A 40,687-nucleotide genomic window follows, 5' to 3' on the forward strand; every position below is an offset into this window, starting at 1 on the left:
AGGCTCCCTGCGCGATTGGCACGATGTCAGTGTGCGCCGACGATGGGGAGTCCAATCCGTTAAAAAGAAGCCAATTTTGGAGTTAATCCGTCGCCATCGAAAGAACGAAAAATTTGCTAAAAATGGGGCCGGGCCGCGCCTCGCCCGACGGAATAGTGCGCGTTTATATCGCCCTCAGATCAGGCAACAACCGGTCGAACTCCCGTTTCACTACGCCATAGCACTCGCACACACGCTTTTCGAGTCCCGGTCGATCCAGTACCTCGATGTGGCCGTGACCGTAGCGGATCAGCCCCGCGTCCTGGAGTTTCAGCGCCGCTTCCGTCACGCCGGATCTGCGCACGCCAAGCATGTTGGCGATCAGTTCCTGTGTCATCTTCAGCTCGTTTGACGGCAGGCGGTCCATGCTGAGCAGCAGCCAGCGGCACAATTGCTGGTCGATCGAATGATGCCGGTTGCAGACGGCGGTCTGGGCCATCTGTGTAATCAATGCCTGGGTATAACGCAGCAATAACCGCTGCACCGGGCCAGCGCGATGGAATTCCTCTTTCAGGATGCGCGCATCCAGTCGATACGCCCGTCCTGCGCTTTGCACGACTGCCCGGTTTGGCGTTGTTTCACCGCCCATGAAGAGCGCAATACCGATGATCCCTTCGTTGCCCACAATTGCGATCTCGGCGGACGCGCCGTCCTCCATCACATAGAGCAGCGAAACGATGGACGTTGTCGGAAAATAGACATGATCAAGGCGATCGCCAGACTCGTACACGACCTGCCCCAGGGGCATTTCGACCGGTACGAGATGCGGCTCCACGCGCGCCCGCTCTGCTTCCGGCAGAACCGAAAGCAGGTGATTTTCTTTGGAATGTTGCTCGTTTTCCATTTATCGCTCCCCGAAATCCCGTCCAGAAACTGCGCCGTTTTCGCAGAATTGTTCTTAACAGTATCAGGCATCAGCAGTAGTTGCATGAATGCGCCAGACGAATGGGGCGAGGACGTCGAACCAGAGTAAACCCTGTTTAAATTATAGTTCGCGTGCGTCTGGTGGTACGTCGCGACGCGCCACCGGCCACGCCTTAACGAGTCTGCGCGGATTGTGCGTTTGAACATAGACAGATCTCTGTACGTTGTCGTACCGCTTTCTGCCGCGCGTGCGCGTAGCGTGACTTCTATCGTTGACCAGCGCGGAGAAAATCATGCTTAGACGAACCTTTATCTGGAGCACATCCGGATCGCTTCTGGTGCTCGGCGCAGCGCTCTCAGGTTGCACTACCACCTCTTCTTCCGATGCGAGCCGCAGTCAGCAGATGGACAAGCGCCGCACCATCGATGCAGGCGTCGACTCGACTCTGACTCGCCTGTACGGTATGGCAAGCGGATCACGCGAACTGGTCGGCAAGGCGCACGGTGTACTGACGTTCCCGTCGGTGATCGATGCCGGCTTCGTGGTCGGCGGTCAGTATGGCGAAGGCTCCTTGCGCGTCGGCGGACACACGGTCGGCTACTACAGCACGGCGACCGGTTCGATCGGCTGGCAGATCGGCGCGCAATCGCGCGCAATCGTCTTCCTGTTCATGACCGACGAGTCGCTCAACCGCTTCCGTAGCAGGGACGGATGGTCGGCTGGCGGCGACGCCTCCGTGGCCCTGCTGAAAGTCGGTGCGAACGGCAATCTCGACACTAGCACCGCGACCGGGCAGGTCGACGCTTTCGTGTTGACCAACACTGGCCTGATGGCGGGCGCGTCGCTGGAAGGCACAAAAGTCACGCGGCTCACGTCGCTTTGAAATTGAGGCCGAGGGACGCGCGTGATGTGCGCCCTCGTCGAAACACAGGATAGAGAAACCATGTTACGAAGCATACGAGACTTGCACGGAAGCACCGTTAGCGCAGTGGACGGCGACATCGGCTCAGTTAGCCAGGCCTATTTCGACGACGAGTCATGGGGTGTGCGCTACCTGGTGGTCGAAACAGGCAATTGGCTCAATGACCGGCAAGTGCTGGTTTCGCCGTATTCGGTGAAACACACCGATCCCGGATCGAGCGTCGTGCATGTCGGCCTCTCCCAGCAGCAAGTGAGGGACAGCCCAATGCTGGACGCCCACAAGCCGGTATCGCGGCAGCACGAGATCGAGTATCTGCGCTACTACAGCTATCCGACCTATTGGGGCGGCCCAAACCTGTGGGGGATGGGCGCCTACCCGGCCTATGACCCAACAGGTGTAGCGCCTGACGCCCTGCCCGATGAGCCACCAGGGCCAACCCTTGATACGAGCAAACCGCAACCCGACGTCCATCTGCGTAGCACCGACGAGGTCAAGGGATACCACCTTAAGACGGCCGACGGCAGCATCGGTCACGTATCGGACTTCATTTACGACGACACCGACTGGGCGATTCGTTACCTGGTCGTAGAGACGCACAACTGGTGGCCCGGTGGCAAGGCCGTGCTCATCGCGATTCACTGGATAGACGAAGTCGACTGGTTCGATTCAACCGTATCGACGAAATTGACGCGTGACGTCATCAAGAATAGCCCAGCTTATGACGACTCGATGCCGATCGACCGGCGTTACGAGGTCGTTCTGCACCAGTTTTACGACAAGCATGGATATTGGTCGAACGCAGGCGCCGACGAGCCAGTCGCATCGGAATGAACCGCCGCACGGACCACGGTCCTCATCAAATCCGGACCGTGCCAGATCAACCGAAAACGAGAACCTTCAAAGGCGTTTAAGGCGGGAGCAGGTCATGAGGCAGAACATTCAGAAATTGTATCAAGCCCGTATCCATACATTCACCCCCGAATGTCAGGAACTACAGGACGGGACATTCGATTTTCATCTTCGGCATGCTGTTGAAGGCTGCCTTCCTTCGGCCGACAAGCACTACGACGTCGGCGTTTTTGCGACGAGCAAGGACGGCTATGCGGCAGCACTTGCGTACGGCGACAAATACATTGCGGAACATAAGTTCGGAATATAGCAGCGCCGACTGTTATCGATGACCCGCGAGATTTACCAGCAGCGACGACGGCCAATGTGGCTGTCGTTTACTCAAACGGGCGACACCATGGCGGAAAGAATCATCTCAAGCACAACACATGACGCTTACATGACAGTCAGAGACCATATTGCCGATGGCTGGGTGGCGAGCGTGTGTGTCGTTCCGAAGGGCGCAGCGAAGAGCAACGAACCCATCATCAAACTCGACACTTTCTTCGAACGTGAAGATGCTGCATGGGAATCGGCCGAGACGCTTGCACGTGCCGAACTCAACAACCTGAAATAGCGCAGTGGCGCAAATACGCGCGCCAAGTGCCGCTTCCCAAGGGGCGACCGGCTATGCCGAGATGATCACCTTCAGCGCGCGCGTGTCCGCAGCACGCTCGAAGGTCTCGTAAGCGTCGAGAATCTGATCGAGCCTGAAGCGGTGCGTAATCAGAAGGCTGGCGTCGAGCTTGCGGGCGCGCAACGTATCCATCAGCATCGGTGTACTGACGGTATCGACCAGCCGCGTGGTGATGGTGATGTTTCGGTCCCACAGATGCTCCAGATGAAGATCCACCTTCACGCCATGCACTCCGACATTCGCAATCGTCCCGCCCGGCGCGATGATAGCCTCGCACAATTCAAAGGTAGCCGGAATGCCGACCGCCTCTATTGCGGTATCGACGCCGCGGTCGGCCGTGAGTTTCATGATCGCCTTCACCGCATTGCCATCCGCGTTGTTGATCACCGCGGTCGCACCGAAGCGCTTTGCGGTCTCTAGCCGGTTATCGTCCAGATCGATCATGATGATTTCGGCGGGAGAATAGAAACGGGCGGTGAGCAATGCCGCAAGCCCGATCGGCCCGCTGCCGACAATAGCCACGATGCTGCCGGGCTGCACCCTCCCATTGAGTACACCGCACTCGAAGCCCGTCGGCAGGATATCGCTCAGCATCACCAGCGCTTCTTCGTCGGCGCCGTCGGGAATCCGGTAAAGACTGGTATCCGCGTGCGGAATCCGCACGAACTCGGCCTGCGTGCCGTCGATCCTGTTGCCAAGAATCCAGCCGCCGCTGACACAATGGGAATACATGAGTTTGCGGCAGTACATGCACTTACCGCATGCGCTGATGCAAGAAATCAGGACGCGTTCGCCTGGCTTGAACGCCGTGACGCCTGCGCCGACCCGCTCGATTACGCCTGTACCTTCATGGCCGAGCACGCGGCCGGGCTGACAGGTCGCGACGTCGCCCTTGAGAATGTGCAGGTCCGTGCCGCAAATTGTCGTCTTGCTGATCTTGACGATGGCGTCGGTGGACGCCTCGATCTCGGGTTTGGGCCGTTCTTCAACAGCCTTCTTGCCAGCACCAAGATAAACGAATGCTTTCATTGTAGGTAACTCCGGTTGCATTGGATCGGCCCGTACGCAGTGGTTCATGTCTGTTCGGGCGGTTGAACTGACGCGCGACTGTCGTCGCTTGAACCCACTCTGCCGTGTCACCCGGAGAAAGTCGGTACGGTGGCGGACCGCGTGGTGGCCGAGGGAACCTCTACGTGCGTGGCGTCCCCTGCGTCCCTGCGCCAAATAAGCGGATCAAGGCTTCATAGTCGACCGGCTTGGTCAGATGATGGTCGAACCCCGCCTCGACTGATTTGATGCGATCCGCCGGCAGTCCGTATCCCGTGACGGCCACCAGGATCACATTTCGATTTGCCCCGGATTCGCGTAGCCTTCTCGCTACTTCGTATCCGTCCATGCCTGAGAGTCCGATGTCGAGAAGTACGAAGTCAGGGTTGAAGGCCGCCGCAGCGCTGAGTCCCGAAACACCGTCTATGCGCGTCTCGACCTGATGCCCCTCATTGGCGAGAAGCATGCCCAACGCCTCACTCGCATCGGCGTTGTCATCAACAATCAGAATCCGCTGCGGGCGGGCGGTGACAGGTGCCGGCTGCAAACTGATCCGATCTCCGGGGACGGGTCCCGGATCGAGAGGCAGATCGACGACAAACTCACTGCCCGTCTTGCCGTCGCTAATGGCCCGAACCGAACCGCCATGCAACTCGACCAGTCGCCGCGCCACGGACAGGCCAACACCCAGGCCGTTGTTGCGCTGGCTATTGGACGCGGGCCCCTGGACAAACATGTCGAAAAGACTCCCGAGCATCGAGGACGGGATACCTCTCCCGTTGTCTTTGATGCTGAGCGAAAGCCGATGCGCCGCTGTGGTCGCCCGCAACTGTATGGAGCCGCCCGGCGCGGTGTATTTCGCCGCATTGATTACGATGTTCTCGATGACCTGCGACAGGCGGGTCGGGTCAGCGTTTAGCCAGATGGGTTCTTCCGGCAGGGAAACGGACAATGAATGGCGACGCTCATCGACGATCGGCTGGCAGACTTCGATGGCGCTCTGAACGATTGTTTTAAGGAGAACCGTCTGTCGGTTCAACTCGATGCTGCCACTCGTTATCCGGGTGATATCGAGCATGTCGTTCACGAGGTGCATCATTGCGCGCCCCTGCCTTTGAATGACGCCAGCGGCCCAGTCCTTCTGCGTGACTGGGACCGTTTCCGACACGAGCAGATTTCCGGCGGAAACCAGCGCTGCAAGTGGATTGCGCAACTCATGGCCGAGCATGGCCAGAAATTCGTTTTTTCGCCGGTCGGCGACCGCCAGCTGTTCGGCACGCTCGCGAAGGTGAGCATTGCTCACGCTGCGGTTGACGAGATCGCGCTCAGTTGATGACACCGCAATAGCGTTGCCCGCGTCGTCCGACAGAACCGACAGCGTGAGCCAGATATCAACCACGCGTCCGTCCTTCGTGACCCGCTGTGTCTCGTAGGAATGCAGCGCCTCATTGTGCTCAGCGTGGTGGATGAAGTCGAGATGATCCTGCCTGGCACCGCGTGGGACCAGGTCGGAGACGGTCATACGCAACGCTTCAGTCTCGCTATAGCCGTACATCGCGCTAGCCGCGCGGTTCCAGGCGAGAAAACGGCCTTTGAGGTCGAATACCGTCACGGCGTCGTTCGAATCCTGAACCACGGCGGCAAGGCGCCGGGCACGTTCGTCGGACAGCTTGACCTGGGTGATATCGGTCCATGTGACCACGACGCCAGCAGGCGGCATTCCGCGAACCGCAATGTAGGGCGTAATGCGGCGGACATACCATTCCGCGGTCGCGGTTTCGATTTCCTTTTCCACCTTCTCGTTGAGGCCCAGAAGTATCCTGTCGACCTCCTCCGGCAACGCGTTGCCGAGCGGGTTGCCGAGAACCTCTACGATCCTGCGCCCGATGTCCGGCGGCGCAAGTCCCAGGATCCTCGCCGCGCTGGGCGTAAACCGTTTGATCAGACCCTGCCTGTCGAGAAGCAGTGTTGATATTTCCGTGCTGGCAAGCAGATTCGTGACGTCCTCACTGAGAACCTCCAACTGATGGACCTTCTGCTCGAGCTGGGAATTGACGACATTCAATTGCTCGTTGACCGCCTGTAGCTCCTCTTTCGACGTTTCGAGCTCTTCGTTCGCGGAGCGCAGTTCCTCATTCATCGAAAGGATTTCTTCGTTCGATACCCGCAATTCGCTATTGCTCTCCTCCAGTTCCTCGATTGTGCTGCCAAGCTCCACCTGCGTTGTGCGAAGCTCGCTCTCGAGATGCCAGAGGTCGGAATCCGCGCCGGAGGGCGCCGTCGACGCAGGCCGGTCGGCCGTCGGCAACCTCGCGAAGATGACAAGCAATGCCTTGCCGGCATGCATCGTGTCGAACGGTCGCGTCACCGTGATTTTCACCGCGGGCGCACCACCGTCAGCGACGATTTCACTGACCGGCGAGGCTGCCTGGTCCTGGACCGCCCGGCGCAATACAATCCGCAGCTTGAGGCGCAGGCCGTCGCGCGCCATGTCGAGAATATTGCCGGTTGGCTCACCTGCCGGCTGCGTCAGGTATTCGTCCGTCGAGCCGCTCACGTAGAGCACCTGGTGAGCAGAATTGATCAGCACGGAGGCGGCATGGTGCTCTTCCAGCAGCGTGGCGTTGACCAGTTCCGCGTAACCTTTGCTGCGGACACCAACGCGGCTTGCGGGCGGGAATTCCTCGCGGCGCGCCGTACTTGCGGAAAACCGGTAGCCAGTGACAGCCGGTGCGATGACCGGACTGCGCTGGTAAATACGCCAGGCTCTTGACACCTCCTGGAACTGGGTGGAATCGGGATCGGTACTTTCCGATCGTCCCAGAAACAGGTAGCGCTTCGGATTGAGCGCGAAGTGGAATAACTCAAATACCCGCTGCTGGGCTTCGGGCTCGAGGTAGATCAGCAGGTTCCGGCAACTGATCAGATCGACGCGGGAAAACGGTGGATCAGCAATAAGGTTCTGCGGGGTGAACAGAACCGTTTCGCGAAGTTCCTGCCGGATCTGGAATCCATCGCTGTGCGTCTGAAAGAAACGCTCGAGCCGCGCTTCACCCACTGGTGACGCGACGCTGGCCGAATAGATGCCCTGGCGTGCGCGTCCCAGCGCAACGCGGTTCACGTCGGAGGCAAGGATCATGAACGGCCGCGTCACCCGGCGCTTCTCGATCTCCTCGGTCAGCAGCATGGCCATCGAATAGGCTTCTTCGCCCGTTGCGCATCCCGGCACCCATACACGAATCGGCTGCTCGCTCTGCGGCTCCTCCAGCAGAACGCTCAGCACGCGTTCGGACAGTGCGGTCCAAGCATCAGGATCGCGGAAGAACTCCGTCACACCGATCATCATATCGAGACTGAGTGCCTGAGCCTCCTCGGGCGAGGCCGACAGGACGCCGCAATAGGCATCAAGGCTATCAATCCGGTTGACCGCCATGCGGCGGGCAATGCGACGCTGAAGCGTTCCCCGTTTGTAGCCCCTGAAATCTGATCCGGCAGCCGCAAGCGCCCTGAGCACCGGTTCAAGATCGACCGGCCGCGCGGCATCCAAGGCGGCCTGTGACGTCCCTGCCGTGGATCGTGTGATGTAATCGAACAGCGCAGCAGGCATGTTTTCAACCGGCAGCACATAATCGACCAACCCCGTTGCGATTGCATGGCCAGGCATTGCGCTGTGCTCCGCCGTGTCAGGCGTTTGCGCCATGACCATGCCGCCCTCGGCCTTGATCGCTCTCAGGCCCGCTGAACCGTCTGCGTTCGCGCCGGTGAGCACGATCCCGATAGCGCGATCGTGCTGGTCAGCGGCCAGCGAAGTGAAGAACGCGTCGATCGGCATGGGGATTGCTGGACGATCAACGGCTGCACGCAGCCTGAACGCGTCTTGCTCGATAACAACCGACACCTTCGGCGGGATGACATAGACGTGCCCCGCACGCGGTATTGCGCCGTCCTCAATCGCCGACACAGGCAAAGCCGTGTCTTTCGCCAGCAACCCCGGGAGATGACTCTCGGCGCCTGGAGCCAGGTGGACAACGACCACGAAGGCAACGTCGGCCGGAATTTCGGAAGCCGCCCTGAAAAACAGGCTCAGCGCATGAAGGCCACCGGCCGACGCACCGATTGCGACTATGCGGGGAGCGACGACCAGCCCTGGCGCAGCAGAAGTGTTATTGGAATCATTCATGGCGCCACGCTGGAGACGACTGCTGGATCGCCAGTGTAGCGCCTATTACGCGGCGGCTGATCGAACTTCAGGCGCAGGGGCATTCAGCTTTTATCGTCCAGCGTCGCAAACGGACCCGGCGAGGACGCGTTTGATGTGAAAACAGACTCGCGCTCCCATGCTCGCCGTACTATGCGCCGTGCTTCCAATATCCTCATCGTTGTGTCACGCACAGAAACAGATCGGCAACACGGTGCGGTTTCCAGACAGTCTGCGAGGAATGCGGCAAATGTTGAAGGAAGACAATCGAACCGGTAATCACCTTCTTGCGGTGCTGGACGAGTCGGAGTGGGCACGCGTCGCCCCGCATCTGGTCGAAAAGCGCGCGTGCGAGTGCTATCGCGTTGTCAGGAAAGAGTGCGAAAGACTGCTGCCTGATCTGAAGGCGATGTGACGGTTCCAATTTCTACGAAGCTGGCGGGAACGCGCTTCCTGTACAGATCAACCTCCCTCCGCAAAAAGAAAAACCGCCCTAACGAATACTGTCCAGCGCCTTCGCAAGCCTGCCCACCGCCCCTTCAACGTCATGCAGTTTGTCCAAGCCGAATAACCCAATACGGAAGGTCTTGAAATCCGCAGGCTCGTCACATTGAAGCGGGACGCCAGCCGCGACCTGCAACCCTGCATCAGCGAACTTCTTACCGGATCGTATTCCGTCATCGTCCGTGTAACTGACGACGACGCCCGGAGCCTCAAAACCTTCGGCCGCCACGCTTTTGAATCCCTTGTCCGCGAGGAGTGAGCGAACGCGCTTGCCGAGTTCAAGCTGCTCTACTCTCACTTTATCGAAGCCGTATGCCTCGGTCTCCTTCATGACGTCACGCAACGTAGCGAGACCGTCCGTGGGCATCGTGGCGTGGTACGCGAACCCACCATTCTCGTAGGCTTCCATGATCTGCAGCCACTTGCGAAGATCACAAGCGAAACTGGTGCTGGTCGTTCCGTCGATTCTTTCGCGGGCAAGCGGGCTAAGCATGACCAGCCCGCAGCACGGTGACGCGCTCCATCCCTTTTGCGGCGCGCTGATCAGGACGTCAACGCCGCTCGCCTTCATGTCGACCCAGACCGTGCCGGAGGCAATGCAATCCAGTACAAACATGCCGTCGACGTCATGCACAGCGTCGGCCACCGCGCGCAAATAAGCGTCCGGCAGCATGATCCCGGATGCGGTTTCGACATGCGGCGCAAAGACCAGATCCGGTTTGTTTTCCCTGATCGCAGCGACCACCTCTTCGATCGGTGGCGGTGCATAGGCAGCCTGTCTCCCCTGTTCGACCGGGCGCGCTTTCAGCACGATCGATTCAGACGGAATGCTGCCCATGTCGAAAATCTGCGACCAGCGGAAACTGAACCAGCCGTTGCGGATGACAAGACACTTCTTGTTGGTGGCGAACTGCCGGGCAACGGCTTCCATGCCGAACGTCCCGCTGCCCGGCACCACAACGGCCGACTTCGCGCTGTAGACTTTCTTCAGCGAAGCGGAAATATCGCGCATGACTCCTTGAAAGAGCTGCGACATATGATTGATTGATCGGTCGGTGTACACGACTGAATACTCGAGCAGTCCCTCGCGGTCGACATCGGGAAGTAAGCCTGGCACGTTTGTCTCCGGTTATTAGACGAATATAAGGATCGCAAACACATTCTAACGAAAGCCGCCTGTAACGGTATCGGTCGAGACGCCCCGCCTTACCTATCCAGCAAGTTTCGGCATGAACCAGCCGTCGAGTCACGCCGGTGGGGAATGCTCCAGTGGCGACAATCGGTACGATTATGGACCTTCGCAGGAATCGCCCTGATGGGCGAGCGGAGTCACGGCAGTGCCATCGCCCGTGTGCGGCATGCGCATGTTGCCGCCATCATGGAAACGGGACGCCTGTCACGGCCCGTTGCATACGTGAGTCAGCGCACGCAGCGGCTCATGTGAGTGAGTGCGCCTACTCCCATCCCTGATATCCCGCAGGCTGCGCCGGATTGCCGTAACCGGCAGGGTACGGCCGACGCTGCTCCGGCGGCGTGTACATCTCGTTGTATGCCGGATAGGCAGGCGGGCGGCCCACTATGATGACCTGCTGCGCCGCTTGAGTGGGCGGCCGAGGCACATAGGCGGACTGCGCGTCAGCCGTTTGGTATCGCGCGGGCGGATACGGAGCTGGCGCGTATTGGTTAGCCTGAACAGTTCGAGCCGGCGGCGCGTAGTCCCGCCTCGCGTACCCACCTGCCGCCTGAGACTCTGCTGACGTCTGGTTATAGGCCGGCGCCGCTGCGTATTGCTGCGGCTGCTGATTCTGATATTGCCGGGCTTGCCGGTTGTAAGCCGCTTGAGTTCCCTGCTCCGCCGCGTATTGCGGCTCCTCATCGGCGGCCTGCCGATACTGCGGTACCGCCCGCTGAGCGTTCTGCACATCGCGCCTCTGCGTCACCTGCGCGTCGTCATCATGCGGCAATGCCGTCACGGCTTGCGTCGGAATCAGTATGGGAGGCTGGGACTCGGGACCAAACAGCTTCGGCGACGTGGTCCGAGTAGAAACCTGCTTCAGCGGCACGGGCTGCATTTCAGCCCGCTTAGGCGGCGTAACCCGCAGTGAAGCCTGTTTCATCGACGCGACCGCGACCGGTGCAGTGACCCGCTTCGGCGGCGCAGACGCGACTTGCACGGGGGCATGCTTCAGCGGCGCAGGACTGGCCTGCACGACGACCTGCCTCACCGGCGTGGCTCGCGCAGCAGCATTCCGCTTCGGCAATGTGACCGACGCGGATACCTGCCTCGGCGGCGCGGCTTGCGCTACGACCCGCCTTGGGGGTGCAACACGCTCGGCAACCGGCTTCGGCGATGCGGGTATGGCCGGCGCAGCAGGCTGCTTTTGCCGGTGCTTCACCTCGTCGCCCAACGTCGCATAGGATTTCGAGTCTTCCCTGGCGCGCGCGTTATAGCCGATGAAATACGCATAGCGCAGGTCTGCCAGGCGCGCCTGAATGTCGGCATCAGTGGAGACGCGTTTCTCGCCGGGGTCGAGAGATGCGTCGACGGTGGAGTCTTCGAAGGCCGAGGGTGCAGCATCAGCGGCACGGGCGGATTCGGGATGCAGCGCGCCCACAGAAGACACAAGCGCAGCGGCTACCGCGACGAGCACTTTTTTTTCCATACTTTCACCTCGGAATTCCGTGCGACAGACCGCGTGGGATTCTCCAATCTCCGGACCGGAGCTTCACCCGCGCTTACGGGATATCGACTATTTTTAGCACGCCCTTAAGGGCCTAGGGTAGTGCTTCCGGGTATAACCCAGGCGAAAGCCTATATGCCGAACAACCATAGCAATACTGACGTTGTCGGTTCGGAAATTCTTGCCTGCTTCGACGGCCATGGAACCGACGAGGATGTCATCGCTGGCGGCCATGAACACTCACGATGCGTCTTTTATTCGCCCGGTGCTGGCTGCCCTCCTACTTTGGCGGCTAATTGCTTCGGTAGACTGACGCAAATCCTTTCACCTCGCGCAATCCACACTGTCTATCGCGCGCTTACCCTTGGTTCAAATCGCTCGAAGATGCCAACTGCAAAATCGAGGCTCGATACGAATTCTATGGCGAGGTGCATGTCGACTATTTGCACCGCCTTGGATGACGCTGGCCGATTTGGTCAGCCAAAGCGTCATCCAATACCGATTCCCTCCATTCGAAATAGTCCTGACACTCTTCCCTTAGTACCATTAAACAGGTATGGATCTTAATCTCGCGTGCTTACTGGTATTGGCGGTTAACCGTCAGGTTTGCGTCGTTAAGTGGCTGAACAAGATCGATTTGTGCTTTCACCGGATTTGGTTGATCCACTTGCACCGTACCGGCCGCGGTAAACTCGATCTGATTGTCGAGCGCGATGCTGTACACCGGCCAGTTGGTGACGCCCGCGTCAGATGGATTTCCCGTTTTGGCAAACGCCGCCCAATACGCATTCATGCGTTGGGCGACCTGCTCGTCCTGACTCGTGACCGCGTTGCCGTACTGTGACGCAAGGGTGTCGAAGACATACGGTACCTCGGCAGCATGCACTGCGCCGCTGACCGTGTTTTGCACTGATTGTGCAACGTACGAAAAGCGATACAAGTAGGTGGGGGCGCCTCGGGAGATGAAGTTTCGTGCAACAAAACGCGCGGGCTCGTCCATCGTAATTACACGGGAGATCTGGCTTTCGACGGCGGCGACGGTGGCCGTGCCCGTGGGATCAAATGCCGCGCTTGCTGCGGCTACATTTTGAGCGCCAAAGATCGCGTACGCCTGGTCTTTCGTCGTAATACCGGGAGTGGAAAAGCCGAGGTCGGCGTTGTTTACTCCGAGCATGAGAGGCACTTTGGCGAATTGCCCACTGTTGTATAGATTTTCGGGTTCATCGAGCACCAATTTGCCATCGACAATCGCGCCGCCCGAAAAGGTAGCGACGTTTTGCGGAGTATTCAACGTCGTAATGTCGAGTCCATTGACGACTTGATCTGCCGACAGCGCGCGCAGCGCTTGCAGCGCGTTCGTGTCGGCGCCATTGATACCGAATTCCTGAGCGAATACGGTACCCTGTTCTTCGGCGGAGGCCCCGACGGTTTTTGAGTTACGTGTAAGGGAACGCCCGTAATATTGATTTACGCGTCCATTGCCAGACTCGTTAATTGCCTTCTGGAATAATCCTGCGGCCGATGGTGATGTCAAAAGATTATGGATCGACTCACCGCCGGCCGATTCGCCGAAAAGCGTGACGTTTCCGGGGTCGCCACCAAAATTGGCGATGTTGCGCTGCACCCACTTCAACGCGGCGATTTGATCCATGTAGCCGTAATTGCCCAACACCTGGCCGGACTGCGCTGCGGCCGCGGTGAGCGCGGGATGGCCAAAGAAACCGAAGCGGCCGACACGATAATTTAAAGTGACGAGGATGACGCCTTGCTTGGCAAATTGCGTGCCGTCATATTCGGGCATGGACGTGCCGCCCACGACGTATCCACCGCCGTAGATCCAGACCATGACCGGTAACTTGGTGTTTGACGAGGACCCGGAACTGCTGGTGGGACGCCAGATGTTGAGATACAGGCAATCTTCGGACGGCGTCGTGGCCAGCGGCGTAACCGCCGGGTCGACAGGCTGCATGCAGTCGTGAACAAATGACGTGGCCTGGAGCACGCCGTTCCAGGCCGCCACAGGTTGAGGTGGTTGCCAGCGTAGGTTGCCGACCGGCGGAGCCGCAAAGGGGATGCCCTTGTAAGCAATGACGCCCTTGGCCGTCGCGCCCTGCACCGCGCCGGCATCAGTCATGGTGATAGTCGGCGTGGTCGACGGGCCGCTACCACCACATCCCCCCAGCATTACAGCAACACTGGACGAGACCAGGAGTGTTGGTAAGCGTTTCAATCTGGTTTGCGTCAATACCGCGTAAAATCTGAATTTTTCCAACACGTGATTTCTTGGCGTATTAGTGGATTTCATTATCCTGTCCAGGTGCGTGAAACATCATTTGCCCACGATGGTGCCCATGTCGTAAGGCGGGGTGCGCGGCGCCGCATGGAATCCAGTATCTGTGGGGTGATTTTGAGGGTCAAATTCGCGACAATAATGGCGAATATGAATTCCGCTCATGCACATTGACCAAGGGCCAATATATAAATGTGGATTTAAAACTGCCCTGCTTTAGTTATGAAGTCGAGTAAATGTGATCCACCTGGACACCTAATCCATTCTTCAAATTGATCAATGCACGAAAGCGGGCATTGCGGAATGACTAGAACGGGGAAGGCGTGAATGACCGCTGAACCGTGGAAGCCGCCGTTGAGGTCGCGCCGGGTCGAAGGACCGAATCGGGTCGGCCTGAGCCGATCGTCATCCCTCACAGTGCAGCCATGAGCCGCCTTTAACATGCGTTGTCGGTCGGACGCTTATGCGTCGGCTTGCCCCTGTAACCGATCATCCGATCGAGAGAGACAAACGCTCCTTTTTCGGCCGAAGCGGCTGCCCCGTTAGTGCAACCGGATGTCCCCTATAAAGCACGAAGCGGCCAAGGCCGTTGTCACCGCAACGGAGTGTGCGTAGTTGCTCCAGTGCAGAATGCCGGAGTGGTATCAGATGTGGTTGCTTCTGTTCGCGGCCTCATGCTTCGGTCTCGTAAAGCAGGCCGTAGCTCCCGCCTGTTCGCTTTATTCGCGCGAAGCCGAGTTCCCCCAAATGCATACCGGCAATCAACAGTCTCTCCGAACTGACCAGGTCCAGAAGCCGTGATCGTGTGGTGACTGCCAGGGAAGGGTCTTGATCGAATGCAATCGATACGTCTGGCCGTTCAATCTGGATGTGAGGAAAATGAACAATATCTCCCCAGACAAGCAGGCTCTGATCGCGGGATTCGAGCAGATATCCAGAGTGTCCATCTGTGTGTCCCGGTAGTGGCATCGCTCTGATACCGGGAAGCACTTCCCCCTCATCGAAAGTACGGAGCTTGTCGCGGTAGCCGTCGAACACTTGGCGCGCTATCAGGAAGTTACCGCGGGCACGCTCGCTGGCACGACTTAGATTTCCGTCATCCTGCCAAAATTCGACCTCTCGATGATGGGCAACTAGCTCCGCATTCGGAAAGGTAATTTGTCCGGCCGCGTCAACTAGCCCTCCGACATGGTCGGGATGGGCGTGCGTGAGCAGGATTGTGTCGATCTCGGATAGTTCGACGCCAGCAAGCGATAAATTGGTTCTCAGGCGACCGCCCCATTGCTTGATGCCTCCAGCCCCACCGTCGATGAGAATCGTGCGGCCCGCTCCGCGTACTACATAGCAGTTGATATGCACGGCGGAAGGCTCCTTCTGCCCTGCGTCACTTTGTATTCTGGAGGCTTCGGAAGGGTCGATATTCGAGAGGAAGTCCAGACTAGCAGTGAGGTAGCCGTCGCTGATTGCGGTGATCGTGAAATCCCCGGCTCGCTGACTTGGAAAGGTAATGGTGGACACAATTCTTCTCCGGAAGACTTCCTAATTTCGGGCGTGAATGTTCGACGCGGCATAACCAAAACAACGGATGCGCGCTGTGAGACCCGTGCAGCACTCGATGGCGTCGTCCAGGGCTTCCATGAACTGGTTCATCACCGGAGGCGTGCGAAATGTCTCAAGGCGATATTGGACTTCCGCGAAGACGGGATGTCCGTGCCCTTGCCGAACGTCGACATAGATGACATGAACGTTTTCGAGTGCCGCTTCAAGGACACCAGTACAGAGTTTGACGCAGTCGCAGGAAAGATCGGCAAGCCTCTCATCAGACGGCATGTGCCCGGTAGGGATGTAGATAGTCACATTGGGCATCGCGGACCTATTTTTCCTGTCCGGTCGAAACGGTGGAGGAGCGTGTCAGTTGTTCCGTCATCGGCGAGTAGAGGTGGACACCTTCGGGCATGCTCCCGACAAGCTGTGCGTTTTGCCGAGGCAGTTTTGCGAGCCAACGGTGTTCCGGAAACTTCTCCAGCGCAACTGCTCGCATGGCCAACGGTGTGAGGCCCATTTGGATCAGCGGTTCGGGGCCGTTTGCACAAAGCACGAGGAGTTCGTCTGCATTGACCGCCGGCGCAAGGCCAATATCGCTGTAGAGATTTCGGTGCCAGTCGGCGATGTGTTGCTGCCACCTTGCAAAATTGCCGCCGCCTTTCTGGCGATATTCCTCTCCCGTCAGGACATCGAGACCGTCGATCGTGTGGACGGCAAGGTAGGCCGGGCAACCATCGCTTAACGACTTGAAGCGCTGTGACGTGTGAAAGCCGGTAACCGAGATAAGGGCGGGCAGTTTCTCAAGGCTGTAGAAGTCGTTCCATTCGGCTTCGCTGCTTAGATCGGCGAAGCTGCATTCCACGGTGTAGATCATCAGATTATCCTTCGTGGCGCGTAAGCAGATTGCTGCAAACGATCCATGTTCATTGCGGTAACGTAATGCTAATCTGAGATTTTCGGCGTATATAACGATATAAAGTCAGCCTTCAGTGATATTTACTCAAGCTGACATTGAACGCATATCAATCGGCGAGACCCAATGCGACGTAAGATCCCAAGCAATTCCGCGCTCCAGGCTTTTGAGGCCGCGGCTCGACACGGCAGCTTCGCCCGCGCGGCTGAAGAACTAGCGCTGACCGAAGGCGCCGTCAGTCGTCAGATCGGTCGACTGGAAGCATTTTTGGGTGTCGCGCTGTTCGAGCGCGTTGGAAATCGGGTACGGCTTGCTCCCAACGGCACGCGATACGCTGTGCAGGTTCGCGAGATTCTGGATCGACTGGAACGGGACAGCCTATATCTGATGGGGCAGCCCATCGAAGGCGCGAGCATTGATATCGCCGCGATTCCGACCTTCGCCACCCGTTGGCTTATCCCTCGGCTGAAACGCTTTCAAAATAAACATCCGAACATCACGGTGCATATCGCCGAACGTATGGAACCCTTCATCCTTGCGGGTAGCGGTTTTGACGCAGCAATCCATTTTGAGCATCCAGCATGGGCGGGTATGCATCTACATCGCCTGCTAGAGGAGGTGCTTGTTCCCGTCTGTAGTCCCGCGCTCCTCGCAGACGCCGATGCGAACATGTCGCTAAACGAACTCCCACGCCTTCACAGGCGACAAAACCCGGACGCGTGGCAGGTTTATGCACAAGAGGCCGGCATCGTGCTGACGAATTCGGCGGTTGGCGCACGTTACGATCTCCATTCCATGCTGATCGAGGCGGCGCTAGCGGGCTTGGGTGTTGCATTGGTGCCGCGTCTTTACATCGGGGCAGAGCTTGAGCAAGGCCGCCTGGTAGCGCCTTGGCCGGACGGCAAAGCGATTACCAAAAACTTCTGCCTTGTTCTTCCTGAGCCAATCGAGTTAAGTGAAGCCCCACTACAGGCATTTGCGAAATGGATTCTTCACGAAGCCCGGGGCTCAGCGGCTCAAAGCAGCGTCTGACACTCATCCCGCCTGACCTCAACGCCCTGGACGCGCAAGCACTGCGCGACTTGACGGCTGGGCTGCTGAAGCAGGTCAGCCCGCTATACTCGCAACGCCATCAACAACTACGGATTGCTGGAATGAATCGCAAAATATTGGGCGTCTTGGCCATATCGTTCGGTATATCGTCGGCCGCTTTCGGCGGGAGCTTTGTGTGTCCGACTGGCCCTGGGCCAGGCGAACGCCAGATCGGCATGGCGGGTGGCTCTCCCGGCGTCGCACCCGTGCCCATGTGCGTCCAGGACGCACAATCCCAACAGCAATCACAACCGGGCCGCGCCGCGGATCCGCAAGCGGATGCTGCTGCCGGGCTCGCGAAGGCGATGGGCGGCCTCGCCACAAGCCAGATATATCTGTTGGAGGATATGAGCAAAACGGCGCAGGACCCTGAATTCAGGAAGCTTCGAACGGGTTATTGGAGCTACTTCCACGACACCCAGCAGCCCAGCTCGGGACAAAAGTGCGTGGCGCTTTTCCAGAACCTCAAGGGTGCCGTCCAACTGTCGGGACCTGGCAGCTCCTACAAAGGAGCGATGCTCACCTTGATGGGCCTGGATATCCCCAAGCCCTCGACAGTCGCGCACATCAAAGTCACGCTGGATCAAGGCGATGGCAATCCGCAAACCGTGAACGTCTTCAATTACGCCGTGGCGCAGGGCAAGCTTGGTGCCGTCTCGTTCGGCATCCCCACTGCCGAGGCGCTGCTGCAAGGGATGACCAAGAACGATATGACGTTCAAAGTGTCCGTGGATGGCAAGCAGGTAATCGACACGTTCTACCACGACGGCCTGCAGGCGCGCGAACAGCTCCGGCTATGCCTCGCCGGACGACCGAAGATATAGATCACTGTACGCGTTTCCCCCGCCAGGCGACTGACTCCTGGCGGGACGATACCCTCGTGCGAAGGCAATATTGGAAGAGCCGCTCAGCAGCGCTTTCGCTTTCCGAAACCAATTGACAGTTGCGCTGCTATTCAAAGGAGCCTGGGCGTCCCGACCCAAAGAAAGACAGATTCAATCTGTGCTGTATTTTCCCAACTGTGCGGCACCTTCGATTCGTAATGCGCACTGTCTCCGGCCTTCAATACGAAAGTTTCGCCCTCCAATGTCAGCAACACCTCGCCGGCAATGACGTACAAGCACTCCTCAGCTGCATGCGTTGCGACTTCGGTACGCTTTTGCCCGGGAGGCATCTTCACAAGAATCGGATCTAACTGACACCCGCCTCTCAAGTTTGTCAACCGTGCAAACCGATTCGCCGAGTCTGCAAAACCAAAAAAACTCACCTGGTCACCACGACAGACCGAGCGCTCTTCGCTGGGCCGTTCGACAAAATACCGCACAGTTACGCCGAGGGCGTTTGCAATGCCTGTCAGCGAAGTGATAGAAGGAGATGCCAGACCTCGCTCGACTTGCGAGAGGAAGGGCTTCGAAATACCCGCCCCCGTTGCCGTTTCTTCGAGAGTGCGTTTCAGCCGCAGTCGCAGCGAGCGTATCTTGCTACCCAGTGTGGAAGCTGGATTCGATATTTCGTTTGTTGCTGTGAGCATGACATGACCAATGCAGAATTATGTGCTTTTAGCGTGCCGACCCGGACAATGCCGAAATTATTCAAGCCGTATATAGCGAGAAAAATCTCTCATCGCAAATTCTGACTCCCGATACCAGGATGTTCCGACTTCCAGACCAGGAGGTCGGCGGCGCAGCTTATCCAGCAGTGCACACCTGCGCAACGGTATCATGTTCTATTAAGAATTAATAAATAGAATCCTTACCGATTAATGCAAGACTTATTGCATGCCTGAATCCGTCGTGCAGCAGGCTTACGCTCTAGATGATTCTTTGACGCTTTCGGCCTCAAAGAGAGGGGAAACTTGCGGGTTGAAACGAATCGTGCCAATCACGCCGGTATAGTTAGCGGTTTCCAGCGCAGGCAGATTAGACATGCGGATCGACTGAATGCGCGCGACGCATCGCATCGGCGAGCCACATCATCGCGTCGTAGCCGTAAGGCGCAAACACGACCACTTTGCCGTAGCGCGATTCGAATCGCTGTTCGAAGTCCGCATAGCGCGCCAGCTTCGCGGCCAGTGTCGCAAGCGAGGTGCCGCCGCACGACGCTGCGACCGCGAGATACAGCAGGGGCTGCCGATATACCGCAGTGACGGGTCAAAGGTGAATGCTGAGTGTGTCGCGAGGGCCCATGCGGCACAGAACATCGCACCGGCTAGCGCGCCCCATCCGAGAATTACCGAGGCGGCGATTCCTCGTCGCTGATTGCGCGCGCCAGGCACCGTGCCGGCCGCCGTCGCGATGGCGGCGACGGGACTATGGCAATGGTGGCGCCGGCGCAAAGTCCGGGCGACACGGATGCATTGAAGGTCTAATACCGCGTCGTCCTCATCCCCACAGATCAGGGTTAGCGTTTGCCGCGGCCACCGGCCGGTTTGCCAGCCGCTTTAGGTGAACCCGCAGCTGGCTTGCTGGCGGGTTTGCTGCGTGGCTTTTGCACGCTGAATGGGCTACCGCTGGAGAAGCTTGTGCCTTGGCCCGCGGCCACAGTGCGCTGCGCCGCAGGCTTGCGTTTGTTTTCGCCACTTTGCGCGCGCGGTTTATTGCTGAGCACCTGCGTGGCGCGCGGCGCAACTTGCGGCACTTTCGGCTTCTTGGGCTTTTTGGGTTTCTTGATGATCTCGCCTGTCGTGCTAGTTTGCGGCACGCGGTGTTCGGCTTCAAAACCCGGCTCTTCTTCGCGACGCAGTGTCTGCCGGATCAGCGCTTCAATCGCGGCCAGTTGTGGCGCTTCATCGGCACACACAAGGGACACCGCCACGCCGCTGGCGCCCGCGCGCCCGGTACGGCCAATACGGTGCACATAGTCTTGCGCCACGATCGGCAGATCAACGTTGATCACCAGCGGCAGGTCGTCGATATCCAGCCCGCGCGCAGCCACATCGGTGGCGACCAGCATATGGACTTCGCCCGTCTTGAAGCGCTCCAGCGCACGCAGGCGCGCGGGTTGCGGTTTGTCGCCGTGGATGGTGTCGACCGCATAGCCCGCGTCATCCAGCATGGCCGCCAGGTAATCCACGCCAATGCGGGTTTTGACGAACACCAGCGCGTGCTCCCAGTTGTTCTCAGCCACAAGGTGCATGAAGAGATCTGGCTTGTTCTTTTTATCCACCGTCACCACCCACTGCTTGATCTTGCTGGCCGTGGCATTGGGCGGGCTGACGCTGATATTGACCGGGCCGCGCAGAATGCCCGCCGCCATGGCGCGGATATCGTCGGTAAACGTGGCAGAGAACAGCAGAGTCTGGCGCTGAACGGGCAAAGCGGCGAAGACGGCGTTGAGTTCGCGCGCAAAGCCCAGATCCAGCATGCGGTCGGCTTCATCCAGCACCAGCGTTTGTACTTGATCAAACTGCACTGCGTTCTGGCGATGGAGATCCAGCAAACGGCCCGGCGTGGCAACAAGCACATCCACGCCTTTGCGCAACTTCATCATCTGCGGGTTGATACTCACACCGCCGTAGGCGGCCAGAAATCGTAAGTCGAGGCCTTTGCCGTATTCGATAAAGCTTTGCAGCACCTGTTCGGCCAGTTCACGCGTGGGCACCAGCACCAGAACGCGCGCGCGATTGCTGGACACCGCCGGGCCGTGTTGCACCAGCCGTTGCAACAGCGGCAGCGCGAAACCCGCCGTTTTGCCAGTGCCGGTCTGTGCCGCAGCCATGACGTCCTTGCCGCTGAGCACAGCAGGAATCGCCTTGGCCTGCACCGGCGTAGGTGTCTGGTAATTGAGGTCCTGCAGATTACGCAGCAAGGGATCGATCAGGCCAAGCGAGGCAAAAGACATCGGCGTATTCCGGGGTAAAACCGCAATTCTAGCTTCTAGCGGTTACCGCGCCGATTGCACCGCGCAGATCAAAGGTCAAACCGGCAGCCGAAGCAGCTGACACGACCGACCTAGCCTTGCATCTTCCCGGAACCGATTTTGTCCAACGACGACAAAACATCCTCCGGCAAGTGAAGGTTGACGCTTTTAATGTTCTGCTTCAGATGCTCGACTGACGAGGTACCGGGTATCAGGAGGATGTTCGGCGAGCGCTGTAATAACCATGCAAGCGCTACCTGCATCGGTGTCGCTTCGCATTGGTCTGCAGCGTGGCTCAGCGCATCAGCCTGCAGCGGAGAGAAGCCCCCGAGCGGAAAAAACGGGACATAGGCGATGCCCTCTTCCGCAAGACTGTCGATCAGCGTGTCATCGTTCCGATGAGCAAGGTTGTACATGTTCTGCACGCACGCAATGCGCGTAATCGCGCGACCCTGTGCCACCTGCCGTGCGGTCACATTGCTCAGCCCGATGTGACGAATCAAGCCTTTCGTCTGCAGCTCCGCGAGCGCCGTCAAAGGCTCTTCGATGTCGCCCTCAGTCGGTGCTGCGACGTCGAACATCACACGAAAATTCACGACGTCCAGCGTATCGAGACCGAGATTGCGAAGGTTGTCATGCACCGCCGATTCCAGTTCGGCCGCCGATGACGCAACATTCCACGAGCCATCGCTACCCCGGCTGGCCCCTACCTTCGTGACAATAGTGAGAGCGTCAGGATAGGGATGGAGCGCCTCGCGGATAAGCTGATTGGTAACGTGGGGGCCATAGAAATCGCTCGTGTCAATGTGCGTGATTCCGCTTTCAACAACGGCACGAAGCACTGCTATCGCTGCGGCGCGGTCTTTCGGTGGGCCGAAAACGTGAGGACCCGCTAGCTGCATCGCGCCGTAGCCCATGCGCGTAACAGACAGGTCGCCAAGTTGAAAAGTACCAGCTCGCGTAACGTCAGCCATTGATGCACTCCTTCTTTCGGGTTTTGTTTCGGTAGCTGCAAAGTGTTCGGATAGAATACGAATAATCATTCAGATTGTGAATTCGCATATGCGGACAGATAACGGACAGGGGCTGGACGCCCGCAAACAGCCGCAGCAGGCGCGTTCCCAGGCTACCGTGGACGCGATTTTCGATGCGACTATTCAGGTTTTGCTGGCTGAGGGCTTGCAGCGGCTTACCACTATCCGGGTTGCCGAGAGAGCCGGCGTATCTGTCGGAACGCTTTATCAGTACTTCCCTCAAAAGCAGGCGCTTCTTTTTGCCGTGCTGCAGCGGCATCTGGAAAGAGTGGTGAAAGCGATCGAGGACGCCACTGCGTCAGCGCATAACGCGTGTTTGTCGACGATGGTGAAGGCCGTGGTTGCAGCATTCGTGAAAGCAAAGACGGAGAACCTGGACGAATCGCGTGCGCTATATGCGGTTGCCCTCGAACTCGACTCACGCGGCTACGTTCGTGAAGTGGAGGCTCGCAACCGCGCGGCGCTGGAGGCTATGCTGAAGACGGCTTCCGATGCGCATTTTGACGACATGTCCACGACCATTTTCATGTTCACGGGGGCATTGGTCGGCCCCATGCGTTTGCTGCTTGAGGGGAAGTTGCCGCAATCAATGATCCGCAAGCTTCGCGGTCAACTTGAGTCGCTCTGTCTAGGGTATCTCGAACGCGAAGCGCGTCCGAAGGGTTCAGCGAACTAGTCACAACTGAAGGACCGTTGTGGGCCGGGAGCACTCATTCGTGCCCCACCCCCGTCTACCTGGAAATCTTCTCCAACTCAAGCCCCTTCGTCCGCGGCCCCATCAAGCCAATCGCCAGCATCACAATCAGCATCGCCCCAGCGATAAACACAAACACGCCAGTCGTCCCGAAGTGCTTCAACACCGCCGCAATCAGAAAGGCCGTGAAAATCGCCGAGAAGCGGCTCCACGAATAAACGAAGCCCACCGCCCGCGCGCGGATGCTGGTCGGAAAAAGCTCGGTCTGATACGCATGGTAGCTGTACGAAATGATGTTACCCGCGAGCGTCAGACACACGCCGAGACTCACCAACAACACCGCGCCGGACGCCTGACTAAACCACAAACCGCACACGATATTCACGGCCGCCATCACTACGATCACCGTCTTGCGTTCGAAGCGGTCGCCGATAAAAAGGCCGATAATCGGACCGATAGGCGCAGCTAACGCGATCACGCTCGAGTACATCAGGCTCGTGGTGATCGTAATGCCCTGCTTGATCAGCAGCGTCGGCACCCAGTTCGCAAAGCCGTAAAAACCGACGGTCTGGAAGATATTGAAGATCGTCATCATCAGCGTGCGGCTGCGGTACGGCGGCACCCACATATCGCGGAAGCTGCCACGCGGCGCGACCGGCGCGGGCGGCGCCGGCGGCGGCAGTTCACGGCCGTATTCACTGCGTACTTTCGCTTCAAGCTCGCTCATCACGCGATCGGCTTCGACGAGACGCCCCTGTTGCGCGAGCCAACGCGGGCTTTCCGGCAACGCGCGCCGGATCCACCAGACAAACAGCGCACCGTGCGCGCCAATCAGCACCACCCAACGCCAGCCATCGAGACCGAACAGCGTGCGCGGCACCAATAGATAAGAGAGAAAAGCCACCACAGGTACGGCTGTAAAACCGACCGCCTGTTCGCATGCGAAAGCGCGGCCGCGAATCTGCTTTGGCACCAGCTCCGAGATATACGTCCCGATCGTCACCAGTTCGACGCCGATACCGACGCCCGCCTGTGCCAGTGGAATTAAGGGCGTTAAAAATCAAGGCAGCAGAATACGTTGCTGCACTGCACCCATGTCCCCGAAACCGCATCCACCGGAAAGAATGATTAAGGTTGGCTTCTCGGTGGTCCGCTGAATTGGCATTTTTAACCCCTTAACGATGTTCACGCAGTCTCGACGAAACCACTTTCCGTGGCTTTACTCGCCAAGGAACTTGTCCATCCCCTCTCGCAGATTTTTCTCACGTAACTCGCGAGCTAGTCGAACCTGCTGATCAATAAGCTTATCGTCCACCGACTGACTTGTCGCATTCCCTTCCGGTTGCAAATTCGGGTTGTTCGCACGGCGTTCAGTTTCCGAATTTGCCTCCACAAGGACGGCCTTTTCGCGGCTTGCTGCAAGTGCCTCGCGAGTTTCACGTTCCCGCTCCTCCGCTCGCGCCTGCACTCGCGCCCCTCCGGAAGCAGCATGAATTGCCGTTCGAGCCTGAATTAAAGTGTCCATCACGTGGCCCGGAACACGCCCCGCAAAAGTCTTGCGCCTCGTATCACGAATCCGCGTCTTCTGATCTGCTGCCCGCAGATCAAATTCAACCTCTTCGGCGTGCAGGTTGTCCCATCGCTCCCGGTCTGTCGAGCTACAGTGGAGAACCACAATATCTCCCGGGCCGCGTTTCCAATACAGGATCGTGGGATCGTCTGGATCCTGCAGCGGAACTATTTTGGGTAATTTTTTGGTCCATCCCAACGATTTCGATATCTCCGCTTCGTAAGCACTTTGGTAGTCTGGTGAAGTAAACCAACCGTCAAGATGCTTTACGCCCGCCTTTTGCATGGCACGAGGTGAAAGACGAGGGAGCAGCCCCGTGTAAAGATCGAGTTCACTGTAAGCCACCTTTTCTCCGCCGTGACGATTCGACATCGCATGGTTGAAAATGCGGCCTCTGGAGGGAGGGTCAACGTTGTCGCGCCGCATCTGAACCGTATACGCACGGAACTCAAGTCCTTCGTTATGCTCTGCCGCCGCTTCATATGCATACTTAAGGAGTTCCTGTCGAGTAAGGTTCGCAACGCTCTGCGCTTGTCGTCGTTCATCTCTGGCGCGCTCAGTCCGTTCACGCGTGAATCCACCCGGCAATCCCCTGAGGCGTCGAATAATGATGTTAATCATCCCCTCGACCACTCCCTTTGCCCGGCCGCATGCTATCGGAGCGATGAGCATACCCATATCCGGTCCGTCCTCAACTACGAGAGGTTCACGGAAAACGTTGGAATTCCCGGGCCCCCGATCGACAAAAACATCGTTTGGCGAAGCTTGGTAATCGAAGAAATCCCTTGGAAGCCCCAGCCGCTTCATCAGCTCTTTTTGGGATGTACAGGCTCGAAACAGCGCGGTCCGATAGAGGTTCGCGGTCTCGCCAAAAACCGAGATTGCCAATCCGACAACAGCCGTAGTCGCTTGATCTATTACGATCGCTAATGTGGGTCGACCGATCGGTAAGCGACGTATCGAATCAACAATTTGAAATTTTGCCGTCGTGCAATCCATGACGATGACGTCGCCTGGGCCCAAGGCGACATCTGCAGCAGCCCCCTTTCCTGCTTCGTACCGATCTCGCCATCCTCGATCTCCGACGAGTGCCTTAAGATGATGCGGGAATTGCATAAAACGTCTTGCACAATAGGCAAATTGCGAAGGCGACACAATCTTCGATTCACTGACCGCAAACTGAACACGGTTATTCTCCGGGACGGATCCGTTCGTCTGAATCCAGAACAGTCGATGCATAATCACTCGAGCCGTTTCGTACGTGCATCCACCTCTAATCACAAGATGCCACACTACCCATCGAATATGGCGCAAAGCCCACCTTGTGACAGGGTACCCTTTAAGCGGACTTAGAGCGTTTTCTTTCTCGTAGACATTTTTAATTCCTCTCTTCTTGCCAGAAGGCCCGCGGTTTCGAGTCTTGGACGGCGGATAAGGTCGGAGCGCAAGAATGTTACATCCAAAGTTCTCGTATATTGTCAATAGAAACCACAAGCGAGAGACTGAAACACCTGATTTTTTCGCCTGTTCGCGCATTATCTGGCCACGTCGTGCCGTGCTCGCATACAACTCCACTCGTCCCTCCGGCGTAATCAAATCGCCAAGTTCTCGCACACGATATTCGGCTCGTTCCCGTGCCTTACGTTCGGCTTCGGGATCTGATCGCCTCTCACCCATTTCCGGAGGCCTGATTACTTCTTGTATCTCTTCCAATTGACCTTTCCTGAGCCGCAGCTCGATCAGCGAAATATCGTAACAAGATGCGGACGAACTAACCTTTGGGGGGGCGCGCGTGACTTGCCTGATAAACGCCGTCCCTTCATTTGAATTCACATGCACTACGCGATGGTATCTGCGTCCGCGGACCCCAGGAATTGTTCCATCTAACAACTGCCCTTCCCATAGAATCGTGTTCATATCACCTCAAAGTTAAAAATCCCCCGATGATTGCCCCCATTCACTAGAAAAAAAACATCCTCTCATAATAAAGACGAGAAACTTCGTCCACTGAAACTTTCCCAAACATCAGATCGCCTCACCATTACCCAAGGAGGCACCGCATCTTTACACTGAATTAAACGCATGCTTTTACAATAACGAATCGGTGTAGACAGATCAACAAAAAGATATCCCAAGTTTACAGCGACGGAAAATAATTTATAACATTCCTCCACATTTAAACCAAAATATTTGCCAATCTTTTCTAGGCACATCTGAATCGATTCGCCATCATATTTTCTATAAATCGCCTCCGCAAGGATCTGCGCCTGATTTGCCGAGCAATTTAAATCTATCCCTTTTCCCCACAACATGATCTGTTTTGCCGACTTTGCCATCTCGTCAAGTGCCGGTGTGCGTGAATAAACGAAGTATGAGAACCCAGCACCCGCCGCTTCAGAACGCTCAAGCGCGAGTCGCCTACGAACTTTCTTGTCGTGCAGATGGCTTATCAGTTTGTGTGATCCGATCAGATATCTAAGCCCACCTTGACCATCTGACGAGGTAATGACAACGTCCATACTGATCACATCCTTCTTGAAGAGCTTTGGGGGTTCATCGGTCAAACCAAATATGTAGTTATCGATCATGCGACGAGCGTTCGCTAATGGCCATGGGTACTGAAATCTATATGCAAGCGCAAACGGAGATATCTCAAGCAGATACTTCATATCTCGCTCGCCCATCCCAAGACAGTGCGAGACGCACCCATTCTTCCTGCTTCGGCGCATATAGTCTGTCGAGTGAGATGATTGACGTCCGGCCTCCAACTTTCCTCGATATTCTGGACCGTGCGGAATCCCTAGCGGGTCTGGAGGAAGGTGGGTGCATGGAAAGCGCAACTGAAAATCATTCATAGTCATCCCCAGTGCGGGGCGAAGACACAAGTGGCTGCCCGGTTGCCCCGATGCGCGGTATGGCCGAGTCAGGTTGCAGTCCCATCGCCAAGTTTTAGTGCGCATGCATGCGTCAATGCTGATGACCTGCTGCCGGCAACAGTGTCAAGCAGTCCCACAGTCAAGATCTATGCGCGCTTCCGCGCAGCACTCCGGACAGCCGTGCGCGCCCGGATCTCTGCAGCGCGAGTTAATACACGTAATTTATAATCGCTAGCACTAATATATTCTTCATATCTGATTAGTAACTGCCGATCGACCACTTTCCCTTTATAAGCACGATTCAGTAACTCCACGCCGGGTCTGACCGATGCGAGACAGGCGTCCGCAACCTCACGAAGATACTTACGGGATGGCACCGAAATTCCGTCCATTGCCATCCTTTCGAACAACGGAACGGCGAGCTCACGTATATATCGTCGAAGGCCTGCGGTCTGAATACTCATTTCCTCAGCAAACCAGTCCGGTGGTATGTCTGGGCCATCCGTGACCCTCCATTGCCAGAGCTTGGTGCACATAGACTGCATATCGTCCGGCCGCAAGATTGGAGTTAACGCTATCTCGCCCTCCGCGATCAGCTTCTCACCTTGCGAAATGTGTGCTTCCAAGACATCTTTCAGCAACATAGTACCGGAGCACATGATGGGCACTCTGGACTCCTCAAGAACGCCAACCAAGAAGTTCAGCAAGTTAATGCGCAGCCGCTTGTCCATCCGCCCCCAGAGCTGCACGTCGTCGATAATGAGAAGCGCCACCAGATTAGACGCCAGCATCGCGGCAACCGATCTCACGTAGCCGCTCTTGCGAGACATTTTTTCCTCAAACTTCGCGTCCAGAAAAAGGTCAACTTGATTAGCAATCGCTAGCGCCAACTGCCTCTCCGACGGCTGACCAGCAGCAGAAATACGGACGATGGGGATCTGCGCCCACGAGCAAGGTCGACCGCCGAGTTGTTGATGAAGACGAGCTTTCTCAACGACGTAAGTCATACTTCGATTGATAAAGCAGGTTTTTCCACTGCCTGTTGGTCCGATTAATGCCATACCTCCAGTCGATCCACAGTAATCGCCAACACGCGGCAATATTATCGGCGTGCAACTCAGCGATATACGATGAAGATGGTTCATAAACTCAGGATCCAAGAGGTTACGGGATAGGTACCCTTCCCGGATCAGTCTCATAGTGCTCCGCAAGCCTGATACATGCTCTGCGGTCGGGACAAACACCTGCTTGATCTGAGCCGAAGATTCAGCCCTCACATCACTTGATAAGCTCAGAAAATCGGGATGCCGCTTGGAAGGCTGATGTGCCAGTTCTGCTTGTGCCACCGCCTCGCTGGGATAGCACGGAAGACACGTAACAGTCGGGTTTCCGGCAAACGCTGGATTTGCTTCATCGGTTCGATAAGTCGCGAGCATCATCATCCCAGACGCCATTCGCTGCTCTAACCACGGCGCACGAACGCAATTAGAAAGCTCGTTTGCCTCCGTTCGTTTAACATTCATTATCACCTCCGGCCTTTAAGCTTACGAGCAGCAACGCTGCGCTCTCCGATTTGACACGTAACTAACTACTTCCTCCGGCTCCATACCTTTCTCCGGCATACCCTGCATTAGCCTGTCCCTAAGCTCCCTAGATATACTATGTACGAGTTGATATTCCGCACACCCCGGAGGATATTTTTCCCGATATCTAATTATGTACCTAATTAACCTGCAAATAAATCGCTCTGACGTTTCAACCTCGCGTTCGACAATTTCTCTTGAAATCGACATGTTGCGCAGTGCAGCCAATGGAATGCACAAACATTTAAATCCAGATTTCAATTTCGAGAAAGTAACTTTTGTGGGCCGACAATTTTCATCAAGCAAGACTTTTAGCCTACTTTCCATGTGTTCAGCCAGCGATTGGTCGAATCTTTTGGACGGACAGAATCTCCATGCAGCTTTCACATCAAGGTAATTATTGCTTCGCGCAGAGAGAGAATTTCGGAGTGCCCGCAGCCAGCTTGAGTCATATTCATTTAGATATTCAAACTCTTCTCTAAATTCTGTTTTCAACTCAAAAAATCGACACTCGTAATTCCGCTCTATTTTTAACAATAGAGCCTCCCGGCAATCGAGAATAGTCTCCTCGTCAGCAAGAACTAATCGAGGCGCACCCTGCGCAGCGGTAATAAGATCCGTCACACTGTCGAACAAGAGCGTTACCAAGACCCCGTTCAATGCAACGCTGGTGGGTGGCACTCCCCCTCTCGTGACGACTTTGCGCAGCCACGAAGGTGACGAGAGCGGAAAGTGATAAATTTGTGCAATTTGGTCACTAACGTTGGTATAAAAATAGTCGATGAATTGCGGACTATTGGAGATCCCAAGCTCCAAGCATCTAGTATGGTATGCAAATCCAATTGATTCTCTCGCGGCATCAGAGACTGATAACTCGGATAGGAAGCCCGCTTCGATGCTAGCCACTTTTCCAACAAACTCTAAATCTCTTGAGTTAAGTACTGACATGCATGGAATTGCAGCTTCGCCACACATGCATGCCTGCGATGCCATGACGACTCTTAGGGACTGACCTGAAGACCACGCACATTTCATACACCCACATGTCAAAAGGCATTGATGCTCATGGCACACGTAAACTCCTTGGAGACAATGTTGCCTACGAATGTATGGGAAGCCAAAATTGTTGAGGTCTGATCTCGCACACTGAGTACAATAACGAACTGCTTGCCTGTTTTTGTCGGCACTAACGACACGCATTGCGCGACTGCCGTTTGCGCGCAAACCCGAAACGATTTCCTCGTAAGTGTGTTCCATTACGAACGGCTTTAAAGCTGGCACAGCTGTATGCTCTCTGATTAAATATGTCTTGTCTTCTAGGCCGAGTATCTCTGAGAGTCGGTCAACACCCGAGGGATTAGATGCAGAGAGCTTTCCAGACGTACCCAATATTTCACGCCATGTCGAAGTTGTGCCTAGTCGCCCAGACAAAGCCGATGCTCTGTGAACATAGTGGGAAAGTTTCTCTCCTTCCATTAGACAAGCAAAGATCATGACTTGTCCTTTTCAAATCTATTCAGAAATCCACGCCGGACACGGGACACGAGATTCGACCACCGATTTCTGCTAAGTTAGCATCCGTGTTTTTCCACCAAGAATCATCCCGCAGATACTCGTCGATCAAGGAAGACGTTAGGGGTAACGCGTCCCGATTTGCATAAAACGACCGTTCGGCCGGATGCCCGAGCAATAACGACCTGACACTGAGTCGACGCCACTCTCTACTGGGACCCATTCGCAGAGCACTTTTTCGAGTGCGAACATGTTCGCTCAATGCGTTGTCCAGTTCCCTCATGCGTGCCGGCCGTTTCTCGCGCGCGCCGACTGTACGCCGACTGGCCGGCATGATCTCCTCATATATCTGAGGTTCGTTGCGCATCAAATACTCAGCGGTATGGCCCAGGCGCCTGAGAATTTCGGTCCGTGTGGCCGACGGACGTTCTCCTCTGAACGAGAGGATTTTGTTTACGCACTGCCCGGTTTTCTTGTTATCCGGTTGAATCTCAGTCCGAGAGGTTTTAGGTACATTACGGACAGCATCGTCGCGTGGAGAAGATTGCAAGACAGCATCCGAAAAATCGTCAAGGGAGCCGAAAAGGAAATCAATCAGCAGCGCGCATCGTGGCGCGCTCAGGGGTTTGTGCTTCAACCTCAAGCGCCCTACAATCGACGGCAATCCTGAGGGCGCAATCAGACCAAGGCCGATGAGGAACTCAACGCCATACCTATCGGAGAGTTCATGGCACAAGCCGATACGGTCTATCCGTCCGCGCGCCACGAATCCATGCTCGCGCGCGCGTGCCTCAAAAACCGAGCGGATATCGCAAACATCGGAGAAATACGGAGTGTCTTGCCGCAAGCACTGGACTAATATTTTCGCAATACGGATGTGCCCACTTAGTGTCGTGCTGCCGTTTTCAAGAATCGGCGTCGCCAGTCGACCGCAGGAACACTCAAGCGCTGGAAAGCGCAGCGCCCTGCGAAACGGTTGCGACTGCTGACAGACGCCGCAACCGAGAGTGAGAGAACACGAGTGTCGAGCACAGGCATACACGCCGCGAAATGCGTGTTCCACATTCCAGTACGTGTAGCCCAACTCTTTGATGTCAGATTGAGCGCATAGTTGGCAGTAAGCGCCGTCCAGATTCGTCCTGAGATACCCGCTTCTCGATCCATGGTAATCGAGCGAGCGGCATCGACTGGTGTCACCCGACAGCGTCATGAAGAGTCGATCTCTCTCAGGCTCGGCCATCAGGAGCCTCATACCAGCGGCTATGGGAGTACGCCTTTCAACAATCTCATAGACGTCTCCAAGAGCCCCACAAGTCGCAGCCGCCAGCCTCTCCAAGTTTGCCACTCCGAAAAACGACGACGTTTGCCGGAGGCCCATCAACTTCATTTGCGTTTGTACCGAACGCATCCCTGAAACGACCGCGGTCCGCATAAGGTATCCCGGTGGCGTTTCCCGTTCAGCAGCGCAGAGCAGAATCACAACGCCCTCCACCGGATAAATCAGCCATCAACAAGGTCGGGCGACCATCTAACCCGCACGGGAGCCATCCGAAATCGCTGTGTCGACAACGAAGCGCATACGCTCCCCTAGTCGCGCGCCCCATGAGACGAATACCGCTCGCCGTCGAATCAATCTTTTTCGATCTAGAATCCAAGGCCAGCTCCAACAGGACTCAATACATCCGTCAATGCCAAAATTCTATGCACATCGAAGCAGGTTTCAAGCAGGATAAATGGTGTACGTTCAATGTGCGCAGCTCGTGCGTGCCCGCTCAGGAACTGGTGCGCATGGACGGTTAAATAGATAGACCATTGACGTCCTCGCATCTGTTGTGAATGCAACCAGTTATCACTGTTGCCCGTGCCTTAACTATTCAATTTGGTTCCGTGCCCCTCTAAGGTCGCTCCCGCGGACGAAGAGATCGCGAGGCAAACGCTCGCTTGACACTGGCTGGAAAAGTGGTGACGGCCCTAGATGCTCAAAACCTCGTACAAAACCCATCCTCATCTTAAATTTAACTTAGTTATACGAATGTATTAGTTGACAATTTGTGCCTTTGCAATGATAGTGATTTCCAGATACATACTGGATGCAAGTTTTCGAGATCTTCAGTTCCGCGCAAAGGCGCTTCAGCTTTAAGATTCACCTCGTTAGTTAACACAGCCTTTGGCGGGAATCGATTGCTTTTAGAATGAGAACGACCAAGAACGTACGGAATGGTTATAGAGCACATTGTACGGACGACGATAAATCACCTCATGCCCGTGGGAAGTTGGAAAATTTCAGATCTCTTAGTGTGCCCAAAAATCGCAAGGTTTTAAGCAACAACAGAATTTTTCCCATTTGAGACCGCGCGACCGACACTCGTGGGAACGAAGCTAAGTCAGCCACGAGGAATTTCAGCCCGCAACCAAGTCGGCATGAGATGCCACGCCACGATTTTCTTAGCCGTGGAAGAACGGTATAAGTAGAGACACTTAGCTGACGAATTTCGTTGACAATTCTCGTGGATCACCGCGGTCTTCGAGAAATCGCATGCGGGCCGCTGGCAAGGCTCGCTGACCAGGAAGCGGCCGAACCTCGATGTTTGTAGGTTTTCGGCATGCAGCAAATCAGTCTGGCCAGCAGCCATGACGTCTGCTGTTGGCCAGCTTGCTGGTTGAGCGAGAACAGGATGCGACTCCAGCATGCAGTGAATCGTGCGCTCCTGGTATGAACACGGACCGGGTCACTCTAGCAACGCTGCCGAAATCCCACTATGCGATGCGCCAATTGCACCGTCACATCAAATCCATTTCAAAAAACACTGTTTTCGCGCCGCCATGGTGGTTCGAGACGGCCATACCGCCGTCGGGTGGAAATGAAAGCGTCGGCAGCACGCGACGAGTCTCGCTATGCGTTGACCTTCCACTCACCCGATACCGGTCCCGAACGCATCCGCGATCTGCCTGGCCCTACTGGTTTCGTCGCTATGCAGATAGATTGATGTCGTCGAGATCGAGGCGTGCCGCAGGTTGTCGCGCACCGTCGTAAGTTCTGCACCGTTCGCAAGCGCAAATGTCGCGTGGGTGTGCCTCATCCAGTGCGTGCTCGCCCGGCGCAGCTTGTCTGCAAGCGACGGATGATCATCTGCGACGAGCTTCGCCGCCTCCTGGAAGAACCGACGCAGCACGGCCCAGAGGCGCACGCTGCTAATAGCTCCGGCAGCGTCCTCGTCCAGGCTGCCAATTAGTGGAGTATCCAATTGCCAGCGCGCCAGCGTGACCGGCAACCCTCTGGCAAGCAGATACTGCGAAAGCGCGTTCCAGGCCAGTGGTGGCAGTACGACCTTCCCGCTCTTGCTGCCTTTGCCCTGAACACGTAGCCAATACTCTCCACGTGGACCGACTTCGACATCCCTCAGTTTCGCCGCCACCAATTCGCCCGCGCGCAATCCGGTCGCGAAACCGACATCGAGCAGGAACCGCAGACGTTGTGCTGCCCGCTCGCTCCAGCCATAGGACCACTCGAGTCCATCGGCGATTGTGCGGACCAGCGTCCATTCGCCTTCCGTAAACGCTCGTGACGCATCAAAGTCCGCCGTTTTGCCTCCGTCCCTCACCTTTATCCCAGCGAACGGATTGGCCAGCAAATACCGCTGTTCGATCAGCCAGCGAAACAGCGCACCAGTGATGGAAAGCGCATGAGCAACCGAGCGCGCTGAGAGATCTCCCGCAAACGGCCGCCACTCCGGTGAGCTACGGGGCCGTAGAGGCCCCACCCATCTCTCCGCGGGTGTAGGCCGGCGCAAAAACGCCCGGTAGGCGACCGCATCCTCCGTTGTCAGCGACGACAGCGCCCGACCACGTTCGACAATCGCCCACAGGATCAAGCGTTCCGCCTCCTTGCGATAGGTGCGCTGCGTCGCCGCCGATTCGTGCAGCGACAGCCAGGCCTGCACCGCCTCGTAGTCGTTGTCGGCCGCGAGTACGCAGGTTTCGCGCGGCGCACGGAAAGAACCGCTGGAGCCATCGACTTCCCGCGGGAGGCGAAGACCTTCCCACGGCACGACGCTGCCGGCACGGGTCGTCGCAATGAGCGCGCGAGCGCGCTCGGTCAGCGCCGGATGCGCTGCGAAGAATGCCTCGATCTGCTTCGCGCAGGTGACGCCGAGTCCGGGAATCGCCCTCCACCACTGCCGGCGACGAGGTGTGCGCACCGTCAGGTCAGCCAGCGTCGTGATGCCGTGTGCCTGCAACGCGCGTGCGACCCGCTCCCGGAACCACCGCTCAACCGGGTCTGAACTCACGGGCTCCGGCGGCTTTCCGTATCTCAATACCTCGATGGCCTGCGCGACAGGCTTCGTATGCCGCGCACGCTCAGCAACCGGGTGCCCCATCAGCGTAGCCAGATCCTCGCGCTTCGCCCGACGCGCCACCAACACAAGGGCCCGCCGGATCTGCCCGAGCACGCCACGCGCCGAACGGCCCTGCCTCAGCCGCCCCGGTAGATACCGGTTGACGGCGCCTCGCGTCGACATGCCGGCGTACCACGCCCTCAAGACCGCTATCTCGTCAGCATCGGGGAAACCTGCCGGTGTAGCAGCGTCCTGGAGAGCCGGTATCGTGAGGCGCGTTTTCATAACCATGAGTTTATGGCAAAAAAACAGCTATTAAGATAAAAAGGGTTATCTCAATGCCTGCAACGAAAATGCTGTAACTTGCGCGCAATCAGAACGTGTCTTTAGGTTTTGGTTAAGACGCGGGTGCTGGGTAAGAATAGCGCGTGCCGGACTTGGCAAGACTGTCTCCCGAAGATTCGTATAGCGCTCAATAGCGCTTTCGGCCTACTCGCAACAGATGGACCGCGTCGACGTGGTCAAGCGGCTTCCGGTGGTCTACGATTTCCTCTAAGCACGGAGAACGAATCTCGCGGTGAGGAGCAGAAAATGACAACTGCATATGAGCGCACCAACGCTGTCGTCGAAACCCGCGAGTTCTTACGGACGCTCGCCTCATCCGGCAACGCAGCTCCGGTGGGTGACGTCCAGCCAATGGCGGAACGGCTACTTCGGCACTACCCACTTGACGTAGACCTTGCGGTTTCCGCCGCAGCTCTCCCGGGCCTCTGGGCAGAACCGGGACAGTAATAGCATGCCCACGGCCCTATCTCACACATCACGGTGAGTAACCGAGAAGGCTAGCATTCCCAAGCATCGACGCCATGTCTCCTATCTCTTCGCGACCACATGCCAGCCCAAACCCGCTGGCCTTCAACCTTCAGACACTCGGACAGCTTGTCCGGAACAAGCGTGCCAGCTGCGACCTCAATTTACTCGACGCTGCGGACTCGATAGGTATCTCCCGAGGAATACTTACTCGCATCGAAAATGGAAAATCTGTTGGAACCGAACGCTTGTTCAAGGTGCTCAAAGATTTCGGCCTTGTCATGCTGGTTATGCCAAATGGCGAGGCCGATGTCGTCTTAGAAGCTCTCGGCCATACCGTGAACTGGTATGACGTCATGGCGAGCCAGTCACCTGCTACGAAGATTGGTCGAAGGCCGAGCCTCACACTGGATAGGACCACCCCGACCCTTTTCGTCGACTACGATGGAACACTCCACGCTGGCCACGCGCTCATTGATACCGCCGGCCAGATAACGCTCGACTCCGGTCGCGCATTGTTCGAGTTTGTGCCGCTGCTGGTTGAGATGCTTGAGCCGTATCCGTCTGTAGAAATCGTGCTCACCACTTCGTGGTTAGCAACGCTGCCAGAGGACAAGGTCATCTCGTACCTGCCTGCAGAACTGGCACGACGAGTAGTCGGCACAACCCAGGGTCGGAAAGCCCGATTTAGCTACTTACGGGACGGCACCGGGCGCACCGACATTATTACTAGCTATGCGTTCGGCAAACGCTTGTTGCATTGGCTCGCAATCGATGATTCCGTGTACGGCGCTGACCGTTTCGGATACGAACCCGGCGAGCTGACGGCGAACTTTGTACTCCTCGACTCAACGCGTGGCATCAGCGATGAAGGCGCCCAGCAGCGTATCCGCGATTGGCTGGTCGAGGCACATAAGGACAATTGCACCCAGCGGGGCCAGACGAGTTGATTCAGACGCAGCATATCCACGTCCCAGGTCAGCATTGGCTTGTTCATTTCTCAACCGCCATAGGACGGAGGTGTCTCCCATGCTTAAAGTAACAGTCGAACTTTGGCCGGGCGGCCGCGAGAGCGGTAGCCGGGTGTTGGCAACGGCAAAGATTGGCCGAGTTAAGAATGGCGCGCTAGCAGACTACAGGGTCGAACTGCACGAAGACGTGCAGGGAGAAATTGCCACAGCGGCCCTGCACGACTACCCACGCTACGCCTCGACTCTATGGGACCTCGTAGCTCGGGCAATCGCCATTGCGCTGACCGGGAAGGAGGAACTGCCCCCACGCCCTCAACAACTCGATGTTCCCGTTCGTACCTCCGGCAATACGCCCTATGTGCGCTTTCGGGAGATACCGGAACCTGCGCGAAGCCTGTTCAAAAAACGTATGGCGTTTTCGACACGCCCATTAATTGACGAGGACCCGGAGCCCATGGATTGCGCTTACGCGTGGGATTGGCGCGATTTTCTGGATGGCGGCAGATAGTGCCATGGAACCTGACCATGACGCTCCTGGTTTGATAGGGAGTGTCAGGTAGTCACTGGGCGAGTTCATGCCACGCCGTCGATGGCATCTGGTCCGTTGCACGCGCGGCGGCCCGCAAGGTAGTCTCAATCGGGGACAAACACGGTCACATGGACGCAGCCCACACCGCTCCGTCCTCCGCAGCAAACTCAAACATCTCCCGCAAAAGCTCGTAGTTTTCGTAAAACGACTCGTCGCCATTCCCAAGTGGTCGCGCCTTCGCAAGCGGCTCCCAAATAGCGAAGTCAGCAGCAAGCTTTGCGCAGGCGACTGGTCCGTAAACGGTGAAGCCGCTAAATTGGAACAGCTCGCGGAACGGCCCCGGCTCACCCGCATCAGATCGCCGATAGTCGTAGCGCACTAAGTCCGCCAGCTTATCGATCCGGTCCGAAAATTGGTAGATATTGTGCGCAACGCTGTAATAGCAGTCCTCCGCGAATTGATACACAGCACCAACCTCTAACCCTTCGATGAATCGGGGCCACTCGGACTCAACAGGAATCTCGAGGACGTCCCTTTCGGTCAGACCAGGAAAGTCATCGCCAACAGCACCATCCAGCTTTTTCAATCCTCTACAGGATACAAATAAAAGGCTCATAACCTACCTCCTTAAGTTGATCGCTGGAACGCTAGTCGTCACGAGACACCGCAGTTGTCCAAAGGCAGCGCCAGCTCTTCGTTATAAAAAATACGCGACCACCGGTCGCGTATTTTTTGAGAATGTTGTCGATATGACCTTTCAGATCAGAACGAGCCTTCCATGAGGCGCCTTAACAACCACCGGCTTCTTCACCAAAAGCTCCTCGTAGGCCACTGCCTCGAATTGCTCTGTCAATAACGCGCTCGCAAAGACGTGCTCCAAAGGCACTCCTGGAATATCCGTAGTAGCCTGCAGCGGCACGAAGCCTGTGCTCAAACCCGACATCGCGCGCCAATCGTGAGCGGTTACAACGCGCCGCGGAGCTGCTCGATACTTCTCATCGGTAAGTAGGCTAGGCCCTATGCCCATGGACAGGAACGCAATGTCCCATCTACCTCCCTTATCGATTTTCAACCCGATCGGCACCCGACCGGCGCCACGCCACTTATCGATAGCCGCCCACAGTTCAGGGTCGGTCATTTCGGCAAGCCAATAAAACAGCACGCCGTCAAGTTGCAGTCGGATCGTCATCAGCATACCGTCCTCAAGCTCTATGTGACCGAAACCAAAATTCCCACGCTCTCCACTGGTTCCGAGACAACGAGCCTCGCTTAGACGTAGAGGAAAAGTCAGAAACGGCATGTCGTCCGGCAAACCAGCAGCCATCTTGGGCCGATCGCCGAATGAGCTGAGCTCTTCCAAACGACCGAGAGCTACAGGGACAAGACCACTGATAATTTGATTCATCTGTTTCATCGCTATTTCCAATAAGATTAGTTGACTCAATTAACGTGACCCGGATTTCTCGAGCCACACTTTTCCGCGGAACAGTTATCATTGCCCGGCTTGCCTGGTATTGGTTAACGCTCGCAAACCTGTATAGCGCTGCGCAAGCGCCATGACCACATCGTCACCATTGAAAATAGCTGCACGCATCCTTCCGATTAGCAGGAGTCGCTCAAGGAGCCGTGCCAATGGATAATTCCACTTCGCCATTCAGCGAACCTCGCTCGTCGGCGCGCCTGACAGGTTATTTATATCATCGAAAAAAGGACAAGCCCATTCGCTTTCTGAGAATATTTTAAAACAAAACTATCTCTATAAAAACTCACTGTATTAATTGACTAGTTTTCAAAGGTCTTTTTCTGGCGCACACGAGCTTGATGGAGACTTCGCCGCAACATCCAGCGTCAGGGATGCGTTGATCGACCCGCGGCCCCTTTGCAACGGGCCAGGTAAGGTCAACACGGGATGCGGCCGGCACCGACGCAGGAACGGTATAGGAGCCCCGTTGGAGAGACACGGTAACTACGGCTAAAAATGGCGACGAGCAGGCCATGCAAACACTTTTCGATGGAGGTGCTGCTGCTCTCGTGCAGAAGAATGACCGGTCGTCCCGATTGGCTGCGCACCGGCTTCTTAACTTCTCTCATACTTCAAAGCCGAGATTCAAGTGGACTTCTTGTAACGATGTGGCGACTTAACACCTTTAAATGTTGACGCGCGCTAGGACGGACAACTGCCCAACACTACTGCGGCCACGGGGCGCATCGGAATGTTGAGGCCGCGAAGCTTCGCCCACCCGCAGCCGCCCCATTCCTGTTCATGCACAAAAATTACCGAGCCGAAAACTCAGCTTATTAATTGACACTATTTATAATTAAAAAATTAAAATCAAAAATATGCAAAATAAGCCTTTCGAATCGTTATGCATGATGCTATCTTAAAACGAATGGCGGAGGCTGTCGTTAAATACTTGAAAAGGAAAAGCCTCACGATCCACCATAAAGTCACAATTCGCACCAATTGAAATCAAATAAATATTGAAATTCCCTCAGAAACCAAATCTATGGCAATCCACACATATCTCATGGTAGACGGTTATCCGTTTGCCCAATCGCGGCACATGTTCTACGACTCCTGGTACTTCACTCCCGACGACAGGGTTATCAGGACTCGCACGGTTGGAGAGCGAAACACGACAATCCAAGGTCTGCCGGACGACCGGGAGGAATGGGATCGCCCAGAAACAGATTATCTATATCTCACGAAAGCTGATGATCTCCGCCGTCGCCTGAATCGCGCCGGGTTCAGTCGCACGACGTTGGAGCTCGAGTTCCTCAAATACACTTCAGAAGTCTTCAGGCAAGAGGAGCCGCCCTATTTTTTTGGCCCGTGGATCTATGATTCCGATGAGCACGGACCAATGGCGCGTGCCGAAGCTTTCAGAAATGCGACCCTTGATGATTGGCTCAGTGCATTGAAAAAAACGATGGACTCTGGTGTGACTTCGTTCAATAGAAGCTACCAAGATATTCCCGAAGATACTCTCGCCGAGATCATTACTGGTCGAGATTTTCCGCGTTTCAGAAGCATTTCGCCTGAACATTCTGTGCTGGGATTTCCATGTACCTCGCTGGAATGCATGGCGATTGCGATGTTGGAGTTGGTCCCTGATGACGCCGAATGCGTTGTAAATGTAAGCAGCTTCGTCCATTACGGCTATACAAATGAATTCAATGATCTTCTTCAGTCAATGGTAAGCGCGCGATTTCGCACACCTAGCTTCCGTTATTGATAAGGCTCACGATTGCGTCCGCAACCCAACTTTGCGGACGCAATCCATGACAGAAG

The 40,687-nt window shown here is 56.5% G+C and carries 32 protein-coding genes and 3 pseudogenes; 12 read left to right on the forward strand and 23 right to left on the reverse strand.

From position 1 onward, the window contains the following. Window positions 1–163: 163 nt before the first annotated feature. A complete protein-coding gene (locus BM438_RS42195) occupies window positions 164–883 on the reverse strand; it encodes a Crp/Fnr family transcriptional regulator (protein WP_093647077.1) in 720 nt (239 codons plus the stop codon). Window positions 884–1,196: 313 nt separating this feature from the next. Here BM438_RS42195 and BM438_RS42200 point away from each other — a divergent pair, with 313 nt between their 5' ends. From BM438_RS42200 to BM438_RS42215, 4 genes are all read left to right on the forward strand, one after another. Then, window positions 1,197–1,787 (forward strand): BPSL1445 family SYLF domain-containing lipoprotein, encoded by a 591-nt coding sequence (locus tag BM438_RS42200; RefSeq protein ID WP_054042588.1) that lies wholly within the window; start codon window positions 1,197–1,199, stop codon window positions 1,785–1,787. Window positions 1,788–1,847: 60 nt separating this feature from the next. Then, complete coding sequence (locus BM438_RS42205; protein ID WP_093647079.1) at window positions 1,848–2,657, forward strand: PRC-barrel domain-containing protein; 810 nt, start codon at window positions 1,848–1,850, stop codon at window positions 2,655–2,657. A 94-nt stretch (window positions 2,658–2,751) separates the two neighbouring features. Continuing rightward, window positions 2,752–2,985, forward strand: coding sequence for a hypothetical protein (locus BM438_RS42210; RefSeq protein WP_093647081.1), 234 nt, complete (start codon window positions 2,752–2,754; stop codon window positions 2,983–2,985). A gap of 18 nt (window positions 2,986–3,003) precedes the next feature. Continuing rightward, window positions 3,004–3,291, forward strand: coding sequence for a hypothetical protein (locus tag BM438_RS42215; RefSeq protein WP_143131861.1), 288 nt, complete (start codon window positions 3,004–3,006; stop codon window positions 3,289–3,291). A gap of 51 nt (window positions 3,292–3,342) precedes the next feature. Here the strand turns inward: BM438_RS42215 and BM438_RS42220 are convergent, their stop codons facing one another. Both BM438_RS42220 and BM438_RS42225 read right to left on the reverse strand, forming a co-directional pair. Continuing rightward, window positions 3,343–4,380: a zinc-dependent alcohol dehydrogenase family protein gene (locus BM438_RS42220; protein ID WP_093647086.1), complete on the reverse strand. Its 1,038-nt coding sequence runs from the start codon at window positions 4,378–4,380 to the stop codon at window positions 3,343–3,345. Between the two features lie 160 nt (window positions 4,381–4,540). Then, window positions 4,541–8,578, reverse strand: a complete 4,038-nt coding sequence (locus BM438_RS42225; protein ID WP_093647088.1) for a CheR family methyltransferase — start codon at window positions 8,576–8,578, stop codon at window positions 4,541–4,543. 268 nt (window positions 8,579–8,846) lie between these two features. On the opposite strand from BM438_RS42225, the gene BM438_RS46565 reads away from it, so the two are divergent. Next, window positions 8,847–9,011, forward strand: a complete 165-nt coding sequence (locus BM438_RS46565) for a hypothetical protein (RefSeq protein ID WP_167378543.1) — start codon at window positions 8,847–8,849, stop codon at window positions 9,009–9,011. A 78-nt stretch (window positions 9,012–9,089) separates the two neighbouring features. Here the strand turns inward: BM438_RS46565 and BM438_RS42230 are convergent, their stop codons facing one another. The 6 genes from BM438_RS42230 to BM438_RS42255 form a co-directional block, all read right to left on the reverse strand. Beyond that, on the reverse strand, window positions 9,090–10,217 hold the full coding sequence (locus tag BM438_RS42230) for a pyridoxal-phosphate-dependent aminotransferase family protein (protein ID WP_093647091.1): 1,128 nt from the start codon (window positions 10,215–10,217) through the stop codon (window positions 9,090–9,092). A gap of 337 nt (window positions 10,218–10,554) precedes the next feature. Beyond that, window positions 10,555–11,763: a hypothetical protein gene (locus tag BM438_RS42235; protein ID WP_093647093.1), complete on the reverse strand. Its 1,209-nt coding sequence runs from the start codon at window positions 11,761–11,763 to the stop codon at window positions 10,555–10,557. Between the two features lie 595 nt (window positions 11,764–12,358). Next, window positions 12,359–14,086, reverse strand: coding sequence for a carboxylesterase/lipase family protein (locus tag BM438_RS42240; protein WP_093647095.1), 1,728 nt, complete (start codon window positions 14,084–14,086; stop codon window positions 12,359–12,361). A 657-nt stretch (window positions 14,087–14,743) separates the two neighbouring features. Next, window positions 14,744–15,589 carry an MBL fold metallo-hydrolase gene (locus BM438_RS42245; RefSeq protein WP_093647098.1) on the reverse strand — a complete coding sequence of 282 codons (846 nt, stop codon included), beginning with the start codon at window positions 15,587–15,589 and terminating at the stop codon, window positions 14,744–14,746. Window positions 15,590–15,610: 21 nt separating this feature from the next. Next, window positions 15,611–15,937: a hypothetical protein gene (locus BM438_RS42250; protein ID WP_093647101.1), complete on the reverse strand. Its 327-nt coding sequence runs from the start codon at window positions 15,935–15,937 to the stop codon at window positions 15,611–15,613. Window positions 15,938–15,944: 7 nt separating this feature from the next. After that, window positions 15,945–16,490 (reverse strand): sugar ABC transporter, encoded by a 546-nt coding sequence (locus tag BM438_RS42255; RefSeq protein ID WP_093647103.1) that lies wholly within the window; start codon window positions 16,488–16,490, stop codon window positions 15,945–15,947. A gap of 165 nt (window positions 16,491–16,655) precedes the next feature. On the opposite strand from BM438_RS42255, the gene BM438_RS42260 reads away from it, so the two are divergent. Both BM438_RS42260 and BM438_RS42265 read left to right on the forward strand, forming a co-directional pair. Further along, window positions 16,656–17,561 carry a LysR substrate-binding domain-containing protein gene (locus tag BM438_RS42260; RefSeq protein WP_093647105.1) on the forward strand — a complete coding sequence of 302 codons (906 nt, stop codon included), beginning with the start codon at window positions 16,656–16,658 and terminating at the stop codon, window positions 17,559–17,561. Continuing rightward, window positions 17,513–18,445, forward strand: coding sequence for a hypothetical protein (locus BM438_RS42265; protein ID WP_093647107.1), 933 nt, complete (start codon window positions 17,513–17,515; stop codon window positions 18,443–18,445). The genes BM438_RS42260 and BM438_RS42265 overlap by 49 nt, the downstream gene beginning before the upstream one ends. Before the next feature lie 131 nt (window positions 18,446–18,576). Here BM438_RS42265 and BM438_RS42270 read toward each other — a convergent pair whose 3' ends face one another. The 4 genes and pseudogenes from BM438_RS42270 to BM438_RS42285 all read right to left on the reverse strand — a co-directional run bounded on the left by BM438_RS42270 (window position 18,577) and on the right by BM438_RS42285 (window position 22,453). Further along, complete coding sequence (locus BM438_RS42270; RefSeq protein WP_093647110.1) at window positions 18,577–19,152, reverse strand: helix-turn-helix domain-containing protein; 576 nt, start codon at window positions 19,150–19,152, stop codon at window positions 18,577–18,579. Window positions 19,153–19,425: 273 nt separating this feature from the next. Then, window positions 19,426–19,687: pseudogene (locus BM438_RS46570) on the reverse strand (ABC transporter substrate-binding protein); the annotation flags it as partial. Window positions 19,688–20,021: 334 nt separating this feature from the next. Further along, window positions 20,022–21,461, reverse strand: coding sequence for a DEAD/DEAH box helicase (locus tag BM438_RS42280; protein ID WP_093647112.1), 1,440 nt, complete (start codon window positions 21,459–21,461; stop codon window positions 20,022–20,024). Between the two features lie 110 nt (window positions 21,462–21,571). After that, window positions 21,572–22,453, reverse strand: coding sequence for an aldo/keto reductase family oxidoreductase (locus BM438_RS42285; protein WP_093647114.1), 882 nt, complete (start codon window positions 22,451–22,453; stop codon window positions 21,572–21,574). Window positions 22,454–22,541: 88 nt separating this feature from the next. Here BM438_RS42285 and BM438_RS42290 point away from each other — a divergent pair, with 88 nt between their 5' ends. Next, window positions 22,542–23,189, forward strand: coding sequence for a TetR/AcrR family transcriptional regulator (locus BM438_RS42290; RefSeq protein ID WP_093647117.1), 648 nt, complete (start codon window positions 22,542–22,544; stop codon window positions 23,187–23,189). Between the two features lie 55 nt (window positions 23,190–23,244). Here BM438_RS42290 and BM438_RS42295 read toward each other — a convergent pair. From BM438_RS42295 to BM438_RS42325, 8 genes and pseudogenes are all read right to left on the reverse strand, one after another. Then, window positions 23,245–24,234, reverse strand: a pseudogene (locus BM438_RS42295) (MFS transporter); the annotation flags it as partial. A gap of 192 nt (window positions 24,235–24,426) precedes the next feature. Beyond that, window positions 24,427–26,016, reverse strand: a complete 1,590-nt coding sequence (locus BM438_RS42300) for a hypothetical protein (RefSeq protein ID WP_093647119.1) — start codon at window positions 26,014–26,016, stop codon at window positions 24,427–24,429. A 740-nt stretch (window positions 26,017–26,756) separates the two neighbouring features. Continuing rightward, window positions 26,757–27,446 carry a PDDEXK family nuclease gene (locus BM438_RS42305; protein ID WP_143131862.1) on the reverse strand — a complete coding sequence of 230 codons (690 nt, stop codon included), beginning with the start codon at window positions 27,444–27,446 and terminating at the stop codon, window positions 26,757–26,759. 353 nt (window positions 27,447–27,799) lie between these two features. Then, window positions 27,800–29,176 (reverse strand): ATP-binding protein, encoded by a 1,377-nt coding sequence (locus BM438_RS42310; RefSeq protein ID WP_093647123.1) that lies wholly within the window; start codon window positions 29,174–29,176, stop codon window positions 27,800–27,802. Window positions 29,177–29,197: 21 nt separating this feature from the next. Further along, a complete protein-coding gene (locus BM438_RS42315; protein ID WP_244179597.1) occupies window positions 29,198–30,229 on the reverse strand; it encodes a hypothetical protein in 1,032 nt (343 codons plus the stop codon). Between the two features lie 66 nt (window positions 30,230–30,295). Next, window positions 30,296–30,730, reverse strand: a pseudogene (locus BM438_RS47165) (TniQ family protein); the annotation flags it as partial. A 22-nt stretch (window positions 30,731–30,752) separates the two neighbouring features. Beyond that, window positions 30,753–32,240: a TniQ family protein gene (locus tag BM438_RS42320; protein ID WP_341865812.1), complete on the reverse strand. Its 1,488-nt coding sequence runs from the start codon at window positions 32,238–32,240 to the stop codon at window positions 30,753–30,755. Window positions 32,241–33,660: 1,420 nt separating this feature from the next. Continuing rightward, the gene (locus tag BM438_RS42325; RefSeq protein WP_093647130.1) at window positions 33,661–35,370 is read right to left on the reverse strand and encodes a phage integrase family protein; all 1,710 of its coding nucleotides are present in this window, start codon (window positions 35,368–35,370) and stop codon (window positions 33,661–33,663) included. A gap of 306 nt (window positions 35,371–35,676) precedes the next feature. On the opposite strand from BM438_RS42325, the gene BM438_RS46905 reads away from it, so the two are divergent. The 3 genes from BM438_RS46905 (at window position 35,677) to BM438_RS42340 (ending at window position 37,374) form a co-directional block, all read left to right on the forward strand. Continuing rightward, on the forward strand, window positions 35,677–35,877 hold the full coding sequence (locus tag BM438_RS46905) for a BPSL0761 family protein (RefSeq protein WP_093647133.1): 201 nt from the start codon (window positions 35,677–35,679) through the stop codon (window positions 35,875–35,877). 74 nt (window positions 35,878–35,951) lie between these two features. Continuing rightward, entirely contained in the window at window positions 35,952–36,845 is an 894-nt protein-coding gene (locus BM438_RS42335) for an HAD domain-containing protein (RefSeq protein WP_093647135.1), read from the forward strand. 79 nt (window positions 36,846–36,924) lie between these two features. Continuing rightward, entirely contained in the window at window positions 36,925–37,374 is a 450-nt protein-coding gene (locus tag BM438_RS42340) for a hypothetical protein (RefSeq protein ID WP_093647137.1), read from the forward strand. Window positions 37,375–37,519: 145 nt separating this feature from the next. Here the strand turns inward: BM438_RS42340 and BM438_RS42345 are convergent, their stop codons facing one another. Next, window positions 37,520–38,011 carry a hypothetical protein gene (locus BM438_RS42345; protein WP_093647139.1) on the reverse strand — a complete coding sequence of 164 codons (492 nt, stop codon included), beginning with the start codon at window positions 38,009–38,011 and terminating at the stop codon, window positions 37,520–37,522. A 141-nt stretch (window positions 38,012–38,152) separates the two neighbouring features. Continuing rightward, the gene (locus BM438_RS42350) at window positions 38,153–38,809 is read right to left on the reverse strand and encodes a hypothetical protein (protein WP_093647142.1); all 657 of its coding nucleotides are present in this window, start codon (window positions 38,807–38,809) and stop codon (window positions 38,153–38,155) included. A 1,093-nt stretch (window positions 38,810–39,902) separates the two neighbouring features. Here BM438_RS42350 and BM438_RS42355 point away from each other — a divergent pair. Next, complete coding sequence (locus tag BM438_RS42355; RefSeq protein WP_093647144.1) at window positions 39,903–40,631, forward strand: HEPN/Toprim-associated domain-containing protein; 729 nt, start codon at window positions 39,903–39,905, stop codon at window positions 40,629–40,631. Window positions 40,632–40,687 lie beyond the last annotated feature (56 nt).

This window comes from Paraburkholderia aspalathi (genome assembly GCF_900116445.1).
Taxonomy (GTDB): domain Bacteria; phylum Pseudomonadota; class Gammaproteobacteria; order Burkholderiales; family Burkholderiaceae; genus Paraburkholderia; species Paraburkholderia aspalathi.

What these genes read in the sequence shown, in the direction of transcription:
- BM438_RS42195 (WP_093647077.1), bottom strand. Translation starts at nt 883, where the DNA reads ATGGAAAACGAGCAACATTCCAAAGAAAATCACCTGCTTTCGGTTCTG.
- BM438_RS42200 (WP_054042588.1), top strand. Translation starts at nt 1,197, where the DNA reads ATGCTTAGACGAACCTTTATCTGGAGCACATCCGGATCGCTTCTGGTG.
- BM438_RS42205 (WP_093647079.1), top strand. Translation starts at nt 1,848, where the DNA reads ATGTTACGAAGCATACGAGACTTGCACGGAAGCACCGTTAGCGCAGTG.
- BM438_RS42210 (WP_093647081.1), top strand. Translation starts at nt 2,752, where the DNA reads ATGAGGCAGAACATTCAGAAATTGTATCAAGCCCGTATCCATACATTC.
- BM438_RS42215 (WP_143131861.1), top strand. Translation starts at nt 3,004, where the DNA reads ATGACCCGCGAGATTTACCAGCAGCGACGACGGCCAATGTGGCTGTCG.
- BM438_RS42220 (WP_093647086.1), bottom strand. Translation starts at nt 4,380, where the DNA reads ATGAAAGCATTCGTTTATCTTGGTGCTGGCAAGAAGGCTGTTGAAGAA.
- BM438_RS42225 (WP_093647088.1), bottom strand. Translation starts at nt 8,578, where the DNA reads ATGAATGATTCCAATAACACTTCTGCTGCGCCAGGGCTGGTCGTCGCT.
- BM438_RS46565 (WP_167378543.1), top strand. Translation starts at nt 8,847, where the DNA reads ATGTTGAAGGAAGACAATCGAACCGGTAATCACCTTCTTGCGGTGCTG.
- BM438_RS42235 (WP_093647093.1), bottom strand. Translation starts at nt 11,763, where the DNA reads ATGGAAAAAAAAGTGCTCGTCGCGGTAGCCGCTGCGCTTGTGTCTTCT.
- BM438_RS42240 (WP_093647095.1), bottom strand. Translation starts at nt 14,086, where the DNA reads ATGAAATCCACTAATACGCCAAGAAATCACGTGTTGGAAAAATTCAGA.
- BM438_RS42250 (WP_093647101.1), bottom strand. Translation starts at nt 15,937, where the DNA reads ATGCCCAATGTGACTATCTACATCCCTACCGGGCACATGCCGTCTGAT.
- BM438_RS42255 (WP_093647103.1), bottom strand. Translation starts at nt 16,490, where the DNA reads ATGATCTACACCGTGGAATGCAGCTTCGCCGATCTAAGCAGCGAAGCC.
- BM438_RS42260 (WP_093647105.1), top strand. Translation starts at nt 16,656, where the DNA reads ATGCGACGTAAGATCCCAAGCAATTCCGCGCTCCAGGCTTTTGAGGCC.
- BM438_RS42265 (WP_093647107.1), top strand. Translation starts at nt 17,513, where the DNA reads ATGGATTCTTCACGAAGCCCGGGGCTCAGCGGCTCAAAGCAGCGTCTG.
- BM438_RS42270 (WP_093647110.1), bottom strand. Translation starts at nt 19,152, where the DNA reads ATGCTCACAGCAACAAACGAAATATCGAATCCAGCTTCCACACTGGGT.
- BM438_RS42280 (WP_093647112.1), bottom strand. Translation starts at nt 21,461, where the DNA reads ATGTCTTTTGCCTCGCTTGGCCTGATCGATCCCTTGCTGCGTAATCTG.
- BM438_RS42285 (WP_093647114.1), bottom strand. Translation starts at nt 22,453, where the DNA reads ATGGCTGACGTTACGCGAGCTGGTACTTTTCAACTTGGCGACCTGTCT.
- BM438_RS42290 (WP_093647117.1), top strand. Translation starts at nt 22,542, where the DNA reads ATGCGGACAGATAACGGACAGGGGCTGGACGCCCGCAAACAGCCGCAG.
- BM438_RS42300 (WP_093647119.1), bottom strand. Translation starts at nt 26,016, where the DNA reads ATGCATCGACTGTTCTGGATTCAGACGAACGGATCCGTCCCGGAGAAT.
- BM438_RS42305 (WP_143131862.1), bottom strand. Translation starts at nt 27,446, where the DNA reads ATGAAGTATCTGCTTGAGATATCTCCGTTTGCGCTTGCATATAGATTT.
- BM438_RS42310 (WP_093647123.1), bottom strand. Translation starts at nt 29,176, where the DNA reads ATGAATGTTAAACGAACGGAGGCAAACGAGCTTTCTAATTGCGTTCGT.
- BM438_RS42315 (WP_244179597.1), bottom strand. Translation starts at nt 30,229, where the DNA reads ATGGCATCGCAGGCATGCATGTGTGGCGAAGCTGCAATTCCATGCATG.
- BM438_RS42325 (WP_093647130.1), bottom strand. Translation starts at nt 35,370, where the DNA reads ATGAAAACGCGCCTCACGATACCGGCTCTCCAGGACGCTGCTACACCG.
- BM438_RS46905 (WP_093647133.1), top strand. Translation starts at nt 35,677, where the DNA reads ATGACAACTGCATATGAGCGCACCAACGCTGTCGTCGAAACCCGCGAG.
- BM438_RS42335 (WP_093647135.1), top strand. Translation starts at nt 35,952, where the DNA reads ATGTCTCCTATCTCTTCGCGACCACATGCCAGCCCAAACCCGCTGGCC.
- BM438_RS42340 (WP_093647137.1), top strand. Translation starts at nt 36,925, where the DNA reads ATGCTTAAAGTAACAGTCGAACTTTGGCCGGGCGGCCGCGAGAGCGGT.
- BM438_RS42345 (WP_093647139.1), bottom strand. Translation starts at nt 38,011, where the DNA reads ATGAGCCTTTTATTTGTATCCTGTAGAGGATTGAAAAAGCTGGATGGT.
- BM438_RS42350 (WP_093647142.1), bottom strand. Translation starts at nt 38,809, where the DNA reads ATGAAACAGATGAATCAAATTATCAGTGGTCTTGTCCCTGTAGCTCTC.
- BM438_RS42355 (WP_093647144.1), top strand. Translation starts at nt 39,903, where the DNA reads ATGGCAATCCACACATATCTCATGGTAGACGGTTATCCGTTTGCCCAA.